Origin of the sequence: Actinomadura chibensis NBRC 106107 (assembly GCF_001552135.1) — a bacterium.
GTDB classification, from domain to species: Bacteria; Actinomycetota; Actinomycetes; order Streptosporangiales; family Streptosporangiaceae; genus Spirillospora; species Spirillospora chibensis.
In genome coordinates this window covers 336,530-378,532 of sequence record NZ_BCQP01000004.1, presented here as the reverse complement: position 1 = coordinate 378,532, position 42,003 = coordinate 336,530, and the positions used below count along the sequence as shown (strand labels likewise).

The window sequence follows — 42,003 nt, the reverse complement described above, 5'->3', positions numbered from 1 at the left end:
GGGCTAACCAAGGCACGAGGGGCCTAGGAGTTGTTTCAGGTCGCCCATCAGGGCGGGGGACGGGGCCACGCGGAGGCGGTCGTCCAGGCGGATCACCGTGGTGCGGGGGCCGTTCTGGACGTGCAGGTGCACCTCCGCCGTGCCCGGGTGGGTCACCAGGACCTCCTTCAGCCGCGACACCGTGGGGGGCGTGCAGCGGCCGAGCGGCATCGTGACCGAGAGCGGGCCGGTCGCGTCGGTGATCGTGAGGTCGGGCTGGATCACCTCCATCGCGATGATCTTGGCGACGTCCTCGCGGCGGTCGAGCTTGCCCTTGACGACGAGGATCGCGTCCTCGGCGAGCAGCGTCGAGCAGAGCTGGTAGGCGGACGGGAAGCACAGCACCTCGATCGACCCGCCGAGGTCTTCGAGCTGGAACATCGCCCACGAGTTGCCCTGCTTGGTGACCTTGCGCTGCAGCCCGGACAGCAGGCCCGCGACGATGACGATCTGCCCGTCCGGCCGCTCGCCCTCGTTCAGGACGGCGATCGTGCAGTCGGCCTCGCGCTCCAGGATGTGCTCGACGCCGAGCAGCGGGTGGTCGGACACGTACAGGCCGAGCATCTCCCGCTCGAACGCGAGGAGGGTGGTCTTGTCCCACTCCTCGCCCTCGGGGATCGCGACGGCGAACGCGTCCTCGCCGCTCTCGTCCTCCAGCGCGCCGAAGAGGGAGTCCTGGCCGACGGCCTCCTTGCGCTTGATGTCGATGACCGAGTCGATCGCCTGCTCGTGCACCATCAGCAGCGCCTTGCGCTGGTGGCCGAGCTCGTCGAACGCGCCCGCCTTGATCAGCGACTCCACGACCCGCTTGTTGCAGACGATCGGCGGGACCTTGTTCAGGAAGTCGTTGAAGTCGGTGTAGGCGCCCTTCTCCTTGCGGGCGGCGACGATGCCGTCCACGACGTTGGTGCCGACGTTGCGGACGGCCGACAGCCCGAACCGGATCTCGGTGTCGCCCAGCGGGGTGAAGTCGGCCTCGGAGGTGTTGACGTCCGGCGGCAGGACCTTCAGCCCCATCCGGCGGCACTCCGACAGGTAGAGGGCGCTCTTGTCCTTGTCGTCGCCGACGGAGGTGAGCAACGCCGCCATGTACTCGGCCGGGTAGTTCGCCTTGAGGTAGGCCGTCCAGTAGGAGACGAGGCCGTACGCGGCGGAGTGCGCCTTGTTGAACGCGTAGTCGGAGAACGGGACGAGGATGTCCCACAGGGTCTTCACGGCCTCCTTGGAGAAGCCGTTGTCGAGCATGCCCTGCTCGAAGCCGACGTACTGGGCGTCCAGCTCCGCCTTCTTCTTCTTGCCCATGACGCGGCGGAGCAGGTCCGCTTTGCCGAGCGTGTAGCCCGCCACCTTCTGCGCGATCGCCATCACCTGCTCCTGATAGACGATCAGGCCGTAGGTGGTGTCGAGGATCTCCCTGAGCGGCTCCTCCAGCTCCGGGTGGATCGGGGTGATCTCCTGCTGGCCGTTCTTGCGGAGCGCGTAGTTGGTGTGGGAGTTCGCGCCCATCGGGCCGGGCCGGTACAGGGCGCCGACGGCGGAGATGTCCTCGAAGTTGTCGGGCTTCATCAGCCGGAGCAGCGAGCGCATCGGGCCGCCGTCGAACTGGAACACGCCGAGGGTGTCGCCCCGGGCGAGCAGGTCGTAGGTGGGCTTGTCGGTCAGCGGGAGGGCGAGCAGGTCGACCTCGGTGCCCTTGTTGCGGCGGATCCCGGTGAGCGCGTCGTCGATGATCGTCAGGTTGCGCAGCCCGAGGAAGTCCATCTTCAGCAGGCCGAGCGTCTCGCAGGTCGGGTAGTCGAACTGCGTGATGATCGCGCCGTCGGCGTCCCGGCGCATGATCGGGACGTGGTCGGTGATCGTCTCCCCGGACATGATCACCCCGGCGGCGTGCACGCCGGTCTGCCGGATCAGGCCCTCCAGGCCCTGCGCCAGATCCATGATCTGCTTGACGTCGGGCTCTTCCTCGTACAGCTTGCGCAGCTCGCCCGCCTCGCCGTGGCGCGGGTGCTTGTCGTCGAAGATGCCGGAGAGGGGGATGTCCTTGCCCATGACGGCGGGCGGGAACGCCTTGGAGATCCGGTCGCCGAGCGCGTAGGGGAAGCCGAGGACGCGGCCCGCGTCCTTGATGGCGGCCTTCGCCTTGATGGTGCCGAACGTGGCGATGAACGAGACCTTGTCGGCGCCCCACTTCTCCGTCGTGTACCGGATGACCTCGGCCCGCCGGTCTTCAGGGAAGTCGATGTCGATGTCGGGCATGGACGCGCGCTCGGGGTTCAGGAACCGCTCGAAGATCAGTCCGTGCGGGATGGGGTCGAGGTCGGTGATGCCCATCGCGTAGGCGACGAGCGACCCGGCGGCGCTGCCGCGGCCCGGGCCGACGAGGATGCCGTTTTCCTTGGCCCACATGATGAAGTCGGCGACGACGAGGAAGTACGACGGGTACCCCTTGCCGAGGATGACGTCCATCTCGTACTCGGCCTGCTCCTTGTAGCCCTCGGGCAGGCCGTCCGGGAAGCGGCGCTCCAGGCCCTTCCAGACCTCCTTGCGGAACCAGCTCTCCTCCGTCTCGCCCTCGGGGACGGGGAAGCGGGGGCTGAGGTCGCGGTACTCGAACATGCCCTCGGGCTCGACGCGCTCCGCGATCAGCAGCGTGTTCCTGCAGCCCTCGGCCCAGATGTCGGACGAGTCGATGGCGCGCATCTCGTCGGCCGTCTTGAGGTAGTAGCCGGACCCGTCGAACCGGAACCGGTCGGGGTCGGCGAGCTGCTTGCCGACCTGGACGCACAGGAGCGCGTCGTGCGCGGTCGCCTCCGACTCGTGCGTGTAGTGCGAGTCGTTCGTGACGACCGGCGGGATGTTCAGCCGCTTGCTGATCTCGATCAGGCCGTCGCGGACGCGGCGCTCGATGTCGAGGCCGTGGTCCATCAGCTCGAGGAAGTAGTTGTCCTTGCCGAGGATGTCCTGGAAGTTCGCGGCGGCCTTGAGCGCCTCGTCGAACTGGCCGAGCCGCAGCCGCGTCTGCACCTTCCCGGACGGGCACCCGGTCGTCGCCATGATGCCGTCGGCGTGCTCGGCGAGGAGCTCCTCGTCCATGCGCGCGTACTTGAAGACGAAGCCCTCGGTGTAGGCGCGGCTGGACAGCTTGAACAGGTTGTGCAGGCCCGTGGCGTTGCGCGCCCACAGCGTCATGTGGTTGATCAGGCCGCCGCCGGAGACGTCGTCGCGCTTCTGGCTCGGCTCGCCCCACTGGACCTTCTTCTTGTGGTACCGCGACTCGGGCGCCATGTACGCCTCGATCCCGATGATCGGGGTCACCCCGGCCGCCGTCGCCTGCTTGTGGAAGTCGTAGGCGCCGTGCATGTTGCCGTGGTCGGTCATGGCGATCGCCGGCATCTTCTGCCGCCCGACCTCCTCGAACATCTGCTTCAGCCGGGCGGCTCCGTCGAGCATGGAGTACTCGGTGTGGACGTGCAGATGAACGAAAGAGTCGGCCATGCCTGCTGCGCCTCCTGCTGCTCGTCGCATGCGACCGCGCACGTACCTCGCGGCACGCGGCGCGTATCGGACCGGGGGAAGATCGTCAACCCGGCGGCCGGCCGGACTGACGCGGTGCTTGAGAGCCTAACTCTCTTCTTCCGCCCCACGCGCCACGACGCGCCCATTCCGGCGGGCACTACGGTAGGCCCCCGGCGGGACACCGAGAGTGCGCTTGAAGTGCCGCGACAGGTGCGCCTGGTCGGCGAAACCGGTGCGGGACGCGACCTCGGCGGGGCGCAGCCCCTCGTCCAGCAGGGCCCGCGCCGCCCGGACGCGCACCTGGTTCAGGTAGGCGTGCGGCGGCAGCCCCACCGTCTCGCGGAACGCCCGCAGCAGCGGGAACGGGCGGGCGCCGACCGCGTCGGCCAGCTCGTCCAGCGACGGCGGGCCGACCAGGTTCGCGTGCAGGATCTCGCGGGCCTCCCGGACCGCGCGCGGCATGCCCGCCGGGCGGCGCGGGTCGTCGCGGCGGACCTCGCGGGAGTGCCCGGTCAGCAGCCGCGCGAGGGTCGTCCGCAGGAAGGTGGACGCGGCGAGCGCGTCGCCCTTCTCGCCCGCCGCGTGCACGGCGCGCAGCAGGGCGGCGGCGGACGGGTCGTCCAGCACGGAGTCGGGGAACGCGGGCGTGCCCGGCCGCGCGCCGAGCTCGGCGGCCACCGCGGCGACGACGTCCACCGGCGGGTAGATCACCCGGTACGCCCAGCCCTCCGGCGCGCCCGCGCGCCCGTCGTGGATGACGCCGGGATTGACGACGACGACCGAGCCGGGCCCGGCCCGCACGACCCCGCCGGGGTGCTCGAACTCCTCGACGCCCGCGTCGATCACGCCGAACACGTAGCCGTCGTGGGTGTGCCGGGCGAACCGGTGCGTGACGTAGCGGGCCCGCAGCAGGTCGACGTCCGGGATCGCCGGATGCCGGAAGAAGTGCGCGGCCTCCCCCGCGCCGGACACGGCGCCCATGCCGGTCATGCTAGCCGGGACGTCTCAGTGGGCGAGACGGCGCCGTCCGGGGTTTGACGGGCGCCCGACGTCCCGGCATACGATCGGGGCATGGATCGCCGCTACTTCAGGTTTACGCGGCCGGCTCCGGGCGAGCCGGTCCGCACCGCGACCTGAGCGACGACCCCGGAGCCGGCCAGAAGGCAGAGTCCCCGCGGACTCTGCCTTTTCCTGTTGATCGGAGCGGCCCCGGCACGGATCCCCTGCGCGCGGCCGCGGCACGAGAGGGGACCACCCATGCACGACCAGGTCATCGACCCCGCCGGGCACGACGCGCCCTGCCCCGCCTGCGGGCGGGCGGACGAGCTGCGCGTCCCGCTGCCGTCCGCCGGGGAGATCGCGACGCTCGGCGAGGCCCGGGCCGCGATCGACGGGCTGGACGCGGCGCTCGCCGTCCTGCTGGAGCGCCGGGCCGCCGTCGCGGCGGTCGTCCAGCGGCTGAAGCCGGTCGGCGGGTTCGCGGGCCGCGACCCGGGCCGGGAGCGGGAGATCGTCGCGGCGATGGCGGAGCGCGCCCCCTCCCTCGGCCCGGAGCGGCTCGCCCGGATCATGGCGGCGGTGATCGAGGCCGGGCTGGACGCGGCCGAGTCGCCGTGACGGGCGCCGGACGCCGTCCCGCGCAAGAACGTTCAAGAACGCCCGGCGGCCGTCCGGCTAGCGTCGCGGGCATGGAGGTCACCGAAGCCGAGGAGGCGGCGGCGCCCGCGGAGACCGCGCGGTCCGCCGCCGTCCGGGACGGGCTGGGCGTGGGCATCGCCGTCGGCGTGTCCGGCGTCGCGTTCGGCGCGGCGGCGGTCACGGCCGGGCTCAGCGTCGCGCAGGCGTGCGTGCTGAGCCTGCTCGCGTTCACCGGGGCGTCGCAGTTCGCGCTGGCCGGGGTGATCGGCGGGGGCGGCGGGCTGGTCGCCGGATCGCTCGGCGCGGTGCTGCTCGGCGGGCGCAACGCGCTGTACGGGCTGCGGCTCGCGCGGACGCTCGGCGTGCGCGGCTGGCGGCGGCTGCTGACCGCGCAGGTCGTGATCGACGAGACCACCGCCGTCGCGACCGCCCAGCGCGGCCGGGCCGCCGCCCGCGCGGGCTTCTACACCACCGCGATCAGCCTCTACCTGGCCTGGAACGCCACGACGCTGGCGGGCGCGGCCGGCGCCGCCCGGCTCGGCGACCCCGACGCGATCGGCCTGGACGTCCTCGGCCCCGCCGCGTTCCTCGCCCTGCTGTGGCCCCGGCTCACGGCGGGGCGCGCGGAGGTGCGGGTCGCGGCGGCCGCCGCGGTCATCGCGATCGCCGCGACGCCGCTGCTGCCGCCCGGCGTCCCCGTCATGCTCGCCGCCCTCGCCGCCCTGCCCGCCCTCCTGCGCGGGACGGAGAAGTCGTGAACGTGTGGATCGCGGTCGTCGCGACCGGGCTCGGGTGCTACGCGCTGAAGCTCGCCGGGCTCGTCACGCCGCAGCGCGTCCTGGACGACCCGAGGATGCGCCGGTTCACCGAGCTGGTGCCGGTGGCGCTGCTGACCGCGCTGATCGCCGTCCAGGCGCTCGCGGACGGCCGGGCGCTGGAGTTGGACGGGCCGCGCCTGGCGGGCCTCGGCGCGGCCGTGGCGGCGCTGCTGCTGCGGGCGCCGTTCCTGCTCGTCCTCGTCATCGCCGCCGGGGTCGCGGCGGGGCTGCGCCTGCTCGGCCTCTGACGCTCAGGACTCGTCCTGGACGATCTCCAGCGCGCGGGCCAGGTCGTCCGGGTAGGGGCTCTGGAACTCCACCCACTCGCCCGTGGACGGGTGCTCGAACCCCAGCCGGACGGCGTGCAGCCACTGCCGCCGCAGCCCGAGCCGCGCCGCCAGCGTCGGGTCGGCCCCGTACGCCAGGTCGCCCACGCACGGGTGCCGGATCGCGGCCATGTGCACCCGGATCTGGTGCGTGCGCCCCGTCTCCAGGTCGATGTCGAGCAGGGTGGCCGCCCGGAACGCCTCGACCGTGTCGTAGTGCGTGACGGACGGCTTGCCGCCCGCCACGACCGCGAACCGGCCGTCGCCGGACGGGTGCCGGTCGATCGGCGCGTCGACCGTCCCGCGGAACGGGTCGGGATGCCCCTGGACGAGCGCCTGGTAGCGCTTGTCGATGCGGCGCTCCTTGAACGCGCGCTTCAGCCGCGAGTAGGCGGTCTCGCTCTTGGCGACGACCATCGCGCCCGTGGTGTTGGCGTCCAGCCGGTGCACGATGCCCTGCCGCTCGGACGCCCCGCTGGTCGCGATCGTGTGCCCGGCGCCGAGCAGCCCGCCGAGGACGGTCGGGCCCGTCCAGCCGGTGGTGGGGTGGGCCGCGACGCCGATCGGCTTGTTCACGACGACGATGTCGTCGTCCTCGTACAGGATCCCCATGCCGGGGACGGGCTCGGCGACCGGCGCGGGGGGCGCGGGCGGCGGCGGCAGCGTCACCTCCAGCCAGGCGCCCGCGTGCAGCCGCTCGGACTTCGTGACCACGGCGGCGCCGTCCAGCAGGACGTCGCCCGCCGCGATGATGTCGGCCGCGCCGCCGCGCGACAGGCCGAACAGCCGCGCGAGGGCGGCGTCGATCCGCTCGCCCTCCAGGCCGTCCGGGACGGGGAGGCCGCGCACGTCGCCCATCAGGACTTCTCCTCCGACGCGTGAGCGCCGCCGCGTTCCGGCTCGTCCTCGTCCGCGCCTCGCGGCTCGGGGCCCGGTTCCGGGGGGTCGTCGTCGCCGACGCGCGTCCCGTCGACCTGGAGGCCGCGGGCCGCCAGCAGGACGGCCAGCGCGCCGCCGCACACGATCGCCGAGTCGGCCAGGTTGAACACCGGGAAGTCCGGGACCTGGATCCAGTCGACGACGTGCCCCTTCAGCGGCCCGGGGGCGCGCAGCATCCGGTCGATCAGGTTGCCGACCGCGCCGCCGAGCAGCAGGCCGAGGCAGACCGCCCAGGGCAGGCTGCGCAGGTTCCGCGCGGTCCGCAGGATCGCCACGACCACGCCGAACGCGATCAGGGTGAAGACGAGCGTGTAGCCGGTGCCGATCGAGAACGCGGCGCCGCTGTTGCGGGTCTCGCGGAGCGTGAGCAGCCCGCCGAGCAGCCGGACCGGCTCCTCGTCCTGCAGCGTCGCCACCACGATCGTCTTGGACGCGATGTCGGCGGCGAGCGCGGCCAGGGCCACGGCGACCAGCACGCCGACGCGGCGCGGCCGAGGAGATCCCGTGGATTCCTCGGCCCCGCCCTCTGGGTTCGTTGAGTCGCTCAGCGGCGTTCCTCGCGTTGTTTGCATGTCACACACAGGGTCGCACGCGGGAAGACCTGGAGGCGCGCCTTGCCGATCGGCCTGGCGCAGGACTCGCAGATCCCGTACGTGCCGGCGTCCATCCGCTGGACGGCCCGCTCGATCTGGGCGAGCAGGTCCTGAGAATTGTATGACAGTGCCAGCTCGTGCTCGCGCTCGTAGGTCTTGGCGCCCGCGTCGGCCTGGTCGTCCCCGGCCCCGTCGCTCGTGTCGCCCTCGGCGATCTGGTTCGCGGACGCGGCGATCTCCGCGCGCAGGGCCTCGATCTGCTCGCGCAGCGCGGCCCGCACCTCGGCCAGCTCGGCGGGCGTCCACTGGTGCTCGCCCTCGCGGACCGGCAGTTCGGCGGCCTTCGCGCGCGGCTTGGCGGCCTTCCCGCCGGCCGCGGGCTCGACCGCGTCCACCGGATCGACCGCGTCGACCGGCTCCGCGGGCGGCGCGGGCTTGGCCGGGGCGCGTTTCGCCGCGCCCGGCTTGCGCGCTCTCGCGGCCGGTCCCTTCGCGGCGGGCGGCTTGGCCGCCTGTGGCCGCGTCCCCCGGGTCGTTCCGGCTGGTGCCTTCTCGGCGGGCTGTGCGCCCCTCCTCGCGCCGGCCATGTCGGCCTCCCTCGCGCTGGTCGCCTCGACGGGCAGTGCGGGCAGCATAGGTCCCCTTTCTCGGACGCGGCAAACGACCTGGGCCGCGTTACCGCCCGCTTATGCCCGGTCGCCGAACGCCTGGAAACCCAGGGGCGTCGCACGAGATCGCAAAGGAACGGCACCCGGCCCGCCCCCGCCCCCGGCGGGGAGGAATCGGGAAGAGAGCGCGTCCCGCGTGCGTTAGAGTCTGGACGAGCAGTCGTATCGGCAGGCCGTGATGGGGACACCTGCCGCCGCACAGCAGCCATGAGCGACCCGGGGACGGTGCGAGCCCGGGGGCGAGCCCGGCGGCCAGATCACCCCGGAGCCGCCGGAGGAACCGCCCCGCAGCGGGCGCAGTAGAACCGGCAGCCGCGACTGGAACGAAGCGGGCCGTGCCGTGCGGGCGCGGCCAAGGAGGGTGGTACCGCGGGGCCGCTCGGATAGGTCCGGGCACGCGCCTCGTCCCTCCGGTCAACGTGTTCGCGTCGATCCGGAGGTCCGCCACCGTGAGCCGAGCCTTTCGGCCCCTGCCCGCGCAGGTCGATCTGCCCGCCCTGGAGCGGGACATGCTGCGCCGCTGGCAGGAGAGCAAGATCTTCGAGCGGTCGCTGGAGCGCACCGCGTCCGGCCCCCGGTGGGTGTTCTACGAGGGGCCGCCGACCGCGAACGGCATGCCGGGCGTCCACCACGTCGAGGCCCGCGTGTTCAAGGACGTCTTCCCGCGCTTCAAGACGATGAAGGGGTTCCACGTCCCGCGCAAGGCGGGCTGGGACTGCCACGGCCTGCCCGTCGAGGTCGCCGTGGAGAAGGAGCTCGGGCTCACCGGCAAGAAGGACATCGAGGAGTACGGCGTCGCGGAGTTCAACGCCCGCTGCCGCGAATCCGTCCTGCGCCACGTGGACGCGTTCGAGGAAATGACCGAGCGCATGGGCTACTGGGTCAACACCGACCAGGCGTACCGGACGATGGACTCCGAGTACGTCGAGGCCGTGTGGTGGTCCCTGAAGCAGGTGTTCGACAAGGGCCTGCTGTTCCGCGACTTCCGCATCACGCCCTACTGCCCGCGCTGCGGGACGGGCCTGTCCGACCACGAGCTGGGCCAGCCCGGCGGGTACGAGGACGTCACCAGCCCTTCGGTGTACGTGCGCATGCCCGTGACGTCCGGCCCGCTGGCCGAGATGGGCGCGGCGCTGCTCATCTGGACGACGACGCCCTGGACGCTGGTCTCCAACACCGCCGTGGCCGTCCACCCCGACGTGACGTACGTGGCCGCCCGCCCGAAGGGGTCGGACGAGGTGCTCGTCGTCGCCGAACCCCTCCTGGAGCAGGTGCTCGGCGAGGACGCCGAACGCCTCGCCACCTACCAGGGCACCGAGCTTGAGCGGACGACCTACCGGCGTCCGTTCGACCTGGTCGACATCCCGGACGCGCACTACGTCGTCCTCGGCGACTACGTCACCGTCGAGGACGGGACGGGCCTCGTCCACCAGGCGCCCGCGTTCGGCGCGGACGACATGACCGTCTGCAAGAACTACGGCATGCCCATCGTCAACCCGATCGGCCCGGACGGACGCTTCCTGCGCGAAGTCCCCCTGGTCGGGAACAAGTTCTTCAAGGACGCCGACGAGCCCCTCACCGACGACCTGCGCGCGCGCGGGCTGCTGTTCCGGGGCGGGCACTTCGAGCACGCCTACCCGCACTGCTGGCGGTGCCACACCCCGCTGCTCTACTACGCGCTCCCCGCCTGGTACATCCGCACCACGCAGATCAAGGACCGGCTGCTGGAGGAGAACGAGAAGACGAACTGGTTCCCGGAGACGGTCAAGCACGGCCGGTACGGCGAGTGGCTGCGCAACAACGTCGACTGGTCGCTGTCCCGGAGCCGCTACTGGGGCACTCCCCTCCCCCTCTGGGTCTGCGGTGAGGACGAGGAGCACATCACCTGCGTCGGGTCCCTGAGGGAGCTCGGGGAACTGGCGGGGAGCGACTTGTCCTCGCTCGACCCCCACCGCCCCTACGTGGACGACGTCGCGTTCCCCTGCCCGCGGTGCGGCGCGGAGGCGCGGCGCGTGCCCGACGTCATCGACGCCTGGTACGACTCCGGGTCGATGCCGTTCGCGCAGTGGGGCGCGCCCCACCGCGACAACGAGATGTTCGAGGACTCCTACCCCGCCCAGTACATCTGCGAGGCCCAGGACCAGACGCGCGGCTGGTTCTACTCCCTCATGGCGGTCGGGACGCTCGTGTTCGACCGGTCGTCGTACGAGAACGTCGTCTGCCTCGGGCTGATCCTCGCCGAGGACGGCCGCAAGATGAGCAAGCACCTCGGGAACGTCCTGCGGCCCATCCCGCTGATGGACCAGCACGGCGCGGACGCGGTGCGCTGGTTCATGGCCGCGAACGGGCTGCCGTGGGCGTCGCGCCGGGTCGGGCACAGCGCGCTGGAGGAGATCGTCCGGAAGGTCCTCCTCACCTACTGGCACACCGCGTCGTTCTTCGTCCTGTACGCCAACGCGGCGGCGGCGCAGGGCCGCGCGTGGACGCCGGACCGGCTCGCCGAGGCGCCCGCCCCGGCCGACCGGCCGCTCCTCGACCGGTGGGCCCTCGCCGAGCTGCACCGGACCGTCCGGGAGGTCGACGCCGCGCTGGAGACCTTCGACACCGCCCGCGCCGGGCGGTTCCTCACCCAGTTCGTCGACGACCTGTCCAACTGGTACGTGCGGCGGTCGCGGCGGCGGTTCTGGGAGGGGCCGCAGAGCCCGGACGGCGCGTCCGCGTTCGCGACCCTCTACACGTGCCTGGAGACGCTGACCCGGCTGATGGCGCCGATCGTGCCGTTCGTCACCGACCACGTGTGGGACGTCATCCGCCCCGAGGACGCCCCCGAGTCGGTGCACCTGACCGACTGGCCGGCCGTGGACGAGAGCCTCCTCGACGACGCGCTGACGGCGCAGATGGCGCTCGTCCGGCGGCTGGTCGAGCTCGGCCGGTCCGCCCGCGCCGCGAGCGGCGTCCGGACGCGCCAGCCCCTCGGCCGCGCCCTCGTCGGCGCCGCCGGCTGGTCCGCGCTGCCGGAGCAGCTGCGCGCGCAGATCTCCGAGGAGCTGAACGTCCTCGGCTTCGAGGAGCTGTCCTCGATCGGCGGCGACCTGGTCGAGTACGAGGTCAAGCCCAACTTCCGGGAGCTCGGCAAGCGCTACGCCAAGGACACCCCGAAGGTCGCCAAGGCGATCTCCGCGGCCGACCCGGCCGGGCTCGTGCGCGCGATCCGCGCGGGCGCGGCCGAGGTCGAGGCGGACGGCGTCGGCGCCGTCGCCCTGTCGGCGGACGACGTGATCGTCACCGAGCGGCCGCGCAGCGGCTGGGCGGTGGAGAGCGCCGCGGGCGAGACCGTCGCGCTCGACCTCACCGTCACGCCGGAGCTGCGCCGGGCGGGGCTGGTGCGGGAGGCGGTCCGGCTCGTCCAGGAGGGCCGCAAGGCCGCCGGGCTGGACGTCACCGACCGCATCGAGCTGTGGTGGGAGGCCACCGGCACCGACCTCGCCGAGGCGCTGCGCGCCCACGGCGGAGAGCTCGCCGCCGAGGTGCTCGCCGCCGCGGTCGCCGAGGGCCGCCCGGACGGCCTCAAGGCCAACCGCGACGAGGAACTGGGCCTCACCTACTACCTCCGGAAGGCCTGACGCCGCGTCGCGTCCCTCGCCGTGCCGGTCGCCGTGCCGGTCGCCGGACGGTCCGCGCGACCGGTACGGCGAGGGAGATTGTCGCGACACATCGCGTTTGCCATCATTGAGGGGTGAACCTTCCCGAGCAGCCTTCTGAGCCCGGAGTCCCCGCGCGGCCGGCGGCCGCGGGCATGCGCGCGTCGGACGCCGACCGGGACCGGGTCGCCGACCGCCTGCGCGAAGCCCTCGCGGAGGGACGCATCACCCCCGAGGAGCACGCCGAGCGCATCGACGCGGTCTACAACGCGAAGACGTACGCCGAGCTGGAGCCCGTCCTCAGCGACCTTCCGGCCGAGCACGAGGCGCGGCCCCGCGTGGACCTGCGCAAGGAGGAGGCGCCCCTCGCGCCGCCCGCGCCGCAGTCGCCCAACCTCGTGGCGATCTTCAGCGGGGTGGAGCGCAAGGGCCGCTGGCTCGTCGAGCCCACCACCAACATCTCGTGCGTGTTCGGCGGCGCCGACCTGGACTTCCGGCAGGCCGTCCTCAGCCGGAGCGAGGTCGCGGTCAACATCACCTGCGTGTTCGGCGGCGTGAACCTGGTGGTGCCGCCCGGTGTCCGCGTCGTCGGCGCGAACACGGTGATCTTCGGCGGCAACGAGCTGCCGGAGGACGACGTCACCGACCCGGGCGCCCCCGTCATCCGGATCACCGGGACGGTGATCTTCGGCGGGGTCAGCGTCACCCGCCGCGCGATCGGCGACAAGAGGAGCCGCCGCGACCGGCACCGCGAGATCCACCAACTGCACCGCGAGCACCACCAGGAGCTGCGGGAACGGCGGCGGGAGCTGCGCGAGGACATCCGCGAGCGGCGCGACGAGCGACGGGACCGCCTCCGCGAACTGCGCCGCGAGCGCGGGGGCTGAGCGCCGCCCGGCGGCACCGCCGCCGGGTCAGTCGCGGGCGCGTTCGCGGTCGGGCTGGCAGACCAGGCAGGGGGTGCAGCCCCGGGACTTGGCCTCCGCGCGGGACAGCGACTCCAGGTCGTCGGCCTCGTCGCCGATGTCCTCGATGAGGGCGCAGTCGGTGCGGTGGTAGCGCTTGGTGCCGCTCAGGATCCGGACCTGGAGGTCGTCGCCCTCGGACTCGGCCGGGGCGGGGGCGGCGTCCTCGCGGGGGACGTCCGTGTCGTCGGAGTCGCGCGGCTGCGGGGCGGCGGCCTCGGAGGACGGCGTGTCGGCGGCCGTCTCGGGCCCCGGCTCAGCGGGCGCCGACTCGGCAGGCGCCGTCTCTGCGAGCGCGGGCTCAGCGGGCGCGGGCTCCGACTCGGCGGCGGGCGCGGTCTCGGCGGCGGGCTCGTCCGGCGCCGGTTCGGCCTCGGCGGGCGGTTCCGCGGCGGCGGCGTCCGCCGGCTCGGGCGCGGCGGGCTCGGGCCGCTCGGCGGGCCGCGGGGGCTCCGCGGCCGGGGCGAGGCTCGCGACCGGCAGGTCGGTCAGGGTCGGGTTCACCGGGGCGCGCGGCGGCTCCGGCTCGGCGGGGCGCTCCGCCCGCGGGATCTCGGCCGTCGTGTCGAACGCGGTCGGCGCGGCGTGCGGAGCGGACGGGGAGGACGGGGAGGACGGCGCTGGCGGGGCCGACTGGGCGGGCGGCTGTTTCGCGAGGCCCGCGAGGCCGCTCTCGGAGCGTGCCGTGCCGGGCCGCGGAGAAGGGGTCCGGTCCCCCGCCGCCCCGCTCGCGTCCGGGGACGCGGGTGCCGACGCCGCGGCGCGCGCCGCCAATGCGGTGTCGGGCATGCAGGCGGTACAGGGGCTGAACCCCTCCTCCTTGGCCTCGGCGTAGGTGAGTTCCTCGGTCTCGCGTCCGGCGAGCTGGCGGCAGGTGTCGAGGTGGTAGCGCTTGCGGCCGCGCACGACGAACACCAGCGCGTCGTCGGGGACGTCGACCGGCGGGGCCGGGATCGCCACCTCGTCGTCCGGGTCGGCCGCCGGGCCCCGGGCGTCGGGGACGCCCCGCGCGTTCGCCGCCGCGGCGGGCGGCACGGCCTTGCCGCCCTTGGCCCGCTTGGGCTTGTCGGCCTTGCGCGCCTTGCGGGAGGGCTGCGCGACCGCGCCCGTCCCGAAGAGCTCCTTGCGCCGCAGGAACACCCCGATGGTCAGGCACAGCGCGGACACGATGCTCACGGCGATCGATATGTAGATCACCACGAGCGCGTCGAGCCCGAACACCTGTGCGCTGTCTCCGTTGCCCGCGACGATCCCCGCCACCAGCAGGGCGATCGCCACGACCACGAGAACGCCACTCAGGATGATCACAGGGTCTCTCCCACTCGTTCAGGCCGCCCGGCTCCCCAGCCGACCGGCCCCGGCCGCCTTCCCGCGCCGCGCGGACGGCGACGACGCCGTCCGCGGCGATCGGGACACACTACCGTCCGGACGCGGGCGTCAGCGCCTCTCGTGCGGCGGGTTGTCACCGCCGCCGCTGTGGAAGGCGCCGGTGGCCGAGTGCTGCACCTGCTGGGCGGCGTGCTCGGCGGGCGGCGGGAACGCGCCGGGCGCGGACGGAGCCGCGGCGCCCGCCGTGCCGTTGCGGTTCTCGGCGTGCGGGAGGGCCTGCGGACCGGTCTGCGGGGCGCTCTGCTGCGCCGGGGCGGGGGCCGCGCCGGGGACGGCGGCGAACGCGCCCGTCTCGGTGCTGCCCGCCTCCAGGTCGCGGAGCTGGCCCTCCAGGTAGACCTTCAGGCGGCTGCGGTACTCGCGCTCGAAGGCGCGCAGGTTGTCGACCTCGCGTTCGAGCTCCTCGCGCTGCTGCACGAGCGAGCCCATCACCTGGCGGTGGCGCTCCTGCGCGTCGCGGTCGAGGGCCTCGGCGCGGGACCGGGCCTCGCTGACGATCTGGTCGGCCTGCCGGCGGGCCTTGCCGAGGATCTCCTCGGCCTCGCGGCGGGCGCGGCCGAGCGTCTCGTCGGCCTCCCGGCGGGCGTCCGCGATCGCCTGGTCGGCGGTCTGCTGCGCGAGCGCGAGGACGCGGGCCGCGGTGTCCATGTTGTCCTCGCCGGTGGGCGCGGAGGCCATGCCGAGGCCGCCGAGCACGGGCTCCGGCTCGGGCTGCGGCTGCGGCTCGGGGCGCGGCGGCTCGGGGATCTTCTGGACGTCCGGCTTCGGCTCCACGATCGGAGCGGCCATGGCGGGGACCTTGCCGCGCAGGCACTCGGCGAGCTTGGCCCGCAGTTCCTCGTTCTCCTGGATGAGGCGGTCGAGCTCCGCCTCGACCTCGTCGAGGAAGGCGTCCACCTCCTCCTCGTCGTACCCCGGCCTCAGTCGGGTGGTACTGAACTGCTTGTTCCGCACGTCGGCGGGTGTCAGCGGCATGTTCGTCTCCTTGGCGCGCTTGGAGTCTGTCCGAAAGGACGGTATCCGATCAGAGCCTCTGCACGAAGATGATCAAGACCCAGACCACAAGGATGAGCACGGTGAAGCTGAGGTCCAGCGCCACGTTACCCAGTCGTATGGGCGGGATGAAGCGCCTGAGGAATTTCAGCGGCGGATCGGTGACGGTATATGTCGCTTCCGCGATCACCAGCACCACGCCGCTCGGCTTCCACTGCCGTGCGAACGACTGCAGGACCTCCAGGATCAACCTCCCGATCAGGAACAGGAGGAAGAAGTACAGGACGACCTGCAGCACGGTTCCAACGATGTTCACGGGTACTCTCGCATGTGGCTCTCAGCTCTGGTTGAAGAACCCTCGTTCCGCCATCCGGGCCTTGTCCTCCGCGGTCACCTCCACGTTCGCGGGCGACAGCAGGAACACCTTGTTCGTAACACGCTCGATGCTCCCATGGAGCCCGAACACGAGACCCGCCGCGAAGTCGACCAGACGCTTGGCGTCGCTGTCCACCATCTCGGTCAGGTTCATGATCACGGGCGTGCCCTCCCGGAAGTGCTCGCCGATGGTCCTCGCCTCGTTGTAGGTCCTTGGATGCAGCGTAGTGATGCGCGCAAGGTCGGTGGTACCGGACTCGTACAGCGCGACGGAGCGTCGCTCGATGGTGGACGTGGAGTGATGGTCGCGATCGCGGTCCGCGGTCTCGTCGGCTCGGGTAAGCTGACCGCCGGATTCGTCCTCGCGACGACGGCCCTGACCGGTGTCGGGCTCCTCGTCGTAGACCTCGTACTCGTCGTAGTCGCCGTACTTCTCGTCGTACCGGTCGTCCTCCACAAGGCCGAGGTAGACCGCCATCTTGCGCATCGCGCTGGCCATACGCCCCTCCAGGTCCTGTGGTGGCGGCTTCGGGCGCGTCCGGCGCCGCCGGTGGACTGTCCGTCGTGGCGGCCCGCGTCAGGGCAGGTACCACTGGGGGGACATTACCTGACGATTGCCCGTCGGCCGCCGAGCAACGCCGTACCGACCCGCAGGTGTGTCGCGCCGCACGCGATCGCCTGTTCCAGATCGCCGCTCATACCCGCAGAGACGATCCGGGCGTCCGGATGGTTCCGGCGGATCTCCGCGGCGACCTCGGCGAGCCGGGCGAAGGCGGGGCGCGGGTCGGCGCCGAGCGGGGCGACGGCCATCACGCCGCCGAGGTCCAGCGCCGCCGCGGCGGCGATCTCGGCGGCGAGGCCGGGCGCCGCGTCCGGCGCGGCGCCGCCGCGGCCCCCCGCCGCCTCGGCGGGGTCGAGCGAGACCTGCACGAGACACCGCAGCGTGCGCCCGGCGCGGACGGCGGCGTCGGACAGGGCGCGGACGAGCCTGGAGCGGTCCACCGAGTGGATCACGTCGGCGTACCCGGCGACGGCGCGGGCCTTGTTGGTCTGGAGGCGTCCGACGAAATGCCAGGTGAGCGGGAGGTCGGCGCATTCGGCCGCCTTCGGGCGGGCCTCCTGGTCGCGGTTCTCGCCGACCTCCGTCACGCCGAGCCCGGCGAGCAGCCGCACGTCGGAGGCGGGGAACGTCTTGGTCACCGCGATCAGCGTGACCTCGGCCGGGTCGCGCCCGGCGGCGGCGCAGGCGGCGCCGATCCGGGCGCGGAGGGCGGCGAGGCCGTCCGCCAGCTCGGCCCGGCGCTCGGCGGGGCCGGCGGGAGCGGTCATCCGGTGAGCCAGACGAATCCGGCGAAGCGGCCGGTGCGGCCCTCGCGGCGGTAGGAGAAGAGGCCCGGGTCCTCGATGGTGCAGCGCGGGTCGACGCGCACCCCGGTCACGCCCCCGGCGGCGAGCTGCTCGGCGACGCCCGCGCGGATGTCGATGCCCGGCGTGCCCTTGGCCGTGGTCGAGTACGCGGCGGGGACGGCGGCGGCGACCTCGTCCCGCATCCCGGCGGGCACCTCGTAGCAGGCGCCGCACGCGGCGGGGCCGATCGCGGCGGTCGTGCGCGCGGGGTCGGCGCCGTGCTCGACCATGGCCTTGAGCAGGGCGGGGACGACCCCGGCCGCCGTTCCGGGACGGCCGGAGTGCGCGGCGCCGACGACCCCGGCGGCGGGGTCGGCGAGCAGGACGGGCGCGCAGTCGGCGACGAGGACGGCGAGGACGAGCCCCGGCACGGTCGTGACGACCGCGTCGACGGGGCCGGGCAGGTCGGGGGACGCGGCGATCGCGACGTCGGCGCCATGGACCTGCCGCATGAAGACGGTGCGCGAGGGGTCGGTGCCGAGCAGGGCGGCGGCGCGGCGCCGGTTCTCCCGGACCGCGGCGGGATCGTCGCCGACCGCGCCGCCCAGGTTGAGCGAGTCGTAGGGGGCGGTGCTCACGCCGCCGGCGCGGCCGGTGAAGGCGGCGCCGGCGCCGTCGCCCAGGGCGACGGCGGTGATCACTTCAGGAAGTCGGGGACGTCGAGGTCGTCGTCCTCGTCGAACACCACGGGACGGCGGCGCTGCCCGGACGCGGCGGGCCCGCCGTCGTTCTCGCCCGCGTGCACGCGGGAGGGGGACTGCTCGGACGCGGGGCGCGGCGCGGGGGCGCGCGAACCGGAGTCGCCACCGGGGCCCGCGTGGTCGCCGGACGGGCCGGACTGCTGCCCGGCGCCCTCCGGACGGGCGGACTCCTCGCGCCCGGCCGCGGGCCGCTCGCTCTTTCCCTGCGCGGGACCCGGCGCGGGCGGCGGCGGGCTCTCGGGACGCGGCGGCGGGGCGGGCGCGGTGGGCTGCGGCGCGGCGGCGGCCTGCGCCACCGACTGGTGCGGCGCCTGCTGCGAGACGGTCTGGTGCGCGCCGGAGTCGGACCGGCCGACCCGGCTCGGGATCGGGTTGGCCGGCGCGCCGGTCCCGGCGGCCGACGGCGCCGGGCGCGGTGGCGGCGGCAGCCGCTTCGCCTCCGGCTCGGGGGCGGGCTTGGCGGGGCGCCCCTCGTCGAACCCGGCCGCGATCACGGTGACCCGGACCTCGTCGCCGAGCGCGTCGTCGATGACCGCGCCGAAGATGATGTTGGCGTCCGGCGCCGCCGCGTTCGACACGAGCTGCGCGGCCTCGTTGATCTCGAACAGGCCGAGGTCGGAGCCGCCGGAGATGGACAGCAGCACGCCGTGCGCGCCGTCGATGCTGGCCTCCAGCAGCGGGCTGGAGATCGCCATCTCGGCGGCGGCGACCGAGCGGTCGTCGCCGCGCGCGGAGCCGATGCCCATGAGGGCCGACCCGGCGCCGGACATGACGGACTTGACGTCGGCGAAGTCGAGGTTGATCAGGCCCGGCGTGGTGATCAGGTCGGTGATGCCCTGGACACCGGACAGGAGCACCTGGTCGGCGGCCTTGAAGGCGTCCAGCACGCTGACCTGCCGGTCGGAGATCGACAGCAGCCGGTCGTTCGGGATGACGATGAGGGTGTCGACCTCGTCGCGCAGGGTCTCTATGCCGGCCTCGGCCTGCATGGCGCGGCGCTTGCCCTCGAAGCTGAACGGGCGCGTGACCACGCCGATCGTGAGGGCGCCGAGCGAGCGGGCGATGTTGGCGACCACGGGCGCGCCGCCGGTGCCGGTGCCGCCGCCCTCCCCCGCGGTGACGAAGACCATGTCGGCGCCCTTGAGCACCTCTTCGATCTCCTCGCGGTGGTCTTCGGCGGCCTTGCGGCCGACGTCGGGGTTCGCGCCCGCGCCGAGGCCGCGGGTGAGCTCGCGGCCCACGTCCAGTTTCACGTCGGCGTCACTCATCAGCAGCGCCTGGGCGTCCGTGTTGATCGCGATGAACTCGACGCCCTTGAGTCCCTCTTCGATCATCCGGTTGACGGCGTTGACGCCGCCGCCGCCGATGCCGACGACCTTGATGACCGCGAGGTAGTTCTGCGGTGCTGCCACGACGAGGGGCCTTTCCGCTCTCTCCGACCGCCCTGCCCGGTCTGCCGACCGTGCCGCCGCGGTGTTTCCTGACCTGTGTGCACTTCTGGGCCGCGCCCGGAGCGTGACCCGGTCGCGACGACCGGTCCCTCCCCGAACCCTCACCCTCAACTTGAGGCTTACAGTTATGTCAACCTGAGGACTGATACGGACAGTAGGGCGGCCTTACCGCCAGGGTCAACTAACCTCCCCCGAACTCCACCGGCGTGTCGCACTGGACACGGGTTTGCCCTGCTTGTCGAACCTCGCCCGGGCGCCACCGCACCGCTCACGCCGCCGTCGCCTCCCCTCGTCCGCGCCTCGTCCGTGCCTCGTCCGCGCCGGCCGCCCGATCGGGGCCGGTCGTTCCAGCGTGCCCCATCGGACGCCCGGAATCGCCCCGACACACGGGACGGCGCCCGAGGCGATCCGAGCGCGGCCGTCACCGCGTCTTGAGGATCTCGGGCGAACTGACGTCCACGGTGCGGACGGCGCGTCCCGCCGCGGTGCGCCACAGGGCGTCCAGCAGCCGGATCTTCTCTTCTGCCCGTTCCGCGCCGCCCCACACCACCGTCTGGCCGCCCGCCATGGTCAGCGTGACCGCGTCCGGGCCGGTCGCGGCGACCTCGCCGAGCCGCTCCCGCACGCGTTTCGGCAGGTCGGACAGCACGCTGAGGGCCGCGAGCGTCGCCCGGTCCGACGGCCCGGGGGACGCGACGGCGAGCATCGGAAGCCCGGAGACCCGCGACTCGTCGTCGGCCACGACGACGCCGTGCCGGTCGATCCTTGAGTAGCGGCCGCCGCGCTCGTACACCGCGACGGGCACCCGCTCGTGGACGACGATCCGGACCGTCCCCGGCCACCGCCGCTCCACGTCCGCCGACTCGACCTCGCGGAGCCGCTCGACCCGCTCGGCGACCGCGCCCGTCTTGAGCCGCGCCATCGGCGTGCCGAGGTCGATCCCGGCCGCGCCGACGATCCGGTCGCGGGACGCCAGATGCGCCCCCGCCACCTCGACGTGCCGCACCACCAGCAGCCGCGAGCCGAGCAGCACCCACGTCACCAGGCCGAGCGCGCCGAGCACGAGCAGCGTGACAAAGATCGCTTTCCACCGGTTCGGGCGGGGGCGCCCGGCCGCCGGGGCGGCGGCGCCCGGTCGGCTCGTCCCGGTTTCGGTCATGGGCCCAAGCTTGGCAGCCGCGCCGCCGGACGCCGCCGACCGCGCGGGGCCCGGCGTGTCCCGCCGGGTCAGGCGCCCGCGAGCCGGTCGAGGATGAGCGGGCCGAGCTGCGTCACGTCCCCGGCGCCGAGGGTGATGACGACGTCGCCCGGCCGGGCGAGCGACGCGGCGACGGCCGGGACCTCGTCGCGGACCGGCGCGTACACCGCGCGGGTGCCGTCCGGGACGGCGTCGGCGACGAGCGCGCCGGTCACGCCGGGCTCCGGGTCCTCGCGGGCGCCGTACACGTCGAGGACGACGGCGGTGTCGGCGAGCCCGAGCGCCGCGCCGAACTCGGCGGCGAAGAACCGGGTGCGGCTGTACAGGTGGGGCTGGAACACCGCGACGAGGCGGCCGCCGCCGTCCTTGCCGCGCAGGTAGTCGCGGGTGGCCTCCAGGTCGGCGGTCAGCTCGGTCGGGTGGTGGGCGTAGCTGTCGAAGACCTCGACGCCGCCCGCCTCGCCCTTGCGCTCCAGCCGCCGCATCGCCCCGCCGAACGCGGCGAGGCCCGCGCGGACCTGCGCGTCGTCGACGCCGAGCGTCCGCGCGACCGCGACGACGGCGGCGGCGTTCAGCGCGTTGTGCCGGCCGGGGACGCCGAGCGTGATCTCGCCGACCCCCTCGATGTCGAACCGGGAGCCGAGGCCGCGCGGGGTGAATCCGGTCACCCGCAGGTCGGCGCCCTCGGACGTGCCGTAGGTCCGGACGGCGAGCCCCCGCGCCCTGGCCCGTCCGGCGAGCTCCACGGCGACCGGGTCGTCGGCCCCGGCGACGAGCGTCCCGCCGGGCTCGACGCGGTCGACGAACCGGGCGAAGTTCTCCTTCACCTTGTCGAAGCCGCCGTAGTTGTCGAGGTGGTCGGCCTCGACGTTGGTGACCACCGCGATGTGCGGCGTGTACCTGAGGAAGGAGCCGTCGCTCTCGTCGGCCTCGGCCACGAACACGTCGCCGCTGCCCTCGTCCGCGCCGAGGCCGGTCGTGACGAGCTGCCCGCCGATGCAGTAGGACGGGTCGGCCCCCGCGTGCTGGAGCGCGACCGTCAGCATCGACGTCGTGGTCGTCTTGCCGTGCGTGCCCGCGACCGCGACGGCGCGGCGCCCCGCCATCAGCGAGGCCAGCGCGCTGGAACGATGCAGGACGCGCAGCCCCCGCTCCCGCGCGGCGACCAGCTCCGGGTTCGAGTCGCGGATCGCGGTGGACACGACCACCGTGTCGGCGTCGCCGACGTGCGCGGCGTCGTGCCCGACGAAGACCTTCGCGCCCAGCTCGGCGAGCTGCGCGAGCAGCTCGGAGTCACGGGCGTCGCTGCCGGACACGGCGATGCCGCGGCGCAGCATGATCCGGGCGATCCCGGACATCCCCGCGCCCCCGATCGCGATGAAGTGGACCCGGCCGAGCTCGCCGGCGGGCACCGCGTCGCGGGGATCGATCAGGCTCATCGGGCGGCGCCCGCCGCGTGGACGACGTCGTACACCATCCGGGCGAGCGCGACGTCGGCGTCCCGGCGGCCCATCCGCCCGGCGGCCTCGGACATGGCCGCGACCCGGCCCGGGTCGGCGAGCACGGGCAGCAGGTTCCGGGCGATCCAGTCGGGCGACAGGTCGGCGTTGTCGACGAGCATCCCGCCGCCCCCCGCGACGATCGGCTCGGCGTTCAGCCGCTGCTCGCCGTTCCCGATCGGCAGCGGCACGTACACCGCGGGCAGCGCCACCGCGGCCAGCTCCGCGCAGGTCATCGCGCCCGCGCGGCACATGGCCATGTCGGCGGCGGCGTAGGCGAGGTCCATCCGGTCGCAGTAGGGGATCGTGACGTACTGCGGGCCGCCGGACGCGGGCTCGGGCTCCTCGGTGTTCTTCGGCCCGACGATGTGCAGCACCTGGATGCCCGCCTGCCGGAAGTACGGCGCGGCGGCCACCGCGGCCTGGTTCAGCGACCGGGCGCCCTGCGAGCCGCCGAAGATCAGCAGGGTGGGCAGGTCGGGCAGCAGGCCGAAGTAGGACCGCGCCTTGTCGCCCGTCGCGAGCCGGTCGAGGGTGGCGATCTCGCGGCGCAGCGGGATGCCGACGAACGTCGGGTTCGGCAGCGGGGAGTTCTCGTGCGAGACGGCGACGTGCTCGGTGAACCGGGCGCCGAGCTTGTTGGCGAGGCCGGGCTTCGGGTTCGCCTCGTGGACGATGATCGGCACCTTGCGCTTGCGCGCGGCGAGGTACCCGGGGGTCGCGACGTAGCCGCCGAACCCGACCAGCACGTCGGCCCGCGCCTGGTCGAGGACGGCCGCCGCCGCGTTGATCGCCCCGCGCAGCCGGCCGGGGACCGACAGCAGCTGCGGGGTCAGCGTGCGGGGCAGCGGCACCGGTGGGATCAGCGCGAGCTCGTAGCCCCGCTGCGGGACGAGCCGGGTCTCCAGCCCCCGTTCCGTGCCGAGGCAGACGATCCCGACGTTCGGGTCGTTGCGGCGCAGCGCGTCCGCGAGGGCCAGGGCGGGCTCGATGTGTCCGGCGGTGCCGCCGCCGGCCAGGACAACCCTCATGCTCGTTGACAACTCCTCAGCGTGTTCAGAAGGGGGGATTCAACGCCGTGCCAGACCCAGCCAGCTTAGAGCCCTCACGACCGGTCCGGGGCCCCGTGCGGAGAGTGCCTGCCGCGCGCCGGGCTCGCGCTTCGCGAACGCGAGCAGCATCCCGAGCGCGAACAGGCTCGGGATGAGCGCCGAACCGCCGTAGGACACGAGCGGCAGCGGGATCCCCGTGATGGGCAGCACGCCGATGACGGCGCCGATGTTCACGACCGCCTGCACGACCAGCCAGGCGGTGGCCCCGGCGGCGGCGAGCCGGGTGAACGGGTCCTTGACGCGCCGCGCGATCCGCAGGCCCGCGTAGGCGAGCAGGCCGAACAGGCCGAGGACGACGAGCGTCCCGACGAGGCCGAACTCCTCCCCGACGATGGCGAAGATGAAGTCGGTCTCGGCGTGCGGGAGGAAGTCCCACTTGGCGCGCCCCTCGCCGAGGCCCGTGCCGAACAGGCCGCCGGACGCGACCGCGTACAGCCCCTGCGTGCCCTGGTAGTTCGTCGTGAGCTGGTTCCCCGACGGGTCGAGGAACCCGGTGAGGCGCTGCATCCGGTACGGCTCGACGACGATGAGGATCGACACGAGCAGGCACACCAGCCCGGCGATGCCGACGAACAGGCGTCCCGGCGCGCCGACGACCCACAGCAGGCCGAGGAAGATGGTGAGCAGGACGAGGGTCGTCCCGAGGTCGCTGCCCAGCATCACCAGCAGGACCAGCGCGCCCGCCCCCGGCATCAGCGGGACGAGCAGCGGCCGCCACTCGGTGAGCTGGCCGAGCCGCTCCTTGCGGGCGAGCAGGTCCGCGCCCCACAGCACGAGCGCGAGCTTCGCCAGCTCCGACGGCTGGATCTGCACCGGCCCGAGGTCCACCCACCGGGTCGCGCCGCCCGCGCTGCGCCCGAGCCCGGGGATCAGGACCAGCGCCAGCGCGACGACCGACAGCAGCAGCAGCGGGTAGGCCAGCGCGCGGAACGTCTTCACCGGCAGCCGCGACGCGACCCACATCGCGGGCAGCCCGATCGCCATCCACACGGCCTGCTTCTGGAACAGCGTGTACGCCGACCCCGTCTCCTGGAGCTGCTTGACGCTGGACGCCGACAGCACCATCGTCAGCCCCAGCGCGAGCAGCATCACCGAGCAGCCCAGCACCAGGTAGTAGGACGTGAGGGGACGGTCGAGCAGCCCGACGGCGGCGACCACCTGCTCCCGCGGCCCCGGACGTCCGCCGCTCCCCTCCCCGGTCGCGGCGGCCACGGCTAGTCCGCGTCCCGCGCCGCGGCGGCGCCGCCCGGCCCCGCCCCCGGTCGTGCCGGGGCGCCCGCCGCGCGGCGCGCGTCGGCGAGGCGCCGGACGGCCGCGATGAACGCGTCGCCGCGCGCCGGGTAGTCGGTGAACATGTCGAAGGACGCCCCGACGGGCGCGAGCAGCACGGTGTCCCCGGGGCGGGCGAGCCCGGAGGCCTCGGTCACGACGCGGTCCATGGCCCCAGTGTCGGTGTCGGGGACGTCCACGACCGGGACATCCGGGGCGTGTCGCGCGAGAGCCTCGGCGAGCCGGTGGCGGTCGCGCCCCATCAGCACGGCGCCGCGCAGCCGCCCGGCGCACGAGCGGACGAGGTCGTCGACGTCCAGGCCCTTGAGCAGGCCGCCCGCGATCCACACGACGTTGCGGTAGGCGGCGAGGGACGCGGCGGCCGCGTGCGGCTGGGTCGCCTTGGAGTCGTTGACGTAGGCGACGCCCGCGACGTCCGCGACGTGCTGGATGCGGTGCGGGTCGGGCACGAACGCGCGCAGCCCCTCCCGGACCGCGTCGGGCGGCACCCCGTGGGCGCGGGCGAGCGCGGCGGCGGCGAGCGCGTTCGCGACGTTGTGCGGCGCGAACGGGCGGACGTCGCCGAGCGCGGCCACCTCCACGGCCTGGGTGCCCGGGTCGCCGGTGAAGGCGCGGTCGACCAGCAGCTCGTCGACGACGCCGAACTCGCCGGGACGCGGCACCCGCAGGGTGAAGCCGACCCGCCGGGCCACGCCCTCGGCGCGCTCGGCGAGCGCCGTGGAGGTGTCGTCGTCGGCGTTGAACACGGCGACGCAGCCCGCCGCGAAGATCGTGGCCTTGGCGGCGACGTAGGCCTCCATCGAGCCGTGCCAGTCGAGGTGGTCGGGCGCGACGTTCAGCACGGCGGCGGCGAGCGGCCGGACCGAGCTCGACCAGTGCAGCTGGTAGCTCGACAGCTCCACGGCGAGGACGTCGTACGGCTCGGCGACGGCCTCCACGATCGGCGTCCCGACGTTGCCGACCGCGAGGGCCTTGTACCCGGCGGCGGTGAGCATGGACGCGAGCATCCGGACGACGGTGGTCTTGCCGTCCGTCCCGGTGATCGCGAGCCACGGCGCGGCGTTCTCCGGCCGCAGCCGCCATGCCAGCTCGACCTCGCCGATGATCTCGATCCCGGCGGCCGCGGCGGCGGCGAGCAGCGGGGTGTCGGGGCGCCAGCCCGGCGACGTCACCACCAGCTCGGTGCCCGCGGGCAGGGCGTCGCCGTCGCCGAGCCGCACGTCGACCCCGAGGGCCTCCAGCTCGGCGGCGCGGCCGCGCTGCGCCGCGTCGTCGCGGGCGTCCACGGCGGTGACGCGGGCGCCGTGCGCGGCGAGCACGCGGGCGGCGGCGCGGCCGGACACGCCGAGCCCGGCGACGCAGACGGCGCGGCCCGCGAAGGCGCTCCCGGCGGACGCGCCGCCGGCGGAAGGGCGGTCGGTCACTTCTTCGGCATCCATTCCAGGTAGAACAGGCCGATGCCGATCGCGACGAACAGCGCGGACATCAGCCAGAAGCGCACCACGATCGTCGTCTCGGCCCAGCCGGACAGCTCGAAGTGGTGCTGCAGCGGGGCCATCTTGAACACCCGTTTCTTGGTCAGCTTGAACCCGCCGACCTGGATGATCACCGACAGCGTGATCATCACGATCAGCCCGCACAGGATGGCGAGCAGGAACTGCGTCCGGGTGAGGATCGCGAGGCCGACCAGGACGCCGCCGAGGGCCAGCGAGCCGGTGTCGCCCATGAAGATCTTCGCGGGGGGCGCGTTCCACCACAGGAAGCCGAACACGCCGCCGAGCACGCCCGCCGCGACGACCGCGAGGTCGAGGGGGTCGCGGACGCTGTAGCAGTTCGGCGCGAGGGCGAAGTCGGTGCAGCTGTTGCGCAGCTGCCAGTTCCCGATGATGACGTAGGCGGCGAGCACCATCCCGGCCGGGCCCGCGGCGAGGCCGTCCAGCCCGTCGGTGAGGTTCACGCCGTTGGACATGGCCGCGATGAGCAGCAGCGCCCACACCACGAACAGGTACGGGCCGATCGAGGGGCCGAAGTCGCGCAGGAAGGACAGGTGGGGGTCGGCGGGGGTGATGTCGTAGCCGTTCGGGAAGTTCAGCGAGCCGACCGCGAACACCACCCCGACGAGGATGATGCCGATCATCTTGGCGCCGCTGCGCAGGCCGAGGCTGCGCTGCTTGAACACCTTGATGTAGTCGTCCACGAACCCGACGAGGCCGAGGCCCGTCATCAGGAACAGCACGAGGACGCCGGAGATCGTCGGCTCGGTCCCGGTGAACAGGTGCGCGGCCGCGTACCCGACGAGGGAGCCGACGATGAAGACCGTCCCGCCCATGGTCGGGGTGCCGCGCTTGTTGAGGTGCGCCTCCGGGCCCTCGTCGCGGATCATCTGCCCGTAGCCGAGCCGCTGGACGATCCGGATCCACACCGGCGTCCCGACCATCACGAAGATCAGCGCGACACCCGCCGCGATGATGATGTTGGTCATCGGAGATCCTCCGTGAGGATCGCCTCGGCGACCCGTTCCAGTCCGGCCACCCGGGAGCCCTTGACCAGCACGACGTCCGGCGGCGCGAGCCGCCCGCCGATCGCGGTCACCGCCGCGCCGACGTCATCCACCTGCACGCACTCTCCCGTCCATGACCCCACCCGCGCCGCTCCGTCCGCGATCGGCGCCGCGTTCGCGCCGACGACGACGAGCCCCGCGAGCCCGCACCGCGCGGCGTGCTCCCCGATCTTGGCATGCTCGGCCGGGGAGGAGTCTCCCAGTTCGGCCATCTCGCCCAGGACGGCGAACGCGCGGCGGCCCCGGGCCATGTGCGCGAGGACGTCCAGCGCGGCGCGCGTCGAGTCGGGGTTCGCGTTGTAGGCGTCGTTCACCACGGTCACCCCGTCGGCCCGCTCGGTGACCTCCATCCGCCACCGGCTCACCGGCACGGCCTCCGCGAGGCCCGCGGCGATCTCCGCCGTGGCCATCCCGGTCGCGCGCGCGGCGGCCGCCGCGGCGAGCGCGTTCGGGACGGCGTGCGCGCCGTGCAGCCGCAGCGCCACCGGCGCGGACCCCTCCGGCGTGACCAGCGTGAACCGGGCCCGGCCTTGGTCGTCGAGCGTCTCGTCGGCGGCGCGGACCGTCGCCTCCGCCGACCGGCCGAACGTGACGACCGTCCCGGCCGTGCGGGACGCCATCGCGGCGACCAGCGGGTCGTCGGCGTTGAGCACGGCGGTGCCGCCCGGCGGCAGCGCCTCCACGATCTCGCCCTTGGCGCGGGCGATGTTCTCCCTGCTGCCGAACTCGCCGACGTGCGCGGTCCCGACGTTCAGCACCACCGCCACGTCCGGCCGCGCGATCCCGGTCAGGTAGGCGATGTGACCGATCCCACGCGCGCCCATCTCCAGGACGAGGCGCCGCGTCCCCTCGTCGGCGCGCAGCACGGTCAGCGGAAGCCCGATCTCGTTGTTGAACGACCCGGGCGGGAAGACCGCCGGCCCGGCCCGCTCGGCGAGGAACCCGATGAGGTCCTTCGTGGACGTCTTGCCCGCCGACCCGGTGACCGCGACGACGGTCGTGTCCGGGAGCCGGTCGAGGACGCCGCGGGCGAGCCGCCCGAGCGCCTCCTGGACGTCGTCGACGACCACGCACGGCCCGTCCACCGGGCGCTGCGCCAGCGCGGCCGCCGCCCCGGCGGCGAACGCGGCGGGCGCGAAGTCGTGCCCGTCCGCGCGCTCGCCCTTCAGCGCGACGAACAGCGCCCCCGGCCCGGCCGCGCGGGAGTCGATCACCACGGGACCGCGCACGACGGCGTCCGGGGGCCCGTGGCGCCCGCCCCCCGTGATCTCCGCGATCGCCGACAGCGGAAGTGGGATCACGCCTGCGTCCCGTCCCCTCTTGTCCCTCTCGGATGGCGGCTCGAACGGCGGCGGAGCGCCTCCCGGACGACCTCCCGGTCGTCGAACGGGAACACCTGCCCCGCCACGTTCTGGCCCTGCTCGTGCCCCTTGCCCGCGACGACGAGGACGTCGCCCCGGCGCGCCCGGGCCACGGCCAGCTCGATCGCGGCGGCGCGGTCCGGCTCGACCACGATGTGCGCGCGTTCGGACCGCGGCACCTTGAGCCCGCCCTCGACCATAGCGGCGAGGATGGCGAGCGGGTCCTCCGACCTCGGGTTGTCGCTCGTGAAGTACGCCCGGTCGGCGAGCAGCGCGGCGGCCTCCCCCATCAGCGGGCGCTTGCCCCGGTCGCGGTCGCCGCCGCAGCCGAGCACGACGGTCAGCTCGCCCTCGGTGACGGGGCGCAGCGCGGTCAGCACGGCCTCGACGGCGCCCGGCTTGTGCGAGTAGTCGACGAGAGTGACGAACTCCTGGCCCTCGTCCACCCGCTCCAGCCGGCCCGGCACGCCCGGCAGGGACGCGACCCCGCGGACGGCGGTCTGCAGCGGGATGCCCGCCTCCACCAGCGCCACGATCGCGGCGAGCGCGTTCGCGACGTTGAACGGCCCGGCGAGCCCGACCGCCCCGTCCGCCTCGATGCCGCCGGGGCCGACGACGCGGAACACGCTGCCGTCCGCGCCGACCCGGACGTCCTCGGCGCGCCAGTCCGCCGCCGGGTCGCCGGACGCCGAGAACGTCGTCGTCGGCACGGTCGCGATCTCCAGCAGCTCGCGGCCGTGGTGGTCGTCGAGGTTCACGACGCCGACCCGCGAGTACTCCGGCGTGAACAGCTTCGCCTTCGCGTGGAAGTAGTGCTGCATCGTCGGGTGGTAGTCGAGGTGGTCCTGCGAGAGGTTCGTGAACACCGCGACCTCGTACTCGGCGCCGCCGACCCGGCCCTGCGCCAGCGCGTGGCTGGACACCTCCATCGCGGCCGCGCCGACGCCCCGCTCCCGCATCATCGCGAGCAGCGCGTGCAGGTCGGTCGCCTCCGGCGTGGTCAGCGCGCTCGGCACCCGGTCGCCGCCGACGCGGATCTCGACGCCGCCGACCAGGCCGGTCTGGATCCCGGCGGCGCGCAGGCCCGCGTCCAGGAGGAAGACGGTCGTGGTCTTGCCGCTCGTCCCGGTGACGCCGATCAGCGTGATGTCGCGTCCCGGCTCGCCGTACACCCACGACGCGGCGGCGCCGAGCCTGGCCCGGACGTCCGCCACGACCAGCACCGGCAGCCCGGTCGCCGCGGCCCGGTCGTACCCGTCCGGGTCGGTGAGGACCGCGACCGCGCCCGCCTCCGCCGCCTGCGCCGCGAACTGGGCGCCGTGCGCGCGGGCGCCGGGCAGCGCCGCGTAGACGTCGCCGGGGCGCACCGCCCGCGAGTCGTGGGTGATGCCCGTCGCGGACACGTCGTCCCAGCCGTCCGGCTCGATCCCGAGGAGCGCCGCGAGCCCGGTCAGCGGACGGGCCGGATTGGTGGTGGGACGCATGACGTCACTTTCGGTACGAGCGGAACGGGACGGTTTATGCACGGGTCGTGGTGGGCTCACAGGCGAGGAGAGTACTCGCTGCGGTCAGTCTCGGGCGTGGATCTGGACGGTAGGCGGCCTGCTCCCCGTCGGCGGGATCCGCTGGGACTGAAGCGCGAAGCTCATCACGTCCTTGAAGACGGGGGCCGCCGCATCGCCACCATAGTGGCTGCCCCGTTTCGGGTTCTGCAGGACGACCTGCACGACCAGCCGCGGATCGTCCGCCGGGGCGAACCCGGCGAAGGACGCGGTGTAGCCGCCGCCCTTGTAGCAGCCGCAGCGCGGGTTGACGATCTGGGCGGTGCCGGTCTTGCCCGCGACGCGGTAGCCCTCGATCTGCGCCTTCGGCGCGGTGCCCTCGGCGGTCGGGACGCCCTCCAGCATGTCGCTGATCTGCCGGGCCGTCCGCGCGCTGATCACCTGGCTGCGGCGCGGCGCGGGCGCCGGGGTGAACCGGTCGTCGTCGCCCACGGTGCCCTCGACGAGGGTGGGCGCGACGCGGACGCCGCCGTTCGCGATCGTCGCGTACACGCTCGCCATCTGCACCGCGTTGACCGACATCGACTGGCCGAACGCGATCGGGTAGCGGTCGGTGCCCGACCACTTCGCGGGCGCGCTGAGCAGGCCCGGCGTCTCCCCCGGCAGCGGCAGGCCGGTCTTCTGCCCGAACCCGAAGTCGCGGAGCGTCTGGTAGAGCCGCTGCGGCGTGATGCTCTCGCTGGCGAGGATGGTGCCGACGTTGCTGGACTTGGCGAGCACCCCCGCGAACGTCAGCCGCTCCGGCGCGTGCCGGTGCGAGTCGTTGAACACGCGGTCGTACCTGCTGATCCGGTCAGGGACGGTGTAGGGCGTGTGCGGCGTGACGCCGCCGTGCTCCATGACGGCGGCGGCCGTGACGACCTTGCCGGTGCTGCCCGGCTCGTAGGACTCCTGCACCAGCGGGCTGCCCCACAGCCTCCGCCCTGACTCGCCGTAGCGGTTCGGGTCGAAGCCGGGGGCGGACGCCATGGCGAGGAGCCGTCCGGTGCGCGGGTCCATGACGATGACGCTGCCGCTCTGCGACCGCGTGTCCCGCACCTGCTTCTCGATCGCCTGCTGCGCCATGAACTGCAGGTCGCGCTGCAGGGTGAGCCGGACGCCGCGCCCGGGCTTGGACGGGACCTTCTGGTCCTCCCCCATGGGGATGTGCTGCCCCTCCGGGCTGATCTCGACCCGCTGCCAGCCCGCGCGCCCGGCGAGCACGCCGTTCAGCGAGCTCTCCAGGCCGGCGGCGCCGTTCCCCGTGTCGTTCACGAAACCTATGACGCCCGCCGCCAGCGAATCGTTGGGGTATTCGCGGCGGTATTCCAGGCGCGTCCCGATACCGGGCAGGTCCCACGAGATGATCAGCCGGGCCTGGTCGGGCCGGACGCCGTGCGCCAGGTACACGAACCGGGTGCGCGTCTTGCTGATCTGCTTCAGCACCGTCGCCGGGTTCAGCCCGAGGGTCGGCGCCAGCGCGTTGACGACCTGCTGCCGCCGCTCCGGCTTGATCAGCGACGGGTCGGCGTAGATCGCCCGCGCCTCCACCGTCATGGCGAGGGGATGGCCCTGCGCGTCGGTGATGTCGCCGCGGACGGCGGGCAGGTCGATCCGCTGCAGCCGCATCTGCATCGCCTGCGCGGTGTACTTGCCGGACTCGATCGTCTGGAGCTGGACGAGCCGTCCCGCGAACAGCGACAGCACGAACGCGATGACGAGCAGGCCGACGTTCAGCCGCTTGAGCGGGTCGCGCCGGTGGAAGGGGACGCGGGGCTTCGGGGGGCGGGCCGGGGGGCGCCGTCCCGCCCCGGGGCGCGGACCGCGCGGACCGCCGCCCCCGCCCTTCGGCCGGGCGGGGGCGGTGCGCGCCGTCCCGCCCCGGCCGGACGCGGCGGCCTTCCGCTGGGGCGCCTTCTTCTCCCGCCCGGTCCGCGCGTCCTCGCGCGCCGTCCCCTTCTGCTTCTGCGCGGCGTCTTTCCGCGCCGTCTCCTTACGCGCCGTCTCTTTGCGCGCCTTCTCCGCGCGCGGCGCGTCCTTGCGGGGCCCTTTCTTCGGGGGGGCGTCCTCGCGCGGCGCGTCCTTGCGGGGGACGGGGATCATGCCGCTGCGCGCGGGACGGCGGGCGGCGCTGCCCTTCGTGCCCGGCCGTCCCGCGCCGTCCGAGCCGCGTCCCCGGCCGGGCGGAGGCCCGGGGGTCCCGCGTCCCGGCCGTTTCGTCACCGTGCCCCCCGCTCCCCGCCGCGCCCGCTCACGGCGCTCCGGTTCCGGCCCCGCCGAGCACGGACGGCGGCACGCCGTCGCCCGGCACCACGGTTCCGGGCACGCCGACGACGCCCGCCGCGCCCGCCGCCGCGGCGGCCTCGCGCGGGACGGGCTGGACGGTGCCGCCCCCCGTCCGCCCGGTGTCGGGGTTGAAGAAGGCCATGTCGTCGGCCTGCTTCATGCCGAGCGCCTTCGCCTTGTTCGACAGCCCCTCCGGGGACCCGCCGCGGGCGATGTCCGCCTCGTACGCCTGCCGCTGCTGTTCGAGCTGCTTGTTGCTCTGCTGGAGCCGCGACAGCGTGAACGCGTCCTTCGCCAGGACGGTGTTCAGCAGCAGCAGGCTCACCAGGGCGCCGCCGAGCAGCCCGACGATGAGCAGCACGAACGGCGCGCGCGGCGCGGCCCGCCGCACCGCCGCCGGCCGCGCCGCCGCCGTGCCCGCGGCGGAGGCCCGCTTCGCCGCGGCCTTGGTAACGGGCTTGGTCGCGGGCTTGGTCGCGGTCTTGGCGGCGGGCTTGGGCGTCGGCTTCGTGGCGGGCTTGGTCGCCGCGGCGCCGGTCGCGGCCCGGGGCCGCACGGCCGCGGGCTCGGCGGCCGTCCGCCGGGCCCGCTTCGCCTTGCCCTTCGCGGGCCGCGTGCTCATCGTCGTCATGTCGCCTCCCGGACGCGCTCGGCGGCGCGGAGCCGCACCGATCCGGCCCGTGGGTTGGTCGTGGTCTCCTCGTCGGACGGCAGTTCCGCCCCGCGTGTTAGAAGCCGGAACCTCGGCTCGTGTTCGGGCAGCGGGACGGGCAGGTCCGGCGGGGTGGTGTCGGCCGCCTGGGCGGCGAGGACCCGCTTGGTGAGCCGGTCCTCCAGGGAGTGGTAGCTGAGGACGGCGATCCGGCCGCCGACCGGGAGCGCGTCCAGCGCCGCGGGCAGCGCCCGGCTCCAGATGTCCAGCTCGCCGTTGACCTCGATGCGCAGCGCCTGGAACGTGCGCTTGGCCGGGTTGCCGCCGGTGCGGCGGGTCGCGGCCGGGATGGACGTGCGCACCAGCTCGGCGAGCCGCCCGGTGGTCTCCAGCGGCGCGCGCTCGCGCTCGCGGACGATCGCCGACGCGATCCGCTGGGCGAAGCGCTCCTCGCCGTACTCGCGCAGGATGCGGGCGAGCTCGGCGGGCGGGTACCCGTTGACGACCTCCGCCGCGGTGAGCCGCTGGGTGCGGTCCATCCGCATGTCGAGGGGCGCGTCGTAGGAGTAGGCGAAGCCGCGCTCGCCCTCGTCGAGCTGCGGGGAGGAGACGCCGAGGTCGAACAGGACGGCGTCCACCGCGGGGACGCCGAGCCGACGCAGCACCGCCGGGATCTCGTCGTAGACGGCGTGTTCGAGCGTCACGCGGTCGCCGAACGGGGCGAGCCTGCGGGCGGATCGCTCCAGCGCCGTGGTGTCGCGGTCGAGGCCGATGAGCCGGAGCCGCGGGACCTCCCGCAGCATCGCCTCGGCGTGACCGCCCATGCCGAGCGTGGCGTCGAGGTACACGGGGTCGCGGCCGGTGACCGCGAGCGCCGCGGGGGCGAGGATCGCGAGGACGCGGTCGAGCATGACCGGCACGTGGCCGCTCGCGGGCCCCCGGTTCTCGGGCGCGTGGTCTCCCACGTCCATGCTCCACCCCCAGTACTGTTGCCACCTAGCTCGCGGACTGCGTGGCATCGCCGGCCGGACGACCGATTCCGAAACCCCCCGGCGGCGGCCTCGCCCGGCCAGGTCCCCATCCGCTGCCCTGGAGGAAGTTCACCGCGACGTTGCGCGGGGGTCGCCGCCTGGCGCCGGGGAAGCTGCGCCAGATGGCTAGGAGAGCGGCTGGAGACCTGGCCGAACGTGGGCCATTGCCGGTCATCGGACCGACGAGTCGTTCCTCAGAGGATCCCTGGCAACACCTCCTCCGAGACGTCGGAGAACGTCTCCTCCTCCTGCTCCAGGTAGGTCTCCCAGGCCTGGGCGTCCCAGATCTCCAAGCGCGTGTTGGCTCCGATGACGGCGCAGTCGCGGGTGAGCCCCGCGTACTTGCGCAGCGGCGGCGGTATCGTGACGCGGCCCTGTTTGTCGGGCACCTCGTCGGACGCGCTGGCGAAGAAGACCCGGCTGTAGCTCCGCACGGCCTTCTCGGTGACGGGCGCGGCACGCAGAGCCTCGGTAATCCGCTGGAACTCCGCCATGGGGAAGACGTACAGGCAGCGTTCCTGGCCCTTCGTGATCACCAATCCCCCCGACAGCTCCTCGCGGTACTTCGCCGGCAGGAACAGTCGTCCCTTGTCGTCGAGACGCGGTGAATGGGTGCCGAGGAACACCGGCCCCACCTCCCGCGCCGCGGGGGGCGCAACCGCTCCCCACGGCGCCCCACTCTACTCCACTCTTCCCCACCGTCAACAAGAAAAACACGTTCCAGAGGCCGATTCTGCGGACGTATCCCCAGCTCAGAGGGGGTGGTGCGGAGTGGGGGCGCGGCGCGCGCCGTCCGCGTGCCGCGATCCGGGAAAACGGCCGGAAATGGCTCATCCGCCGTTCATCCCGGAGAACGGAACGGACCGGCGGCGGGAGGGCGCGGAGCGAACGTGGGGTGAAGTGGAGGGCGCGCGGGGCTCGGCGGCCGATCCCGTGGAGCACAATGGGCTCGCGTTCACCATGAACATCGCGACGGGCCCGCCGACGACGTACTGTCGGTTGGACGAGCGCACGGAGCGCCGCACCGGCCGCGCGGCGACCGGCCTCCGATCCGGGGGCCGTCGAGCACACGTCCCGGCCGGACGGTTGAGGAGGGTTTGGTGGCAGTAGGCACGCACGGCGAGTCGTTCATGGAGACCGACCCCCCGTCCTCCCGCACTGCCAGGCGGGGCGGCCGGCCGCGCGCGGCGTCGGGACCGGGCCTGGACGGCCTCGTCCAGGTCGCGAACAAGATCCGGGACGCGGTCGAGTCGGTGATCGAGGGCAAGCCCGCGGTGGTGCGGCTCGCGCTGACGGTGCTGCTGGCCGAGGGGCACCTGCTGATCGAGGACGTCCCCGGCGTCGGCAAGACGATGCTCGCCAAGGCGCTCGCGCGCTCGGTCGACTGCTCGGTGCGGCGCGTGCAGTTCACCCCCGACCTGCTGCCCAGCGACATCACCGGGGTCAGCGCCTACAACCAGGAGCTGCGCGAGTTCGAGTTCAAGCCGGGCCCGGTGTTCGCCAACATCGTGGTCGGGGACGAGATCAACCGCGCGTCCCCGAAGACGCAGTCGGCGCTGCTGGAGTGCATGGAGGAGCGCCAGGTCACGGTGGACGGCACCACCTACGAGCTGGAGCCGCCGTTCATGGTGATCTCCACCCAGAACCCGGTCGAGATGGAGGGCACCTACCCGCTGCCGGAGGCGCAGCGCGACCGGTTCACCGCCCGCATCTCGATGGGCTACCCCGACCCGGCCGCCGAGATGGAGATGCTCGACACGCACGGGCAGGCGTCCCCGCTCGACCGGCTCAGCCCGGTGGCACACGCCTCCGACGTCCGCGACCTGATCGAGGTCGTCCGCGGGCAGCACGTCTCGCAGGCCGTGCGGCAGTACGCCATCGACCTGGTCGGCGCCACCCGCGGGCACCCGGAGCTGCGGCTCGGCGCGTCGCCGCGGGCGACGCTGCACCTCGTGCGCGCCGCGCGGGCGTACGCGGCGCTCGACGACCGCGACTACGTCGTCCCCGACGACGTGCAGGACCTCGCCGTCCCCGTCCTCGCGCACCGGCTGCTGCCGACCGCGGAGGCGCAGGTCGACCGGCGCCGCCCCGAGCAGGTCGTGGCCGACCTCGTGAAACGTCTGCCGGTTCCGTCCCCTGGGAAGTGAGCGTTGAGACGAGCGCTGGGCGGTCTCACCACCCGCGGCCGGTCCTTCGTCGCGGCGGGTGCGACCGCGATCGTGTGCGCGTTCGTCCTCGGCGAGCGCGACCTGCTGCGCGCGGGCGTGCTGGTGCTGGTGCTGCCGCTGCTGTGCACGCTCGCGGTGTCGCGGACGCGGTACCGGCTGGCCTGCGCGCGGCGGCTGGACCCGGCGCGGCTGCCGGTCGGCCGCGAGTCCCGCGTCGACCTGCGGCTGGAGAACGTGTCCCGGCTGCCGAGCGGGCTGCTCATGGTGGAGGACCGGGTGCCCTACGCGCTCGGCGGGCGGGCCCGGTTCGTGCTCGACCGGATCGAGCCGCACGGCAGGCGTGAGCTCGGCTACCGCATCCGCTCCGACGTGCGCGGGCGCTACCGCGTCGGGCCGCTGACCGTCCGGCTCGCCGACCCGTTCGGGATGGTGGAGCTGGTCCGGTCGTTCAGCCTGTCCGACACGCTGACGGTGACGCCCGCGATCGTCGCGCTCCCGGCCGGGCGGCTGTCCGGCGCGTGGACGGGCGGCGGCGACAGCATCGCCCGCGCCGTGTCCGCCGCGGGCGAGGACGACGTGACCCCGCGCGAGTACCGGCACGGCGACGACCTGCGCCGCGTCCACTGGCGGTCCACGGCGCGGCACGGCGAGCTGATGGTCCGGCGGGAGGAGCAGCACTTCCAGAGCAGCGGCACGCTGTTCCTCGACACCCGCCGCAGCGCGCACTGGGGCGACGGGCCCGGCGGGTCGTTCGAGCAGGCGGTGTCGGCGACCGCGTCGGTCGGGGTGCACCTCGTCCGGACGGGGATGAACCTGCGCTACGTCACCGACATGGGCGAGACGCTCCCGGCCACCGCGTCGGAGGGCGCGTTCGAGGGCTTGCTGCTGGACGCCCTCGCGGTGGCGCGCCGGTCGCCGTCGCGGTCGCTGTCGGCGGGCATCGCCGCGCTGCGCGGCGGGGCGGGCGGGGCGCGCGAGGGCGACGGGCTGGTCGTCGCGGTGTTCGGCGCGCTGTCGCGGGAGGAGGCGCGGGCGGTCGCGGCGACGCGGCGCGGCGCCGGGACGTGCGTCGCCGTCCTCGTCGAAGGGCAGAGCGCGCGGGCCGCCGCGACCGGCGGCGAACCGGCCGCGGAGCCGGCCGCGGCGTCGGCGGCGGGGCTGCTGCGCGCGGGCGGCTGGCGGGTGGTGACGGTCCGGACGGCGGCGGAGCTGGCCGGGGCGTGGGGACGGGCCGGACGGACCGGCGAGGACTTCGTCAAGGGCGGCGCATGAGACTCCGGATCACGGTGATGGCGGGCCTCGCGACGCTCGCCGGCTCCCTCGGCCTCTACCCGCTGTTCGAGCGCAGCGGCTGGTTCTGGGCCGGGTTCGGCTCGGTGCTCGCGGTCGGCGGCGCCGGGCTGCTGGCCCGGCGGCTGCGGCTCCCCGCGCCGGTCAACCTGCTGTTCGGGCTGGTCGGGCTGCTGCTCTACCTGAACCTCGCGTACGCGCCGGCCGAGTCGTGGTTCGTGCTGCCCTCGCCCGCGTCGGTGCGGCACCTCGTCGACCTCGGCGAGAACGGCTGGCTGGCGGCGAACCGGTACGCCGCGCCCGTCCCGCTGCTGCCCGGCATCGAGCTCTTGGTCGCGGCCGGGGTCGGGCTGGTCGCCGTGCTGGTCGACCTGCTCGCGGTGCGGCTGCGCCGCGCCGCGCCCGCCGGCCTGCCGCTACTCGCCATGTACAGCGTGCCCGCCGCGGTCCGCGAGGACGGCGTCAACTGGCTGGCGTTCGGCGCGGGCGCGCTCGGCTTCCTCGGCCTGCTGATGGCCGACTCCCGCGAGCAGGTCGGCGGCTGGGGGCGGATGGTCACCTCCTACCAGCGCCAGCGGGAGGTGCCCCTCGCGGGCGCGGTGCCGCCGGAGGAGCCGTCCGTCCGGCCGGACGCGGCGGCGCTCGCCGCGTCCGGGCGCCGGATCGCGGTCGGCGCGGTCGCCGTGGCGGTGCTCGTCCCCGCGGCCGTGCCGGGGCTCCAGCCGCGCGGGATGCTCGGCATGGGCGGCGGCGCGGGCGGCGGCACGCAGACGGTCACGACGCCCGACCCGCTGGTCAGCCTGAAGCGGGAGCTGACCCGGCTGGACGACTCCATCGTCCTCACCTACAAGACCGACGACCCGGACGGCCCCGACTACCTGCGCCTCTACGCCCTCGACAAGTTCGACGGCGACCGGTGGACCTACAGCCCGCTGCAGAGCAGCGCCAAGGACCGGCTCGACGGCCGGGACCTGCCCGCCCCGCCGGGGCTGTCGGTCGCGTCCGTCCGCGAGGTGACGACCAGGGTGCACGTGCGGTCCGCGGTGAAGGACATGACGTTCCTGCCGGTGCCGTACGCGCCGTCCCGCGTGTCGGTCAAGGGCGACTGGCGGGTGCACGGCCCGTCGCTGATGCTGTACTCGCTGCGCGACTCCGCGGGCGGGCGCGACTACACCGTGCGCAGCCTGCGGGCGCGGCCGACGGCCGCGCAGCTCGCCGCCGCCGGCACCTACCCGACCGAGGTCGTCGCGCACTACACGGCGGTGCCGCGCAATGTCCCGCCGCAGGTGAGGCAGCTCGCGCAGCAGATCACCGCCGGGTCGTCGTCGGCGCTGGCGCAGGCGGTGCGGCTGCAGCGCTGGTTCACCCAGACCGGCGGGTTCAGCTACGACCTGAACGCGCCCGCGCCGCAGCGCGGCGGCGACCTCGCCGACTTCCTGCTGCACAGCAAGCGCGGCTACTGCGAGCAGTTCGCCGCGTCGATGGCGCTGATGGCGCGGATCCTCGGCATCCCGTCCCGGGTCGCGATGGGCTACACACCGGGCAGCGAGGTCCGGCCGGGCGAGTGGGTCGTCCGGTCGCGGGACGCGCACGCCTGGCCCGAGCTGTACTTCGAGGGCTCCGGATGGGTGCGGTTCGAGCCGACCCCGGCGGGCGCGGCCGGGCAGGGCACCGCCGTCGCGCCCGGCTACAGCCTTCCGGCGGTCAGCGTCGGCGGCGGGTCGGAGAGCAGCACCGCCGAGACGCCGGACACCTCGTCCCCGACCGACACCGACTCCCCCGCGCCGTCGCCGTCCGCGCGGCACCGCAACGACGAGGGCGGCGAGGAGGCCGCCGCCGGGCGGGACGGCGGGAACGGCGGGTTCACGGCGGCGCCGTGGGTCGCGGGCGGGGTGCTGGTCCTGCTGCTGCTCGCCGTCCCGATGGCGCTGCGGATGTTCACGCGCCGCCGCCGCTGGGCCGCGCTGGCGCCGCCGCCGAAGCCGCGGCCGAGGGCGCCCGCCCCGGCGGCGGGGCACGACCCGGCGGGCGCCGCGCACGCGGCGTGGCGGGAGATGCGCGCCGACGCGCTCGACCACGGGCTCGAATGGCGGGCGAGCGACTCGCCGCGCGCCACCGCGCGGCGGCTCGGCGAGCTGCTGGAACTGGACGAGGCGGGCGCGCAGGCCCTCACCCGCATCGCCCGCGCCGAGGAACTGGCCCGGTACTCGCTGTCGCGGTCCGCCGAGCCGGCGGAGCGGCTGCGCGCGGACGTCCGGACGGTCCGCGAGGCGTTCGCCGCGTCCGTCGGCCGCCGCGCCCGCTGGCGGGCCCGGCTGCTGCCGCCGTCCACGATGAAGCAGACCGGGACGGCGCTGCGGACGGCCGCCGACCGCGCGCTGGACGTCACCGCCCGCCTCAACGACCTGCCCGCCCGGCTCCGCCGCCGGTAGCGCGCGGCCCCGGGAAAGAGTTCGTCCCGGCCCCGCGGGGAACCCGCGTACGGCCGGGACGGGAGAGAACCGTGCCCCTGTCGCCGCTACCGGACGTCCACCGGCGGCGCGGCCAGGGGGCTTTCGTCAGTCGCCTTCGGTGCGGCGGCGCCAGCGCTCTTCCATGCGCTCCATGAATCCGGCCTTGGCCGGTCTCGCCGACCGCCCGCCGCCGCCTCCGCCGCCCCGGGCGGCGGGCTCGGTGCCGATTCCGGTCATCCGCTTCCAGCTCGTCAGCGCCCAGACGCAGCAGACGACCATGAGCAGGAAGCCGGTCACGCTGACCGCGATGGTGACGGACCCCTGGTTGATCACGAGACCGGCCATCAGGGCGCCGACGCCGACCACGAAGCCGAAGGCCGCCTTGACGATCCGCCGCTTGTAGTGGACCTGCGGGTTCGTCGAGCGGACCGCGTGAGCGAACTTCGGATCCTCGGCGTACAAGGCCGATTCGATCTGTTCGAGCATGCGCTGCTCGTGCTCAGAGAGCGGCACGGCACCTCCCAACGACAGCCCCGCGACGGGGTCTCCGATGCAGGACGCGAACGTCAACGGTGATATGCCCAGAATACGAGCACTGTCGAGCGTACGAAAGCGAACGGCCCGTCGAGGGCCCCGCGCCGGTCACCCCACAGCCATCTTTCATCGCGTCCCGTCCCTGCCGTCACGTCCGTCACCGGGCTCCGCGCGCCGGACCAGCGCGGCGGGGCGGACCGCGCCGCTGCCGAACCGGTGCGCGACCTGGTCCATGGCTCGCTCGGCCTCACGCCAGCCGTGTTCGGGCTCGTCGAAGGTGAGCTGACGGGGGGCCTCGCCGGCGGGGCGGAGGTTCTCGACCCGCACCCCGACCAACCTCAGTCGTACCCGTTCCAGCCCGGCGCCCTCATAGAGCTCACGGGCTGTGACATAGATCACACGGGCGAGATCGGTGGGCTCGGCGAGGGTCCGCGCGCGGGTGATCGTCTTGAAGCTGGCCATCCGCAGTTTGACGCTGACCGTGCGTCCCGCGTTCCCGCCGGCGCGCAGCCGCGCGCCGACCTTCTCCGACAGCCGCAGCAGCTCCCGGCGGATGACCTCCGGGTCGTCGACGTCGGTGTCGAAGGTCTCCTCGGCGCCGATGCTCTTGTCCGGGGTGTGCGGGACGACCTCGCGCGGGTCGCGCCCCCACGCCAGCTCGTGCAGGTGCGCGCCGAGCGCGTTGCCCAGCTCCCGCTGGAGGGTGGCGAGCGGGACCTCGGCGAGCTGGCCGACCGTCCGCAGGCCGAGGCGGGTGAGCGCCTGCTCCGTCCGCTCCCCGACGCCCCACAGCGCCGCGACGGGCAGCGGGTGCAGGAACCCGACGACGCCGTCCGCCGGGACGACGAGCAGCCCGTCGGGCTTGCACCGCGTGGACGCAAGCTTCGCGACGAACTTGGTGCTGGCGACCCCGACCGAGCAGGTGATGCCCTGCTGGTCGCGGACCTGCTCGCGGATCAGCCGGGCGATCTCGGCGGGGCGGCCGAGCCGCCGCCCGGCGCCCGCGACGTCGAGGAACGCCTCGTCCAGCGACAGGCCCTCGACCAGTGGCGTCACCGAACGGAAGAGCTCGAACACGGCGGCGGAGACGCGCGCGTACTTGCCGTGGCTCACCGGCAGCACGACCGCCCGCGGGCAGAGCCGCCGCGCCCGCGTCATCGGCATCGCCGAGTGGACGCCGAACGTCCGCGCCTCGTAGGACGCCGCCGACACCACCCCGCGCGGCCCAGCCCCGCCGACGATGACGGGGCGCCCGCGCAGCTCCGGACGCTCCAGCAGCTCGACGCTGACGAAGAACGCGTCCATGTCGACGTGCAGGATGTGGCAGCCGGTGTCGTCGGCGGGCGGGCCCGGCTGCGGCCCCGGCCGGTGAAGCTGCTGCTTGCGGCTCACGGCGTCATTCTGCTGGCTTGTCCGCCACGAGGTGGAGCTGGGTGGCGAGGTCACGCAGGACCGGGTGGACGGCGGCGGCCGACTCCAGCGCGATCAGCGCCTCGGCCGAGCCCGCGTCGCCGTCCAGCATGCCGCTCGGCACGAGGTCGGCGAAGATGCGCACGCCGTGCAGCTCGG

The 42,003-nt window shown here is 74.2% G+C and carries 35 protein-coding genes (1 of these 35 running past the window's edge); 8 read left to right on the top strand and 27 right to left on the bottom strand.

What is annotated here, in order from left to right:
• Positions 1-3 precede the first annotated feature (3 nt).
• The gene (gene dnaE / locus ACH01S_RS03605; RefSeq protein WP_067885239.1) at positions 4-3,534 is read right to left on the bottom strand and encodes a DNA polymerase III subunit alpha; all 3,531 of its coding nucleotides are present in this window, start codon (positions 3,532-3,534) and stop codon (positions 4-6) included.
• Between the two features lie 126 nt (positions 3,535-3,660).
• Complete coding sequence (locus ACH01S_RS03600) at positions 3,661-4,536, bottom strand: AraC family transcriptional regulator (RefSeq protein WP_067885309.1); 876 nt, start codon at positions 4,534-4,536, stop codon at positions 3,661-3,663.
• A 276-nt stretch (positions 4,537-4,812) separates the two neighbouring features.
• Between ACH01S_RS03600 and ACH01S_RS03595 the strand changes: the two genes are divergently transcribed.
• The 3 genes from ACH01S_RS03595 to ACH01S_RS03585 all read left to right on the top strand — a co-directional run bounded on the left by ACH01S_RS03595 (position 4,813) and on the right by ACH01S_RS03585 (position 6,259).
• Positions 4,813-5,172, top strand: coding sequence for a chorismate mutase (locus ACH01S_RS03595; RefSeq protein ID WP_083980255.1), 360 nt, complete (start codon positions 4,813-4,815; stop codon positions 5,170-5,172).
• Positions 5,173-5,243: 71 nt separating this feature from the next.
• On the top strand, positions 5,244-5,951 hold the full coding sequence (locus ACH01S_RS03590) for an AzlC family ABC transporter permease (protein WP_067885237.1): 708 nt from the start codon (positions 5,244-5,246) through the stop codon (positions 5,949-5,951).
• A complete protein-coding gene (locus ACH01S_RS03585) occupies positions 5,948-6,259 on the top strand; it encodes an AzlD domain-containing protein (protein WP_067885235.1) in 312 nt (103 codons plus the stop codon). The genes ACH01S_RS03590 and ACH01S_RS03585 overlap by 4 nt, the downstream gene beginning before the upstream one ends.
• Before the next feature lie 3 nt (positions 6,260-6,262).
• Here ACH01S_RS03585 and ACH01S_RS03580 read toward each other — a convergent pair whose 3' ends face one another.
• The 3 genes from ACH01S_RS03580 to ACH01S_RS45705 all read right to left on the bottom strand — a co-directional run bounded on the left by ACH01S_RS03580 (position 6,263) and on the right by ACH01S_RS45705 (position 8,201).
• Complete coding sequence (locus tag ACH01S_RS03580) at positions 6,263-7,195, bottom strand: RluA family pseudouridine synthase (RefSeq protein ID WP_067885233.1); 933 nt, start codon at positions 7,193-7,195, stop codon at positions 6,263-6,265.
• Entirely contained in the window at positions 7,195-7,752 is a 558-nt protein-coding gene (lspA, locus tag ACH01S_RS03575) for a signal peptidase II (protein WP_246236756.1), read from the bottom strand. Before lspA ends, ACH01S_RS03580 begins: the two co-directional genes overlap by 1 nt.
• Positions 7,753-7,820: 68 nt before the next feature.
• Positions 7,821-8,201 carry a TraR/DksA family transcriptional regulator gene (locus ACH01S_RS45705; protein ID WP_246236796.1) on the bottom strand — a complete coding sequence of 127 codons (381 nt, stop codon included), beginning with the start codon at positions 8,199-8,201 and terminating at the stop codon, positions 7,821-7,823.
• Positions 8,202-8,986: 785 nt separating this feature from the next.
• Between ACH01S_RS45705 and ileS the strand changes: the two genes are divergently transcribed.
• Both ileS and ACH01S_RS03560 read left to right on the top strand, forming a co-directional pair.
• Complete coding sequence (ileS, locus tag ACH01S_RS03565) at positions 8,987-12,160, top strand: isoleucine--tRNA ligase (protein WP_067885303.1); 3,174 nt, start codon at positions 8,987-8,989, stop codon at positions 12,158-12,160.
• Positions 12,161-12,273: 113 nt separating this feature from the next.
• A complete protein-coding gene (locus ACH01S_RS03560) occupies positions 12,274-13,065 on the top strand; it encodes a DUF1707 SHOCT-like domain-containing protein (RefSeq protein ID WP_306303230.1) in 792 nt (263 codons plus the stop codon).
• A gap of 27 nt (positions 13,066-13,092) precedes the next feature.
• Here ACH01S_RS03560 and ACH01S_RS03555 read toward each other — a convergent pair whose 3' ends face one another.
• From ACH01S_RS03555 to mraZ, 19 genes are all read right to left on the bottom strand, one after another.
• The gene (locus ACH01S_RS03555; RefSeq protein WP_067885225.1) at positions 13,093-14,451 is read right to left on the bottom strand and encodes a hypothetical protein; all 1,359 of its coding nucleotides are present in this window, start codon (positions 14,449-14,451) and stop codon (positions 13,093-13,095) included.
• Between the two features lie 129 nt (positions 14,452-14,580).
• Positions 14,581-15,507, bottom strand: coding sequence for a DivIVA domain-containing protein (locus tag ACH01S_RS03550; protein ID WP_067885223.1), 927 nt, complete (start codon positions 15,505-15,507; stop codon positions 14,581-14,583).
• 49 nt (positions 15,508-15,556) lie between these two features.
• Positions 15,557-15,841, bottom strand: a complete 285-nt coding sequence (locus ACH01S_RS03545; protein WP_067885221.1) for a YggT family protein — start codon at positions 15,839-15,841, stop codon at positions 15,557-15,559.
• A gap of 21 nt (positions 15,842-15,862) precedes the next feature.
• Positions 15,863-16,399, bottom strand: a complete 537-nt coding sequence (locus tag ACH01S_RS03540) for a cell division protein SepF (protein ID WP_067885219.1) — start codon at positions 16,397-16,399, stop codon at positions 15,863-15,865.
• A gap of 104 nt (positions 16,400-16,503) precedes the next feature.
• Entirely contained in the window at positions 16,504-17,229 is a 726-nt protein-coding gene (locus ACH01S_RS03535; RefSeq protein ID WP_067885217.1) for a YggS family pyridoxal phosphate-dependent enzyme, read from the bottom strand.
• Positions 17,226-17,948 (bottom strand): peptidoglycan editing factor PgeF, encoded by a 723-nt coding sequence (pgeF, locus tag ACH01S_RS03530; protein ID WP_067885215.1) that lies wholly within the window; start codon positions 17,946-17,948, stop codon positions 17,226-17,228. Before pgeF ends, ACH01S_RS03535 begins: the two co-directional genes overlap by 4 nt.
• Entirely contained in the window at positions 17,945-19,420 is a 1,476-nt protein-coding gene (gene ftsZ / locus ACH01S_RS03525) for a cell division protein FtsZ (RefSeq protein ID WP_067885213.1), read from the bottom strand. The genes pgeF and ftsZ overlap by 4 nt, the downstream gene beginning before the upstream one ends.
• Before the next feature lie 460 nt (positions 19,421-19,880).
• Complete coding sequence (locus ACH01S_RS03520; protein ID WP_067885211.1) at positions 19,881-20,618, bottom strand: cell division protein FtsQ/DivIB; 738 nt, start codon at positions 20,616-20,618, stop codon at positions 19,881-19,883.
• A gap of 68 nt (positions 20,619-20,686) precedes the next feature.
• Complete coding sequence (gene murC / locus ACH01S_RS03515) at positions 20,687-22,096, bottom strand: UDP-N-acetylmuramate--L-alanine ligase (RefSeq protein ID WP_067885209.1); 1,410 nt, start codon at positions 22,094-22,096, stop codon at positions 20,687-20,689.
• The gene (gene murG / locus ACH01S_RS03510) at positions 22,093-23,187 is read right to left on the bottom strand and encodes an undecaprenyldiphospho-muramoylpentapeptide beta-N-acetylglucosaminyltransferase (RefSeq protein ID WP_067885207.1); all 1,095 of its coding nucleotides are present in this window, start codon (positions 23,185-23,187) and stop codon (positions 22,093-22,095) included. The genes murC and murG overlap by 4 nt, the downstream gene beginning before the upstream one ends.
• A gap of 39 nt (positions 23,188-23,226) precedes the next feature.
• The gene (ftsW, locus tag ACH01S_RS03505) at positions 23,227-24,480 is read right to left on the bottom strand and encodes a putative lipid II flippase FtsW (RefSeq protein WP_067885205.1); all 1,254 of its coding nucleotides are present in this window, start codon (positions 24,478-24,480) and stop codon (positions 23,227-23,229) included.
• A gap of 2 nt (positions 24,481-24,482) precedes the next feature.
• Entirely contained in the window at positions 24,483-25,997 is a 1,515-nt protein-coding gene (gene murD, locus ACH01S_RS03500) for a UDP-N-acetylmuramoyl-L-alanine--D-glutamate ligase (protein ID WP_083980251.1), read from the bottom strand.
• Positions 25,979-27,040: a phospho-N-acetylmuramoyl-pentapeptide-transferase gene (gene mraY / locus ACH01S_RS03495; RefSeq protein ID WP_067885203.1), complete on the bottom strand. Its 1,062-nt coding sequence runs from the start codon at positions 27,038-27,040 to the stop codon at positions 25,979-25,981. Before mraY ends, murD begins: the two co-directional genes overlap by 19 nt.
• Positions 27,037-28,419 (bottom strand): UDP-N-acetylmuramoyl-tripeptide--D-alanyl-D-alanine ligase, encoded by a 1,383-nt coding sequence (locus ACH01S_RS03490; RefSeq protein ID WP_067885201.1) that lies wholly within the window; start codon positions 28,417-28,419, stop codon positions 27,037-27,039. The genes mraY and ACH01S_RS03490 overlap by 4 nt, the downstream gene beginning before the upstream one ends.
• Entirely contained in the window at positions 28,416-29,963 is a 1,548-nt protein-coding gene (locus tag ACH01S_RS03485; protein WP_067885199.1) for a UDP-N-acetylmuramoyl-L-alanyl-D-glutamate--2,6-diaminopimelate ligase, read from the bottom strand. Before ACH01S_RS03485 ends, ACH01S_RS03490 begins: the two co-directional genes overlap by 4 nt.
• Positions 29,964-30,047: 84 nt before the next feature.
• The gene (locus ACH01S_RS03480) at positions 30,048-31,757 is read right to left on the bottom strand and encodes a peptidoglycan D,D-transpeptidase FtsI family protein (RefSeq protein ID WP_502687044.1); all 1,710 of its coding nucleotides are present in this window, start codon (positions 31,755-31,757) and stop codon (positions 30,048-30,050) included.
• Positions 31,758-32,271: 514 nt separating this feature from the next.
• On the bottom strand, positions 32,272-32,937 hold the full coding sequence (gene ftsL, locus ACH01S_RS03475) for a cell division protein FtsL (RefSeq protein ID WP_067885194.1): 666 nt from the start codon (positions 32,935-32,937) through the stop codon (positions 32,272-32,274).
• Positions 32,934-33,929 carry a 16S rRNA (cytosine(1402)-N(4))-methyltransferase RsmH gene (gene rsmH, locus ACH01S_RS03470; RefSeq protein WP_067885192.1) on the bottom strand — a complete coding sequence of 332 codons (996 nt, stop codon included), beginning with the start codon at positions 33,927-33,929 and terminating at the stop codon, positions 32,934-32,936. The genes ftsL and rsmH overlap by 4 nt, the downstream gene beginning before the upstream one ends.
• A 254-nt stretch (positions 33,930-34,183) precedes the next feature.
• Complete coding sequence (gene mraZ, locus ACH01S_RS03465; protein ID WP_067885190.1) at positions 34,184-34,615, bottom strand: division/cell wall cluster transcriptional repressor MraZ; 432 nt, start codon at positions 34,613-34,615, stop codon at positions 34,184-34,186.
• A gap of 504 nt (positions 34,616-35,119) precedes the next feature.
• On the opposite strand from mraZ, the gene ACH01S_RS03460 reads away from it, so the two are divergent.
• The 3 genes from ACH01S_RS03460 to ACH01S_RS03450 are packed head-to-tail and all read left to right on the top strand — an operon-like array spanning position 35,120 to position 39,879.
• Positions 35,120-36,136, top strand: a complete 1,017-nt coding sequence (locus tag ACH01S_RS03460) for an AAA family ATPase (protein WP_083980249.1) — start codon at positions 35,120-35,122, stop codon at positions 36,134-36,136.
• Between the two features lie 3 nt (positions 36,137-36,139).
• A complete protein-coding gene (locus ACH01S_RS03455) occupies positions 36,140-37,429 on the top strand; it encodes a DUF58 domain-containing protein (RefSeq protein ID WP_067885188.1) in 1,290 nt (429 codons plus the stop codon).
• Positions 37,426-39,879, top strand: coding sequence for a transglutaminase TgpA family protein (locus ACH01S_RS03450; protein ID WP_067885186.1), 2,454 nt, complete (start codon positions 37,426-37,428; stop codon positions 39,877-39,879). Before ACH01S_RS03455 ends, ACH01S_RS03450 begins: the two co-directional genes overlap by 4 nt.
• 126 nt (positions 39,880-40,005) lie before the next feature.
• On the opposite strand, the gene ACH01S_RS03445 is transcribed toward ACH01S_RS03450, so the two are convergent.
• The 3 genes from ACH01S_RS03445 to ACH01S_RS03435 all read right to left on the bottom strand — a co-directional run.
• Positions 40,006-40,413: an SCO2097 family morphological protein gene (locus ACH01S_RS03445; RefSeq protein ID WP_067885184.1), complete on the bottom strand. Its 408-nt coding sequence runs from the start codon at positions 40,411-40,413 to the stop codon at positions 40,006-40,008.
• A gap of 147 nt (positions 40,414-40,560) precedes the next feature.
• Positions 40,561-41,826 (bottom strand): DNA polymerase IV, encoded by a 1,266-nt coding sequence (locus ACH01S_RS03440; protein ID WP_067885182.1) that lies wholly within the window; start codon positions 41,824-41,826, stop codon positions 40,561-40,563.
• Between the two features lie 4 nt (positions 41,827-41,830).
• Positions 41,831-42,003, bottom strand: partial view of a methyltransferase domain-containing protein gene (locus tag ACH01S_RS03435; RefSeq protein WP_067885180.1) — the 3' end only. 613 nt of this gene lie beyond the right edge of the window; the window shows 173 of its 786 coding nt (coding positions 614-786); its start codon lies off the right edge, out of view; the stop codon is at positions 41,831-41,833.

Coding starts and splice junctions, on each gene's coding strand:
- ACH01S_RS03600 (WP_067885309.1), bottom strand. CDS start 4,536: ATGGGCGCCGTGTCCGGCGCGGGGGAGGCCGCGCACTTCTTCCGGCAT.
- murG (WP_067885207.1), bottom strand. CDS start 23,187: ATGAGGGTTGTCCTGGCCGGCGGCGGCACCGCCGGACACATCGAGCCC.
- murC (WP_067885209.1), bottom strand. CDS start 22,096: ATGAGCCTGATCGATCCCCGCGACGCGGTGCCCGCCGGCGAGCTCGGC.
- ACH01S_RS03580 (WP_067885233.1), bottom strand. CDS start 7,195: ATGGGCGACGTGCGCGGCCTCCCCGTCCCGGACGGCCTGGAGGGCGAG.
- ACH01S_RS03535 (WP_067885217.1), bottom strand. CDS start 17,229: ATGACCGCTCCCGCCGGCCCCGCCGAGCGCCGGGCCGAGCTGGCGGAC.
- ACH01S_RS03460 (WP_083980249.1), top strand. CDS start 35,120: ATGGAGACCGACCCCCCGTCCTCCCGCACTGCCAGGCGGGGCGGCCGG.
- ACH01S_RS03450 (WP_067885186.1), top strand. CDS start 37,426: ATGAGACTCCGGATCACGGTGATGGCGGGCCTCGCGACGCTCGCCGGC.
- ACH01S_RS03540 (WP_067885219.1), bottom strand. CDS start 16,399: ATGGCCAGCGCGATGCGCAAGATGGCGGTCTACCTCGGCCTTGTGGAG.
- ACH01S_RS03550 (WP_067885223.1), bottom strand. CDS start 15,507: ATGCCGCTGACACCCGCCGACGTGCGGAACAAGCAGTTCAGTACCACC.
- murD (WP_083980251.1), bottom strand. CDS start 25,997: ATGGATGCCGAAGAAGTGACCGACCGCCCTTCCGCCGGCGGCGCGTCC.
- rsmH (WP_067885192.1), bottom strand. CDS start 33,929: ATGGACGTGGGAGACCACGCGCCCGAGAACCGGGGGCCCGCGAGCGGC.
- ACH01S_RS03595 (WP_083980255.1), top strand. CDS start 4,813: ATGCACGACCAGGTCATCGACCCCGCCGGGCACGACGCGCCCTGCCCC.
- dnaE (WP_067885239.1), bottom strand. CDS start 3,534: ATGGCCGACTCTTTCGTTCATCTGCACGTCCACACCGAGTACTCCATG.
- ftsL (WP_067885194.1), bottom strand. CDS start 32,937: ATGACGACGATGAGCACGCGGCCCGCGAAGGGCAAGGCGAAGCGGGCC.
- ACH01S_RS03590 (WP_067885237.1), top strand. CDS start 5,244: ATGGAGGTCACCGAAGCCGAGGAGGCGGCGGCGCCCGCGGAGACCGCG.
- ACH01S_RS03485 (WP_067885199.1), bottom strand. CDS start 29,963: ATGCGTCCCACCACCAATCCGGCCCGTCCGCTGACCGGGCTCGCGGCG.
- mraY (WP_067885203.1), bottom strand. CDS start 27,040: ATGACCAACATCATCATCGCGGCGGGTGTCGCGCTGATCTTCGTGATG.
- ACH01S_RS03520 (WP_067885211.1), bottom strand. CDS start 20,618: ATGACCGAAACCGGGACGAGCCGACCGGGCGCCGCCGCCCCGGCGGCC.